The sequence below is a fragment of the Nonomuraea aurantiaca genome (assembly GCF_020215705.1).
GTDB lineage: Bacteria > Actinomycetota > Actinomycetes > Streptosporangiales > Streptosporangiaceae > Nonomuraea > Nonomuraea aurantiaca.
This window is the reverse complement of sequence record NZ_JAIWNB010000004.1, coordinates 1-56271: the sequence shown is the minus strand read 5'-3', so window position 1 is coordinate 56271 and position 56271 is coordinate 1. Positions and strand designations below refer to the sequence as shown.

55 protein-coding genes and 1 pseudogene (1 of these 56 only partly in view) are annotated in these 56271 nt (G+C 70.4%); 34 read left to right on the top strand and 22 right to left on the bottom strand.

Features of this window, described 5'->3' with window-relative positions; genetic code table 11:
- A protein-coding gene (locus tag LDL49_RS12040; RefSeq protein ID WP_225291080.1) for a dihydrolipoamide acetyltransferase family protein crosses the window boundary here: on the top strand, positions 1-804 show its 3' portion. 789 nt of this gene lie to the left of the window's left edge; only the last 804 of its 1593 coding nucleotides appear in the window; its start codon lies beyond the left edge, outside the window; its stop codon occupies positions 802-804.
- Between the two features lie 94 nt (positions 805-898).
- Here the strand turns inward: LDL49_RS12040 and LDL49_RS12035 are convergent, their stop codons facing one another.
- Complete coding sequence (locus tag LDL49_RS12035; RefSeq protein WP_225291079.1) at positions 899-1369, bottom strand: MarR family winged helix-turn-helix transcriptional regulator; 471 nt, start codon at positions 1367-1369, stop codon at positions 899-901.
- Positions 1370-1479: 110 nt separating this feature from the next.
- Here LDL49_RS12035 and LDL49_RS12030 point away from each other — a divergent pair, with 110 nt between their 5' ends.
- Positions 1480-2295, top strand: coding sequence for an SDR family NAD(P)-dependent oxidoreductase (locus LDL49_RS12030; protein ID WP_225291078.1), 816 nt, complete (start codon positions 1480-1482; stop codon positions 2293-2295).
- A 149-nt stretch (positions 2296-2444) separates the two neighbouring features.
- On the opposite strand, the gene LDL49_RS12025 is transcribed toward LDL49_RS12030, so the two are convergent.
- Both LDL49_RS12025 and LDL49_RS12020 read right to left on the bottom strand, forming a co-directional pair.
- Positions 2445-2753, bottom strand: a complete 309-nt coding sequence (locus LDL49_RS12025) for a MiAMP1 family antimicrobial peptide (protein ID WP_225291077.1) — start codon at positions 2751-2753, stop codon at positions 2445-2447.
- Positions 2754-2894: 141 nt separating this feature from the next.
- A complete protein-coding gene (locus LDL49_RS12020) occupies positions 2895-3647 on the bottom strand; it encodes an SDR family NAD(P)-dependent oxidoreductase (protein ID WP_225291076.1) in 753 nt (250 codons plus the stop codon).
- Between the two features lie 295 nt (positions 3648-3942).
- Here LDL49_RS12020 and LDL49_RS12015 point away from each other — a divergent pair, with 295 nt between their 5' ends.
- Entirely contained in the window at positions 3943-4434 is a 492-nt protein-coding gene (locus LDL49_RS12015; RefSeq protein WP_225291075.1) for a DUF2975 domain-containing protein, read from the top strand.
- Complete coding sequence (locus LDL49_RS12010; protein ID WP_225291074.1) at positions 4434-4655, top strand: helix-turn-helix domain-containing protein; 222 nt, start codon at positions 4434-4436, stop codon at positions 4653-4655. The genes LDL49_RS12015 and LDL49_RS12010 overlap by 1 nt, the downstream gene beginning before the upstream one ends.
- Positions 4656-4682: 27 nt before the next feature.
- On the opposite strand, the gene LDL49_RS12005 is transcribed toward LDL49_RS12010, so the two are convergent.
- Together LDL49_RS12005 and LDL49_RS12000 are read right to left on the bottom strand one after the other, a co-directional pair.
- On the bottom strand, positions 4683-5246 hold the full coding sequence (locus tag LDL49_RS12005; protein WP_225291073.1) for a carboxymuconolactone decarboxylase family protein: 564 nt from the start codon (positions 5244-5246) through the stop codon (positions 4683-4685).
- On the bottom strand, positions 5246-5845 hold the full coding sequence (locus LDL49_RS12000; RefSeq protein ID WP_225291072.1) for a TetR/AcrR family transcriptional regulator: 600 nt from the start codon (positions 5843-5845) through the stop codon (positions 5246-5248). Before LDL49_RS12000 ends, LDL49_RS12005 begins: the two co-directional genes overlap by 1 nt.
- Positions 5846-6043: 198 nt before the next feature.
- Between LDL49_RS12000 and LDL49_RS11995 the strand changes: the two genes are divergently transcribed.
- Positions 6044-7561, top strand: coding sequence for an FAD-dependent monooxygenase (locus LDL49_RS11995; protein ID WP_225291071.1), 1518 nt, complete (start codon positions 6044-6046; stop codon positions 7559-7561).
- Complete coding sequence (locus tag LDL49_RS11990; RefSeq protein ID WP_225291070.1) at positions 7549-8130, top strand: TetR/AcrR family transcriptional regulator; 582 nt, start codon at positions 7549-7551, stop codon at positions 8128-8130. Before LDL49_RS11995 ends, LDL49_RS11990 begins: the two co-directional genes overlap by 13 nt.
- Positions 8131-8166: 36 nt before the next feature.
- Here LDL49_RS11990 and LDL49_RS11985 read toward each other — a convergent pair whose 3' ends face one another.
- From LDL49_RS11985 to LDL49_RS11975, 3 genes are read right to left on the bottom strand one after another with little or no spacing between them, the layout of a single operon-like run.
- Positions 8167-8436, bottom strand: a complete 270-nt coding sequence (locus LDL49_RS11985; RefSeq protein ID WP_225291069.1) for a GNAT family N-acetyltransferase — start codon at positions 8434-8436, stop codon at positions 8167-8169.
- 38 nt (positions 8437-8474) lie between these two features.
- Positions 8475-9515 (bottom strand): LacI family DNA-binding transcriptional regulator, encoded by a 1041-nt coding sequence (locus tag LDL49_RS11980; RefSeq protein ID WP_225291068.1) that lies wholly within the window; start codon positions 9513-9515, stop codon positions 8475-8477.
- Entirely contained in the window at positions 9499-11934 is a 2436-nt protein-coding gene (locus LDL49_RS11975) for a glycoside hydrolase family 3 N-terminal domain-containing protein (RefSeq protein ID WP_225291067.1), read from the bottom strand. Before LDL49_RS11975 ends, LDL49_RS11980 begins: the two co-directional genes overlap by 17 nt.
- Positions 11935-12212: 278 nt before the next feature.
- Here LDL49_RS11975 and LDL49_RS11970 point away from each other — a divergent pair, with 278 nt between their 5' ends.
- The 4 genes from LDL49_RS11970 (at position 12213) to LDL49_RS11955 (ending at position 15901) form a co-directional block, all read left to right on the top strand.
- Positions 12213-13550: an extracellular solute-binding protein gene (locus tag LDL49_RS11970; protein ID WP_225291066.1), complete on the top strand. Its 1338-nt coding sequence runs from the start codon at positions 12213-12215 to the stop codon at positions 13548-13550.
- Between the two features lie 2 nt (positions 13551-13552).
- Positions 13553-14473 carry a carbohydrate ABC transporter permease gene (locus LDL49_RS11965; RefSeq protein WP_263654947.1) on the top strand — a complete coding sequence of 307 codons (921 nt, stop codon included), beginning with the start codon at positions 13553-13555 and terminating at the stop codon, positions 14471-14473.
- Position 14474: 1 nt separating this feature from the next.
- Entirely contained in the window at positions 14475-15368 is an 894-nt protein-coding gene (locus LDL49_RS11960) for a carbohydrate ABC transporter permease (RefSeq protein ID WP_225291064.1), read from the top strand.
- 206 nt (positions 15369-15574) lie between these two features.
- Positions 15575-15901: an STAS domain-containing protein gene (locus tag LDL49_RS11955; protein WP_225291063.1), complete on the top strand. Its 327-nt coding sequence runs from the start codon at positions 15575-15577 to the stop codon at positions 15899-15901.
- A 32-nt stretch (positions 15902-15933) separates the two neighbouring features.
- On the opposite strand, the gene LDL49_RS11950 is transcribed toward LDL49_RS11955, so the two are convergent.
- The 3 genes from LDL49_RS11950 to LDL49_RS11940 all read right to left on the bottom strand — a co-directional run bounded on the left by LDL49_RS11950 (position 15934) and on the right by LDL49_RS11940 (position 17598).
- Complete coding sequence (locus tag LDL49_RS11950; RefSeq protein WP_225291062.1) at positions 15934-16584, bottom strand: hypothetical protein; 651 nt, start codon at positions 16582-16584, stop codon at positions 15934-15936.
- 93 nt (positions 16585-16677) lie between these two features.
- Positions 16678-17043 carry a hypothetical protein gene (locus LDL49_RS11945; RefSeq protein WP_225291061.1) on the bottom strand — a complete coding sequence of 122 codons (366 nt, stop codon included), beginning with the start codon at positions 17041-17043 and terminating at the stop codon, positions 16678-16680.
- A gap of 87 nt (positions 17044-17130) precedes the next feature.
- Positions 17131-17598: a hypothetical protein gene (locus LDL49_RS11940; RefSeq protein WP_225291060.1), complete on the bottom strand. Its 468-nt coding sequence runs from the start codon at positions 17596-17598 to the stop codon at positions 17131-17133.
- Between the two features lie 186 nt (positions 17599-17784).
- Here LDL49_RS11940 and LDL49_RS11935 point away from each other — a divergent pair, with 186 nt between their 5' ends.
- Positions 17785-19002: a cytochrome P450 gene (locus LDL49_RS11935; protein WP_225291059.1), complete on the top strand. Its 1218-nt coding sequence runs from the start codon at positions 17785-17787 to the stop codon at positions 19000-19002.
- A gap of 14 nt (positions 19003-19016) precedes the next feature.
- The gene (locus LDL49_RS11930; RefSeq protein WP_225291058.1) at positions 19017-19211 is read left to right on the top strand and encodes a ferredoxin; all 195 of its coding nucleotides are present in this window, start codon (positions 19017-19019) and stop codon (positions 19209-19211) included.
- Between the two features lie 9 nt (positions 19212-19220).
- Here LDL49_RS11930 and LDL49_RS11925 read toward each other — a convergent pair whose 3' ends face one another.
- Positions 19221-19865: a TetR/AcrR family transcriptional regulator gene (locus tag LDL49_RS11925; RefSeq protein WP_225291057.1), complete on the bottom strand. Its 645-nt coding sequence runs from the start codon at positions 19863-19865 to the stop codon at positions 19221-19223.
- Between the two features lie 206 nt (positions 19866-20071).
- Between LDL49_RS11925 and LDL49_RS11920 the strand changes: the two genes are divergently transcribed.
- Both LDL49_RS11920 and LDL49_RS11915 read left to right on the top strand, forming a co-directional pair.
- Entirely contained in the window at positions 20072-21526 is a 1455-nt protein-coding gene (locus LDL49_RS11920) for an MFS transporter (RefSeq protein ID WP_225291056.1), read from the top strand.
- A gap of 42 nt (positions 21527-21568) precedes the next feature.
- Positions 21569-22234, top strand: a complete 666-nt coding sequence (locus LDL49_RS11915) for a TetR/AcrR family transcriptional regulator (RefSeq protein ID WP_225291055.1) — start codon at positions 21569-21571, stop codon at positions 22232-22234.
- Between the two features lie 3 nt (positions 22235-22237).
- Here LDL49_RS11915 and LDL49_RS11910 read toward each other — a convergent pair whose 3' ends face one another.
- On the bottom strand, positions 22238-23422 hold the full coding sequence (locus LDL49_RS11910) for a tetratricopeptide repeat protein (RefSeq protein WP_225291054.1): 1185 nt from the start codon (positions 23420-23422) through the stop codon (positions 22238-22240).
- Positions 23419-24792 carry an ATP-binding protein gene (locus tag LDL49_RS58325; protein WP_225291053.1) on the bottom strand — a complete coding sequence of 458 codons (1374 nt, stop codon included), beginning with the start codon at positions 24790-24792 and terminating at the stop codon, positions 23419-23421. Before LDL49_RS58325 ends, LDL49_RS11910 begins: the two co-directional genes overlap by 4 nt.
- 334 nt (positions 24793-25126) lie before the next feature.
- Between LDL49_RS58325 and LDL49_RS11900 the strand changes: the two genes are divergently transcribed.
- Positions 25127-27055, top strand: a complete 1929-nt coding sequence (locus tag LDL49_RS11900; protein WP_225291052.1) for an ABC transporter ATP-binding protein/permease — start codon at positions 25127-25129, stop codon at positions 27053-27055.
- Positions 27056-27072: 17 nt separating this feature from the next.
- Entirely contained in the window at positions 27073-27315 is a 243-nt protein-coding gene (locus LDL49_RS11895; protein ID WP_225291051.1) for a hypothetical protein, read from the top strand.
- Between the two features lie 93 nt (positions 27316-27408).
- Here LDL49_RS11895 and LDL49_RS11890 read toward each other — a convergent pair whose 3' ends face one another.
- Positions 27409-27771: a hypothetical protein gene (locus tag LDL49_RS11890; RefSeq protein WP_225291050.1), complete on the bottom strand. Its 363-nt coding sequence runs from the start codon at positions 27769-27771 to the stop codon at positions 27409-27411.
- A 669-nt stretch (positions 27772-28440) separates the two neighbouring features.
- Entirely contained in the window at positions 28441-31239 is a 2799-nt protein-coding gene (locus tag LDL49_RS11885) for an AfsR/SARP family transcriptional regulator (RefSeq protein WP_225291049.1), read from the bottom strand.
- Between the two features lie 955 nt (positions 31240-32194).
- Between LDL49_RS11885 and LDL49_RS11880 the strand changes: the two genes are divergently transcribed.
- The gene (locus LDL49_RS11880; RefSeq protein WP_225291048.1) at positions 32195-32536 is read left to right on the top strand and encodes a hypothetical protein; all 342 of its coding nucleotides are present in this window, start codon (positions 32195-32197) and stop codon (positions 32534-32536) included.
- A 367-nt stretch (positions 32537-32903) separates the two neighbouring features.
- Entirely contained in the window at positions 32904-33389 is a 486-nt protein-coding gene (locus LDL49_RS11875; protein ID WP_225291047.1) for a dihydrodipicolinate synthase family protein, read from the top strand.
- Between the two features lie 206 nt (positions 33390-33595).
- Here the strand turns inward: LDL49_RS11875 and LDL49_RS11870 are convergent, their stop codons facing one another.
- A complete protein-coding gene (locus LDL49_RS11870) occupies positions 33596-34345 on the bottom strand; it encodes an SDR family NAD(P)-dependent oxidoreductase (protein WP_225291046.1) in 750 nt (249 codons plus the stop codon).
- A 166-nt stretch (positions 34346-34511) separates the two neighbouring features.
- On the opposite strand from LDL49_RS11870, the gene LDL49_RS11865 reads away from it, so the two are divergent.
- From LDL49_RS11865 to LDL49_RS11835, 7 genes are all read left to right on the top strand, one after another.
- Positions 34512-35066, top strand: coding sequence for a TetR family transcriptional regulator (locus LDL49_RS11865; protein ID WP_225291045.1), 555 nt, complete (start codon positions 34512-34514; stop codon positions 35064-35066).
- A gap of 122 nt (positions 35067-35188) precedes the next feature.
- Entirely contained in the window at positions 35189-35698 is a 510-nt protein-coding gene (locus tag LDL49_RS11860) for a hypothetical protein (RefSeq protein WP_225291044.1), read from the top strand.
- A gap of 379 nt (positions 35699-36077) precedes the next feature.
- Complete coding sequence (locus LDL49_RS59135; protein ID WP_372470355.1) at positions 36078-36470, top strand: hypothetical protein; 393 nt, start codon at positions 36078-36080, stop codon at positions 36468-36470.
- Positions 36471-36497: 27 nt separating this feature from the next.
- Positions 36498-37571: a thiopeptide maturation pyridine synthase gene (locus tag LDL49_RS11850; RefSeq protein ID WP_225291042.1), complete on the top strand. Its 1074-nt coding sequence runs from the start codon at positions 36498-36500 to the stop codon at positions 37569-37571.
- Between the two features lie 103 nt (positions 37572-37674).
- On the top strand, positions 37675-39258 hold the full coding sequence (locus tag LDL49_RS11845; RefSeq protein WP_225291041.1) for an AMP-binding protein: 1584 nt from the start codon (positions 37675-37677) through the stop codon (positions 39256-39258).
- Between the two features lie 190 nt (positions 39259-39448).
- Entirely contained in the window at positions 39449-41827 is a 2379-nt protein-coding gene (locus tag LDL49_RS11840) for a CaiB/BaiF CoA-transferase family protein (protein ID WP_225291040.1), read from the top strand.
- Between the two features lie 70 nt (positions 41828-41897).
- The gene (locus LDL49_RS11835) at positions 41898-42671 is read left to right on the top strand and encodes an enoyl-CoA hydratase/isomerase family protein (protein WP_225291039.1); all 774 of its coding nucleotides are present in this window, start codon (positions 41898-41900) and stop codon (positions 42669-42671) included.
- 44 nt (positions 42672-42715) lie between these two features.
- Here LDL49_RS11835 and LDL49_RS11830 read toward each other — a convergent pair whose 3' ends face one another.
- Together LDL49_RS11830 and LDL49_RS11825 are read right to left on the bottom strand one after the other, a co-directional pair.
- Positions 42716-43057: a ferredoxin family protein gene (locus tag LDL49_RS11830; protein WP_225291038.1), complete on the bottom strand. Its 342-nt coding sequence runs from the start codon at positions 43055-43057 to the stop codon at positions 42716-42718.
- Positions 43058-43090: 33 nt separating this feature from the next.
- A complete protein-coding gene (locus tag LDL49_RS11825) occupies positions 43091-44062 on the bottom strand; it encodes an NAD(P)/FAD-dependent oxidoreductase (protein ID WP_225291037.1) in 972 nt (323 codons plus the stop codon).
- 249 nt (positions 44063-44311) lie between these two features.
- Here LDL49_RS11825 and LDL49_RS11820 point away from each other — a divergent pair, with 249 nt between their 5' ends.
- The 7 genes from LDL49_RS11820 to LDL49_RS11795 are packed head-to-tail and all read left to right on the top strand — an operon-like array spanning position 44312 to position 50662.
- Positions 44312-45556: an aromatic ring-hydroxylating dioxygenase subunit alpha gene (locus tag LDL49_RS11820; RefSeq protein ID WP_225291036.1), complete on the top strand. Its 1245-nt coding sequence runs from the start codon at positions 44312-44314 to the stop codon at positions 45554-45556.
- Complete coding sequence (locus LDL49_RS11815; RefSeq protein ID WP_225291035.1) at positions 45556-46500, top strand: DODA-type extradiol aromatic ring-opening family dioxygenase; 945 nt, start codon at positions 45556-45558, stop codon at positions 46498-46500. Before LDL49_RS11820 ends, LDL49_RS11815 begins: the two co-directional genes overlap by 1 nt.
- On the top strand, positions 46497-47810 hold the full coding sequence (locus LDL49_RS11810) for a M20 family metallopeptidase (RefSeq protein ID WP_225291034.1): 1314 nt from the start codon (positions 46497-46499) through the stop codon (positions 47808-47810). Before LDL49_RS11815 ends, LDL49_RS11810 begins: the two co-directional genes overlap by 4 nt.
- Positions 47811-47824: 14 nt before the next feature.
- Positions 47825-48682 (top strand): alpha/beta fold hydrolase, encoded by an 858-nt coding sequence (locus tag LDL49_RS11805; protein ID WP_225291033.1) that lies wholly within the window; start codon positions 47825-47827, stop codon positions 48680-48682.
- A 2-nt stretch (positions 48683-48684) separates the two neighbouring features.
- Positions 48685-48819 (top strand): hypothetical protein, encoded by a 135-nt coding sequence (locus tag LDL49_RS56855; protein ID WP_263654930.1) that lies wholly within the window; start codon positions 48685-48687, stop codon positions 48817-48819.
- A gap of 8 nt (positions 48820-48827) precedes the next feature.
- Positions 48828-49706, top strand: a complete 879-nt coding sequence (locus LDL49_RS11800) for an alpha/beta fold hydrolase (RefSeq protein ID WP_225291032.1) — start codon at positions 48828-48830, stop codon at positions 49704-49706.
- Positions 49706-50662: a quinone oxidoreductase family protein gene (locus LDL49_RS11795; RefSeq protein WP_225291031.1), complete on the top strand. Its 957-nt coding sequence runs from the start codon at positions 49706-49708 to the stop codon at positions 50660-50662. Before LDL49_RS11800 ends, LDL49_RS11795 begins: the two co-directional genes overlap by 1 nt.
- An 82-nt stretch (positions 50663-50744) precedes the next feature.
- On the opposite strand, the gene LDL49_RS11790 is transcribed toward LDL49_RS11795, so the two are convergent.
- Positions 50745-51200 (bottom strand): DUF305 domain-containing protein, encoded by a 456-nt coding sequence (locus LDL49_RS11790; protein WP_225291030.1) that lies wholly within the window; start codon positions 51198-51200, stop codon positions 50745-50747.
- Positions 51201-51821: 621 nt separating this feature from the next.
- Between LDL49_RS11790 and LDL49_RS11785 the strand changes: the two genes are divergently transcribed.
- Positions 51822-52037, top strand: a complete 216-nt coding sequence (locus tag LDL49_RS11785; protein WP_225291029.1) for a DUF2933 domain-containing protein — start codon at positions 51822-51824, stop codon at positions 52035-52037.
- Complete coding sequence (locus LDL49_RS11780) at positions 52034-54613, top strand: heavy metal translocating P-type ATPase (RefSeq protein WP_225291028.1); 2580 nt, start codon at positions 52034-52036, stop codon at positions 54611-54613. The genes LDL49_RS11785 and LDL49_RS11780 overlap by 4 nt, the downstream gene beginning before the upstream one ends.
- A 39-nt stretch (positions 54614-54652) precedes the next feature.
- Here the strand turns inward: LDL49_RS11780 and LDL49_RS11775 are convergent, their stop codons facing one another.
- Together LDL49_RS11775 and LDL49_RS11770 are read right to left on the bottom strand one after the other, a co-directional pair.
- On the bottom strand, positions 54653-55756 hold the full coding sequence (locus tag LDL49_RS11775) for a universal stress protein (protein ID WP_308016111.1): 1104 nt from the start codon (positions 55754-55756) through the stop codon (positions 54653-54655).
- A 301-nt stretch (positions 55757-56057) separates the two neighbouring features.
- A pseudogene (locus tag LDL49_RS11770) lies at positions 56058-56271 on the bottom strand (alcohol dehydrogenase); the annotation flags it as partial.

The window sequence follows — 56271 nt, the reverse complement described above, 5'->3', positions numbered from 1 at the left end:
ACCGCGCCCGCGTCTCCGCTCTCCGCGACGGGAACGGCGGCCGCTTCTGCGGGCGGCGCGACCGGAGCGGTGCCGCCCGCGTCTCCGCTCGGCTCGGCCGGGACGGCGTTGAGGGCGGAGCGCATCCCCCTGCGCGGGCTGCGGCGGGTGGTGGCCGACAAGCTGGCCCGCAGCCGCAGCGAGATCCCCGACGCCACCACCTGGGTGGACGTCGACGCCACCGGCCTGCTCGCGGTGAAGGACGCGCTGCGCCAGGACCGCCCGGAGCTCGGCATCGGCCTGCTCGCGCTCCTGGCCCGGATCTGCGTGGCCGGCCTGCGGCGCTTCCCCGAGCTGAACGCCTCGGTCGACACCGCCCGCGCCGAGATCGTCCGGCACGGTCACGTCAACCTCGGCTTCGCCGCGCAGACCGATCGCGGCCTCGTCGTGCCGGTGGTCCGGGACGCGCACCTGATGACGACCGCGGAACTCGCCGCGGAGCTGACCCGCCTCACCGGCTTCGCCCGCTCCGGCGGACTGCCTCCCACGGCGCTGACCGGGGGTACGTTCACGCTCAACAACTACGGGGTCTTCGGCGTGGACGGATCCACCCCGATCATCAACCATCCCGAGGCCGCGCTCCTCGGCGTCGGCCGCATCATTGACCGGCCCTGGGTGACCGGCGGCGCGGTCGTCCCCCGCAAGGTCACCCAGCTGTCATTGACCTTCGACCACCGCGTCTGCGACGGCGGCTCCGCCGGCGGCTTCCTGCGCTACGTGGCCGACTGCGTGGAGAACCCCGCGATCCTGCTCGCCCACGTGTAACGACCGGCACAAACTCGCCGACGTTTGGCGACCGGCACAGACTCGCCCGCACGGTCGAGGAGCGCGGGCCAGCGACCATCCGACCGGACTTCGACTAGCCCGTCCGTTCGCTGCCGCCGCGGGCCGGACGGGTGGACGGCCGCGGCCCCGTACGGTCGAGCACCCGCTGGAGGATGGCGGCGAGCCGGCTCAGCTCCTCCGGCTCGCAGCCGGCGAACGGGCTCTGCTCAAGCGTCACACGCATCACGCGCTCGCGTACGCGCCGGCCCTCCTCGGTCAGCACGACCACCCGCGAACGCCGGTCGTTGGCGTCCACGTCACGCGCGACGTACCCGCGCTCGACCAGCTGGTTGACGAGGAAGCTGAGATTGGGCGCGTTGCAGAACAGCCGGTCGGCCAGCACCTTCATCGAGGGCGCGGGCTCGGCGGGGTCGATGGCCCACAAGGCGTGCGCGGTCGCGAGCGTGAGCCTGAGCTCCTCGAGCGCCTCGGTGATGCGATCGCTGGTCAGCAGGGAGATCTCGTGGCTGGCCCGCACCACCAGCTCGAGCGGCTGGTCCGTCATGCCCCGAGGCTACCAGTTTGCTTCGAGACTCGAAGCTGTTACCTTGTCCTTGCTTCGAGTCTCGAAGTAAATCGCGCCGAGCACGAACACACTGAGGAAGCGACGCACTCATGTACAGGTACACAGGCATCACCGCCCTCGTGACCGGCGCCTCGAAGGGTCTCGGCGTGGCGTACGCCCACGAACTCGCCCGGCGAGGGGCCGGCCTCGTGCTCGTGGCCCGCTCCGGCGACGCGCTGCGCCGGGTCGCCGACGAGATCCGGCGGAAGCACGGGGCCGACGTCACGGCCGAGGTGGCCGATCTCGCCGATCCCCACGGGGTGGCGCGCCTGATCGCGGAACTCGACCGGCGGGGCCGGACCGTCGATCTCCTGGTCAACAACGCGGGCGCGGGCGCCATCGGCCCGTTTCTGAGCTCCTCGCTGCGGCGGAACGTCGACTCCGTCGAGCTGAACGCCGTCGCCCTGATGAGCCTGACCCACGTGCTCGGCAGCCGCATGGCGGAGAGGGGGCACGGCGGGATCATCAACGTGGCGTCCACGGCCGCCTTCCAGCCGATGCCGTACCAGGCCAGTTATGCGGCGACGAAGGCGTTCGTGCTGTCGTTCACCGAGGCGCTGGCCGAGGAGCTGCGCGGCACCGGGGTGCGCGTCATGGCGGCCCACCCCGGAGCCACCGCCACGGGGTTCTTCGACGCCACCTCCGCCACCATGAACCCGGCGTTCACCGACGCGCCGGAGGATGTCGCGGTCAAGACCCTCGACGCCTTCGCCAAGGGCGCCGTCAACTCCTATCCCGGGCGGGCGATCAACAGGCCGGCGACATGGCTCTCCCGCGTGTTGCCCCGCACCACAGTCGCGCGGTTGACCGGGCGCTTGAACCGGACGATGGGGTTGCACCGCGCCCAGGACCTCGACGTCTCGTAGGGATCGCGTGCCCTTGTGGGCCGCGGGGTGGCACGGCTTTCGGGAGCTGACGCTCGGCCCCTGGGGCGTGCGGATCCTCGTGGAGCGCTGACGCCACGGGGGGCGCCCACCGAGTGGTGCTCGGCGGACGCCCCCCGTGGTCGCTCGGATCAGCACACGATGAAGATGCTCTGCCAGCCGACCGGTGTCCGCTGCTCCGCGTTCCGGTTGGAGGGCAGCTCGAAATGCATCACGCCCTGCGCGTTGGGCTGGTTGTACATGCGCCCGGACTGGCCGTCGCCATACCACTTGTAGGACCCGTGGAAGGGGATGTTGGACACCCCGCACGCGTCGAGGACGACGGACCTGCCGGTGAAGCCCCGGCCTTCGTAGGCGATGTACTGCGAGGCGTAGGCGGCACTGGCGGTGAGGGCGATGATTCCGGCGGTCAGGGCGGGTACGAGGAGGATTCTCTTCACACTGCTCCTTGATGCAGGTTTCCGCTGGGCGAGCGTGGCTCACCGTAGGACGCCCTCCATCATGTACGGAAAGTAGTCGAGGCGACACTTACTGTGACGACAGGCTGTGCTCGCCCCTGCCACCGGTGCGGGATCCCGGATTCAGCGCAGGTAGGAGGCGCCGTTGAGGTCGAGCACCGTGCCGCTGACGAACTCCGCCTCGGCCGAGGCGAGATAGCGCACCGCCGCCGCGACCTCCTGCGGCTGGGCGATCCGGCCGAACGGGCTCTGTGCCTCGACGCCGGCCCGGTTCTCCTCGGTCAGGATGGAGGCCGCCATGTCGGTCTCGACGAAACCCGGCGCCACCGAGGAGACCGCGATGCGGTGCGGGGCGAGCGCGATGGCCAGCGACTGGCCCATCGCGGTCAGGCCGGCCTTGGCGGCGGCGTATCCCGGCGCCTCCGGCTCGCCCCGGTAGGCACCGCGGGAGGCGACGTTGACGATGCGTCCGCCGCGGCCGCGCTCCACCATGTGCCGGGCCACGCACCAGGAGACGTTCGCGGCGCCGAGCAGGTCCACGTCGACGGTCCGGCGCCAGATTCGTTGCCAGGACGCGTAGTCCACGGTCAGCGGATCGTGGAAGAGGTAGACGGCGGCGTTGTTCACGAGCACGTCGATGCCGTCGAGGGCGTCGATCGCCGCCGAGACGAACGCGGCGACGGCCTCCGGATCCGCTATGTCTCCCTGGACGACGGCGTGGCCGTCGCCGTCGAGCGCCGATCTGACCTCCTCCGCCTCGCGGGGGGAGTCCCGGTGGTGGATCGCGACCCGGTCGCCGTCGGCAGCGAAGATCTTGGCGATCTCCCGGCCGATCCCACGCGACGATCCGGTGACGAGCACGCCTCGGCTGTCCACGACTGACCTCTTTCCGACAGACTTCCGGCGGTACGCCGTCCGCACACGCTAGTGCAGCTTGCCGGACCGCCGGACCGCAGGGCGTTGTGGTGAGCTCCCAGAGCGGCCGCGCGGTTGGGTCGGGACTACGGCGAGGCCCTCGAGCGAGGCCGGCTTCGACAAGATCAAGACGGTTCGCGCGACCGCCATGTCACGGGAGGGGCGGCGGAGTCCCGCCACGGTGCGCAACCCCCGCCCTTGCTTAACCTATCGAAACTCGATAGATTCCCATCGCAACTCGATGGAAGGATGAGTCATGGGAAAGCTGACAGTGCTTGCGCTGCGCGCCGTGCTCGCGGTGGTGCTCACCGGCACCGTGTTCGTACAGGCATTGATGGTGTGGACGTTGGTCAGCGGGAACGACCCGGAGGACGGCTCGCTCCCGCTGACCCCGCTGCGCTTGATCACGATCCTGGGCATGCTGTCGGTCCAGGTCGCCGTGGTCTGCGTATGGCGGCTGGTGACGATGGTGCGACGCGGAACCGTGTTCTCCCACGCCGCCTTCCGGTACGTGGACGTCGTGATCGGCGCGATCGTGGCGGCTGCCCTCGTGTGGTTCGCGGTCACGGCCATCAACGCGCCGGGCCAGCGGGATGACCCGGGCGTCACCGTCATCATGGGCGGGATCGGCGTGGCCATCCTGGGGGTCGCGCTCATCGTGCGCGTGCTGCGGGTGCTGCTCGCCCAGGCCGTCGCCCGCGACGGCGAGGCGGCGCAGATGCAGGCCGAGTTGGACGAGGTGATCTGATGCCGATCGCCGTCGACATCGACGTGATGCTGGCCAAGCGGAAGATGTCCGTGGGCGAGCTCGCGGACCGCGTAGGGATCACGCCCGCCAACCTGGCGGTGCTCAAGAACGGCCGCGCCAAGGCGGTGCGCTTCGCGACGCTCGCCGCCCTCTGCGAGGTGCTCGAGTGTCAGCCGGGCGACTTGCTGCGCTGGGAGGACGAGGCCCCCGCGGGCGGATGACGCTCCGGGGCGGGCATGAAAACCGGGTCAGGCCGTCGCCTGCTCCCGCCTCCACTCCTGATCGGCCCAGGCCGGTTCCAGCGGCGTGTGGGCGATGTGGTTGGTGTAGTTCGACAGTGTCTTCATGCCGACGCCGAGCACGACGTCCAGCACGTGGCGGCGGGTGTGGCCGGCGGCCAGGAACGCCTCGATCTCGGCCTCGGCCACCCAGCCCCGCTGCGCCACCACCGCTCGGGTGAGGCGGCGCACCGCCTCCAGCGCCTCGTCGGCGAGCGGCCGGCCCGCGCGCAGAGCCTCGACCACCTCGGCCGGCACCCGTGCGCGCAGCGCGAGCGTGGAGTGCGCGGCCACGCAGTACTCGCAGCCGTTCTCCACGCTGGCGGTGATCAGCACCACCTGCTTGGCCGCCAAGGGTAGTGACGACTTGCCGAACTGCTCGGCCAGCGCGTTGTAGCCGGCCAGCAGTTCCGGCGACTCGGCCATCACCCCGTTCAGCGTGGTCACGAACCCCATCCGCTTCTTGGCCGCCTCCAGCATCGGCCGGGCGGCCTCGGGGGCGTCGCTTTCGTCGTAGGTGCGGAAACCGCTCATCATCTCTCCTCGGTAGTGGTGAAACCGTCAAGTACGGCGCGCACGCCCGCCAGCAGCACGGCCGCCTCGGCGCCGGCTCGTGAGCGCAGGTTGACCGCGTAGGCCTGCAGGGTCAGCGCTTCGGCGGCCGCCTCCACATCCAGGTCGGCCCGGAGCTGGCCGTCGGCGCGTGCGGTCTCCAGCGCCGTGCGCATCGCCATCCTGAGCGCGTCGTGGTGGCGGTCCAGAATCTCGCGGATCTCCGGCCGGCCACCGCTCGCCGTGGCGTGCGTATTGGTGACCAGGCAGCCCCAGCGGGCATGCTCGCCCGCACACCGCGCCGCCACCAGCCGTTCGAAGAACGCGGCAATGGCCGGCACGCCCCGGATGTCGGCGGCCAGGGCCTCGAACACCGGCCGCGACCGCAGCTCCAGATAGCGGCTCAGTGCGGCGGCCTGCAACTGCGCCTTGCCGCCGAAGGTCGCATACAGGCTGGAGCGGCTGAGCCCCGTCGCCTGGACGACGTCGGCGATGCCGGTGGCATCGGTCCCGCGCTGCCAGAACAGGGTCACGGCCCGGTCCAGAGCCGTGTCGGGATCGAAGTGCTTGATGTCGGGCATCTCGCCACCTCCTATCTTGGAACGGTTATTCCAAGATAGGAGGTGGCGCGTCCCGGCGCAACTCCGTGCAGGGATCTTTCGGTCATCGAGCCGGTAGTGGCGTTCGACCTGTCAACGTCGTCCCGCCTAGATGTGGGTGACCGTTGTCACACGTCACCCCTCTCCCCACTTAGTAATCGGTACCGTACCGTTTACTAAGTGACCGATACCGTACTCATCGTGGGCGCCGGCCCCACCGGGCTGGCCCTGGCCATTCACCTGGCACTGCACGACGTCCCCGTCCGCGTCATCGACGCCGCTCCCGCCCCCGCCACCACCTCCCGGGCCCTCGGCCTGCAACCGCGCGGCGTCGAAGTGCTGGAGCGCATCGGCGCGCTCGGTGACCTGCCGCAGCGCTCCCAGTCGTCCCTCAACATGTCCTACAACGAAGGATCGCGCACCGTGCTGCGCCTCACCGTCGGCCAGGCCGTCGCCGATCAGCCGAAACAGGCGCTGCTGATCTCGCAGGCCGAGGTCGAGGGCGCGCTGCGGCAACGGCTGGCCGAGCTGGGCGGCAGCGTGGAGTGGGGTACCCGGCTGGTGGCCGCGGAGCAGGACACCACCAGCGTCACCGCCATCGTCCAGACAGCCGACCGCACCGAACAGCGCATCAAGCCTCAGTGGTTGGTCGGCTGCGACGGCGCGCACAGCACGGTACGCAAGCTCGCCGGAATCGGCTTCCCCGGCCGCAAACTCCTCGAACGCCTGCTGATGGTCGACGTGCGGGCCCCGTGGCCGTTCGACAAGAACGGCAGCACGACCTGGATGGAAGCCGGTCACATGCTCTCGGTCACCGCGCTGCCCAACGACACCTGGCGGGTATTCACCGAACCACCACCAGACCTGCCCGACCAGCTGTCCGAAAGCGAGATCACCGACCGGGTGCTGGGCGAGTTCTCCGCCCGCAGCGGCGTCGGCCTCGACACGGTCACGGAAATCCGCTGGGCCTCGGAGTTCCGCATCCACCGCCGGCTCGCCGACGCCTACCGCCGCGGCCGGATCCTGCTGGCGGGCGACGCGGCGCACATTCAGAGCCCCACCGGCGGGCAGGGGCAGAACACCGGGCTGGGCGATGCGGAAAACCTGGCCTGGAAGCTGGTCCTGGTCGCCCTCGGCCGCGCCGACCAGCGCCTGCTCGACACCTACGAAGGCGAACGGCGCCCGCTGGCCCGCAACGTCCTGCGCGCCACCAGCGCCGCCGTGGACATCATGCTGCCCCACACGCCGTGGAAGCGCCTGCTCCGCGACAAGCTCGTCCTGCCGGTCGTCCGCCTGCCCGCCGTGCAGCGCCGGCTGTGGCTGGCCGCCTCCCAGCTCGGAATCAGCTACCGGGGCCGGCCGCTGGCCGCCACCTCGCACCGGTGGATGCCCGGCCTGCGTCCCGGCGACCGGATGCCCGACCTCGCCTGCCGCCGTCTCAACGGCGACCGGACCACGCTCCACGCCGCGATCCGCGGACGCTGGGTGGTCCTCGCCGACAAGCCGGATATCGCCGCCCGTCACGCTCAGGCCGCCGCCGCACAGCTGGGCGCCGAACTGGTCGTGGCGCTCACACCGGCGAAGCCGTACACGCACGATGTGGTGCTGATCCGCCCTGACGGGCACATCGGTTGGCGTGGCCGTCCGGCACCCGACAAACTGACCGCATGGCTGAACCAGGTGCTGTGGAACGCGTAGAACGCCACGGCCGCCCACGCGACCCGGAAAACGACGCCGCCATTCTGGAGGCGGCGCTGGACTTGCTGATCGAGCGCGGCGCGGCGGGCACCAGCATCGAAGCGGTCGCCCAACGCGCCGGCGTGGCGAAACTGACCGTCTACCGGCGCTGGCGCGCCAAAGAGGACCTCCTGATGGCCGCGCTGGAGCATGCCCGCAACCCCGACATGGACGCGGTTCCGGCCGGGCAGTCGATCGACCAGATAGTCACTTCCATCGCTGGGCTCCTCAGCAGCCCCCGCTTCCGCGCGCTGATGGCCCGGGTCATCGGTGCCTCGGTGGACTACCCGCAGTTGGTGACCGCCTATACCGAGCGCTACCTGCGGCCACGGCTGGACGCCCTGATGGAGACCGCGCGGCAGGCCATCGACGCCGGCGACTTCCCGCCTCACACCGAGCCCCGTGTCATTCAGGACATCCTGGCCGGCTCCATCGGATTCGTCCTTCTCCAGCCTGAGCAGGATGTGACCGCGGCGCAGGTCGAGCGTCGGCTGCAGGTCCTCCTGCGCCACATCGGATACCGGCCTTGACACTCATGGTCAGCGATGAACCGCTGGACCGCATGATCAGGCGGAAGCGGTGAGGTCCTGTACGTACCAGTCGAATCGGTCGTCCTTGCCCTGGGTCCGCTTGAAACCTGCCCTGCCGGCCACCGCCGCCGAGGCGACGTTCTCCGGATCCACCCTGATGACCGCTTGGGCCGCCCCGGCGGCCGCGGCGTGCAGGCAGGCCAGCCGCACCGCACGGGTGGCGATGCCACGGCCGCGCCAGGCCGGGTAGAGCCCGTAGGCGAGATTGACCTGCCCAGGGGCCAGATACGGCTGGTCGAACTGCACATCGATGAGGCTCGGACGGGCGGTGGCGGGACCCTGCCTCAGGGAGCCAAGGCGCTGGAGGCGGGTGATGCCGGAGCGGTCGAGCCCCGGACGATCAGTTCGGTGGCGAGTTCCACGTGGTGGGAGTCGATCTTCTCGCCGGCCGCCAGGCGCAGCGCCGTGCGCAGGGCGACGCCGCCCATCTCGCGCAGCGGCTGGCGGACGGTGGTCAGCGGCGGTGAGGCCATCGGGGCGAGCTGGGTGTCGTCGAAGCCCACGATGCTGAGGTCCTCGGGGATGCGCAGGCCGCGCGCCCGGGCGGCCTCCATGACGCCCAGGGCCATCTCGTCGTTGCCCGCGAAGATCGCCGTCGGCGCCCGCGCCAGGTCGAGCACCGCCGCGCCGGTGACCACGCCGTCGTGGTAGTGGAAGTGCCCGGTCTGTACGTAGGCGGGCGAAACGGGCACTCCCTCGGCCTCCATGGCGGCCCGGTAGCCGTGCAGGCGGGCCTGGTTGCAGGCCGCGGTCGCCGGGCCGCCGAGGTAGGCGATGCGCCGGTGACCGAGGGAGAGCAGGTGCTGGGTCGCGGCGAAGCCGCCCGCGAAGTTGGTCGACCCGATGCTGGTCACACGGACGCGTGGCAGGTTCAGCGGGTCGATCACGACCAGCGGCAGGTGGGCCCGGGACAGGGCGGTCAGTTGCGACGAGGTCAGTTCGCTGGTCACGGCGATCAGTGCCCGTCGCCCGGCCGAGATCAGGTCACGGACCCACCCGGAGGTCCGCTCCCTGTCTCGGCGGATGCTGATGACGACCCCGATGCCCACTTCGGCCCCGGCCTCGACCGCGCCCTGGATGATCTCGGCGGAGTACGCGGTCAGATCCGTGTCGAACTGCACCTCGATCGTGGCGACCCCCGTCGCCTCGGTCCGTCGCGGTGACGGCGCGACGTAGTCGTGCTGCTGCAGCAGGGACTGCACCAGGGAGCGGGTCGCCGGCGCGACGTCGCTGCGGCCGTTGAGCACCTTGGAGACGGTCGCGACGGACACGCCGGCCGAGGCCGCCACGGTGGCCAGCGTGGCCCGCCTAGGACTGACCGGCATCTATGCCCTCCTGTTTCCCTGCCAGTGCCACGGGGTCCACGTCCACCGGTGTGACGAGCCGCCGGCCGTGCCCGACGACCCGCAGCGGACCGGTCAGCCGGACGACGCCGCGGCACGGCAGGTCGGCCGCGGAGGTGCCGACGAGCACCTCGACGTCCCCGGGCTCGACGATCCGCCGCAGGTCACGGCCGGTGAAGGCGGTCCGGTCAGCGTGTACGTGAAAGCGCACGCACGTACTCGTACCCGGCTCCAACCGGACCCGCGCGAACCCGGCCAGCTGCCGCACCGGCCGGGTGACCTGGGCGACAACGTCGTGCAGATACAGCTGGACGACCTCCTCACCCGCCCGGCCGCCGGTGTTGCGGACGCGGACCGACACCGTGAACTCCCCGTCCGTCGGCACCTCGGGATCGCTGATGAGCAGGTCGCCGACCTCGAAGGAGGTGTAAGAGGTGCCGTAGCCGAAGGGGAACAGGGGAGTGGGATCGAGGTTGCTGATGCCGTGGCTGTTGACGCCCAGCGGCGGCTGCAGGTAGGTGCCCGGCTGTCCGCCCGGCCGGCGGGGGATCTGGACGGGCAGCCGGCCGCCGGGCTGGACCCGGCCGGACAGTACGCCGGCGATCGCCGCCGCGCCCTCCTCGCCGGGCATGAACGCCTGCACGAGCGCGGCGGCCCCGGCGTGCACCTCGCCCAGCGCGTACGGCCGGCCCGAGACGACGACCACCACGACCGGCGTCCCCGTCGCGGCGAGCTCGGCCAGCAGGTCCTCCTGCACCCCGGGCAGCCGGAGGTCCTCGGCGTCGCAGCCCTCGCCCGAGGTCCCCTGCCCGAACAGGCCCGCGAGGTCGCCCACGACGGCGACGCACAGGTCCGCCTCGCGGGCCGCGCCCGTCGCGGCGGCGAAGCCGGAGCGGTCCTCGCCCCGCACGTCGCAGCCGCGTTCGTGGACGATCTCGGTGTCCGGCAGCTCGGTCCGCAGGGCGTCGAGGACGCTGGGCGCCTCCAGGCCGAGCCCGAGGCCGGGGTGGCGGGGCAGGACGTGGTTGGGGAAGGCGTAGCAGCCCATGAAGGCGCGCGGCTCGGCCGTGGCGGGTCCGACGACCGCGACGCGGCGCAGTTCCGCCGGGCGCAGGGGCAGGGCGGTGCCGCCGTCGAGCAGGACGATGGACCGCTCGGCCATCTCGCGGGCCAGCGCCCGGTTGGCGGGCGAGTCCAGATCGACGTCGGCCGCCGCGGACACCGAGCCCTCGGGCGTCCATTCGGGATCGAGCAGCCCCAGCTGGACCTTCTGGGTGAGCAGGCGGCGCGCTGCCCGCTCCACCAGGGATTCGGGGAGCTCTCCCCGGCGCACCCGCTCCACCAGGTGCGGGCCGAAACCGAGGGTGTCGGGCAGCTCGACGTCGACGCCCGCGGTGAGCGCCAGGACGCCGGCCTCGTCGGTGTCGGCGGCGACCTCGTGCATGGTGGCGAGGAACGGCACGGCCCAGTAGTCCGAGACGACGGTCCCGGTGAATCCCCACTCCTCGCGCAGCAGGTCGGTCAGCAGCCAGGAGTCGGCCGCGGCCGGGACGCCGTCGAGGTCGGAGTAGGAGTTCATCACCGAGCGCGCGCCGCCCTCGACGATGGCCGTCTCGAAGGGCGGCAGGATCATGTCCATCAGTTCGCGGCGGCCCATCGGGACGGGACCGTGGTTGCGGGCCGCCCGTGAGGCGGAGTAGGCGGCGAAGTGCTTGAGCGTGGCGATGATCCCGGCGCTCTCCAGGCCGCGGACGTAGGCGGCGCCGAGCATCGAGACGAGGTAGGGATCCTCGCCCATCGTCTCCTCGACCCGGCCCCAGCGGTAGTCGCGCACGACGTCCAGCACGGGGGACAGGCCCTGGTGCGCGCCCACGGCCCGCAGGTCCCGCCCGATGGCGGCGGCCATCCGCTCCACGAGGCCCGGGTCGAACGTCGCGCCCCACGCGATGGCCGCGGGGTAGACGGTCGCGCCGTACGTCGTGAACCCGGTGAGGCACTCCTCGTGGACGAGCGCCGGAATGCCCAGCCGGGACCGTTCGACGACCAAGCTCTGCAGGCGGACCACCTCCGCCGCGCCCTCGGCCGCGGTGACCGGTCCGCTGCCGAAGACGCGGGTCAGGTGACCGAGCCCGTGGCGGCTCGCCTCCTCCAACGGGATGGTCCCGGACGCGGCGAACACGTCCTGCATCGGCGCCACATTGAGGCTCACGTCCGGGTCCGGATCGGGCTGGTCGGTGGGCTGCGTGTCGTTGCCCACCCACCGGCTGCCGAGCTGGCCGACCTTCTCCTCCAGGGTCATCTCGGCAAGAAGGGCGTCGACCCGTTCGGCCACGGGGAGCGTCTGGTCCTGCCACGGGCGGAGAACGCGCTCCGCGGCGAGGGGCCGATCTACAGCCGTCATCTGCTGCTCTCCTTAGTGCCGCAATGTTTCGCAATGTTTCGGCGCCGGCAAGTGATCTTTACGGGCGGCGATCGCCGGGGGTTCCTGGGTCTTGACACGTCAACAGCCGAAATCTAGATTGACGGCCGCGCGGTCATTTCGCAAATGTTTCGTGAACCTACTTAAAAGGCGGATTGGGGAGAGAGGCATCGGGGGGTGCTGCTCCACGGCCGCCGGCCACCGCATCCGATGATCAACGAGCCGCGGCCCGCCCCCGGCATTCGAGTACGGAGATCAGCGTGGAGTCCAGGACAACCTCTCGCCGCACCTTCCTCAGCCTCTCGATGGGCCTGCCCCTGGGCGCCGCGCTCGCCGCCTGCGGCAGCTCCGGCCCCACCAAACCCGGTGGTGGCGGTGGTGGTGGCGGCGCCAAGGCCACCTACTGGTACCTGTCCACACAGCCGCAGGAAGGCATCCGCACCGCCGCCATGGAGCGGTTCAACAAGGCCAACCCCAACGGCCAGATCGCCGGGACGACCTTCCAGAACGACGCCTTCAAGACGAAGATCAAGACGGCGATCGGGGCCGGCCAGGCGCCCACCATCATCTGGGGCTGGGGCGGCGGCGGCCTGCGCAGCTACGTACAGGCCGGCCAGGTCGAGGACCTCACCTCGTGGTTCGGGCAGAACGCCGCGGTCAAGGACCGGCTGTTCCCGTCCTCGTTCGGGGCCGCGACGGTGGACGGCAAGATCTACGCGATGCCGTGCGAGACCGTGCAGCCGATCGTCCTGTACTACAACAAGAAGCTCTTCGAGCAGATCGGCGCCCAGCCGCCCCAGTCCTGGGGCGACATCATGGACCTGGTGCCCAAGTTCAACGCCAAGGGCATCGCGCCGTTCTCCCTCGGCGGGCAGTCCCGCTGGACGAACATGATGTGGCTGGAGTTCCTCTTCGACCGCATCGGCGGCTCCGAGGTGTTCCAGGCGGTGTTCGACGGTCAGAAGGACGCCTGGTCCCACCCGGCCGCCATCGACGCCCTGACCAAGATGCAGGCCCTGATCAAGGCCAACGGGTTCATCAAGGGCTTCTCCTCGATCACTGCGGACTCCAACGCCGACCAGGCGCTGCTGTACACCGGCAAGGCCGCGATGATGCTCCACGGCGGCTGGACGTACGGGAGCATGTCCAAGGACGGCGGCGACTTCGTCTCCGGTGGCAGCCTCGGCTACATGAACTTCCCGCCGGTCGACGGCGGTAAGGGCGACCCCAGCGACACGGTCGGCAACCCCGGCCAGTACATGTCGATCTCCGCCAAGGCGACCCCGGAGCAGAAGGAGATCGCCAAGAAGTTCTTCGCCTCGTTGCTCTCGGACGAGGAGATCAAGGCGTGGGTCGGGGCCGGCTCGGTGCCGATCGTCAAGGGCGCCGACAGCGCGTTCACCTCCTCCAAGGACGCGGAGTGGCTGAAGTTCGTCTACGGCATCGCCAGCAACGCCAAGACGTTCGCCCAGTCCTGGGACCAGGCGCTCAGCCCCACGGCGGCTGAGGTGCTGCTCGACAACATCGCCAAGCTGTTCCAGCTGTCGATCTCACCGCAGCAGTTCACCACCAACATGAACGCGGTCATCGGCAAGTGACCATGATTCCGACCTCCGCCGGACCAGGTCAGCCATCGGCCCGGGCGCGAGGGGGACGCAACCTCTCCCTCGCGTGGCTGACCGTTCCGGCGCTGGTGTTCTTCGTGGGCTTCGGGGTGATCCCGCTGGTCGGGGTCCTCGCGCTCAGCTTCACCACCTGGGACGGGATCGGCGACATCCACTTCTCGGGCTTCACCAGCTGGCACGCCGTCCTCACCGACCCCGGCCTGCCGCACGCGCTGTGGGTGACGTTCCTGATCATGGCGCTGTCCTGGCTGGTGCAGACGCCGGCGAGCATCCTGCTCGGGGTGTTCCTGGCCGGGGCCCAGCGTTACCGCGCGGTGCTGTCGGTGCTGTACTTCATCCCGCTCCTGCTCAGCTCGGCGGCCATCGCCATCACCTACAAGGCGCTGCTCGACCCGAACTTCGGCCTCGGCGCCGGACTGAAGATCGCGCTGCTCAGCCAGGACTGGCTCGGCCGGCCCGGCCTCGCCCTCGGCGTGGTGGTCTTCGTGGTGTCCTGGCAGTTCATCCCGTTCCACTCGCTGATCTACCAGGGCGGCGTACGGCAGATCCCGAAGTCGATGTACGAGGCCGCGGAGCTGGACGGCGCCGGGCGGGTCCGCAAGTTCTTCAGCATCACCCTGCCGCAGCTGAAGTACACGATGATCACCTCCACGACCCTCGTGCTCGTCGGCTCGCTGACCTTCTTCGATCTGATCTTCGTGCTGACCGCCGGGGGTCCGGGCGACGCCACCCGGGTGCTCGCCCTGGACATGTACAAGCGGGGCTTCCAGGCCAACCTCATGGGCCCGGCCAGCGCGATCGCCCTCATCCTCGTCTTCGTGGGCCTCGCCCTGTCGCTGTTGCTGCGCCGGCTCGGCGGCGGCAAGGCCGACCACAGCCAGATGGAAGGGGCCTGACATGGGGACGACCCTGACAACTCGCCCTGAGCGGACAAGCACCCACCGGCCCCGGCACGAACGCGACGCGCCCGCCCGGCACTGGAACTGGCTGGCCGGCGCGACCGGGTGGCTCTGGCTGGTCGTCGTGGTGGTGCCGATCTACTGGATCGTCATCACCAGCTTCAAGACGCAGAGCAACTACTATGCGATGAACCCGCTGGCGCCGCCGACCGAGCCGACCCTGGCCAACTACCGCATGGTCATCGAGTCCGACTTCGTGCTGTATTTCGTCAACAGCCTCATCGTCACCGTCGGCGCGGTGATCCCCGCGGTCGGCGTCTCCTTCATGGCGGCCTACGCGATCGTGCGGGGCTCCTCCTCCGGCCGGTTCATCCGGTCGGTCAACTCCCTGTTCCTCATGGGCCTGGCCATCCCGCTGCAGGCGACGGTCATCCCGATCTATCTGATCATCATCCGGCTGCACCTCTATGACACCCTGCTGGCGATGATCCTGCCGTCGATCGCCTTCGCGATCCCACTGTCGGTGCTGGTCCTGTCCAACTTCATCCGCGATGTCCCGAGGGAGTTGTTCGAGTCGATGCGGATGGACGGCGCCACCGAGTGGGGGACGCTCTGGCGTCTGGCCTTCCCCCTGTCCCGGCCGGCCGTGGTGACGGTGACGATCTACAACGCGCTGACGATCTGGAACAACTTCCTGCTGCCGCTGATCCTCACGCAGAGCCCGGACAAGCGGACCCTGCCGCTGGCTCTGTGGAGCTTCCAGGGCCAGTACAGCATCAACGTGCCGGCGGTGCTCGCCTCGGTCGTCCTGACCACGCTGCCGATCCTGACCCTGTACGTGGTGGGCCGGCGTCAGCTCCTCAGCGGCTTGATGGCAGGCTTCAGCAAATAATCGCGGGAAATATCCGTTTTGGTTAATGAATCGCCCAATACACCATTCCGAATGACGACCCGGGAAATGCGATAAACTCATCCCACCGAGGACATTTCGTGCGTTGGCACTCAGGTCAGCGTCGCCCACGGCGATCGACCGCTCACGGGTGCCTCCAGAGGCCCTGGACGGAGCACGCTGAGCTCGGACCTCGATGGGGGATCATCATGACCATCACGCACGCCATACCGCTTCCCAGAGCCGGCGGAACATCCGCCCCGACCACGATCCAGCTGAGCGGTGAGATCGACATCTTCACCAGCAAGGCGCTCCGCCAGAGCCTGGTGACGGCCCTGACGACGAGCACCGGCACGCTCATCATCGACCTGTCGGGGGTGTCGTTCTGTGACGCCACCGGCCTGGGCATCCTGGTCGGCATCCAGCACCGCGCCCGGGCTCAGGGCATCATGCTCGCTCTGGCCGGGCCCCGCCCGTTCATGATCAATCTCCTGCACATGTCCGGGCTGGACCGCAGCCTGCCGATCGTGATGTGACCGTCCTCGCGTCCTGAGGCCATCGCCGTTCTTCAGTCGGCGATGTAGCCGATCGACTGGACGTCGTACCCGCGGGTGACCGAGCCCTTGAGGTGCATCAGCAGGGCGCCGCCGTCGTAGGAGTAGGCGCAGCTGTAGCCCTTCGGCTCCTTGGTGCAGCCCTGGAAGTAGTAGGTGACGCCCTTGGGGTCGTACTTGACGCGGAAGAGTCTGGCGACCGCCGGCCGGGTGGCCACCTCGAGGCCGAGGTTGCGATCGCCCCGGTGCCACGCCGTGAGCAGCTGCTCGGCGGCCACCGCCGGCCTGGTCACGTGGCGCGACTGGTAGACCCGGGTCACCTTCGAGCCGGAGACGATCATGAGCAGGCCGTTGAGGCCGCCCGGCACCCGCACGCTGGTGTGGACGAACCGGCACGCGTTGCCGGCGCAGCCCGCGAACTCGTCGGGCGCGCGATAGGCGTAGGAGAAGATCGAGTTCACCGCCGCGGGGGTGGCCACCTTCGCGGCCGCCGCGCGGTCGCGCCGCAGCCAAGCGTGGAACAGCTTGCCAGACACCTTCGCCGGAGTGGCCGCCGGTGCCGCCGCGTTGGGGGTGGCGGTGCCGGCCGCCGCCGGAGAGGATGTGAGCAGCAGCGCGGCGACCGCGGTCGCCGCGCCCGCACCGAATAACCATCGTCGTGACATACCGGCGACGCTAACGACACCCACTTGCACGCAGATTGACGCCGGCTTGGCAGCGGAGCCAGACGGTAGGCCGCCGGTCGGCCAGGACTCTGGCTAGAGGGTGGAAGACTCCTCCGTCACCAGGGCCCCGCTGGAGGTGTCGACCCGCATGCGCACCGCGCCGCTGATGAGCGAAGGGTCCGCGTGCAGCGTCCGCAGCGCGGCGTGGTCCAGCCCGCGATCCCTGGCCAGCGTGAGCGCCCGCTCGGCGACCACGCTCTCCGGTGTCTCCTCGACGCCCTCCATGTCCACGACGTGATGGACATGCTGGATCACGCCGTCGGCGTCATACAGGACGCCGCTCGCGCCGTACGGCGAGACCGACGTGCCGACCAGCGCCGGGGGAAGGTTGACATCGACCGTGTGGTAACCGTTTCCCCCGGCGGAGAACCAATGCCAGTCGATTCGCGTGACAGCCATCGCGTCCCCTCTCTTTCTTGTGCCTTTCAGCCAAGAGTGAGGTGGAATGGGCGGCGGCACATGAGTAGTCCCCTACCCATGCGGGCCTCAGGAGTGGACGGCGCGGATCTCCGTGACGATGAACTCGTCGACGATGTGCTGGTTCTGCAGCAGGAACCCGACCATGCCCGCCACCGCCTCCGTGCCCAGCTCGGCGCGTATCTGCCCGCTCAGGAGGTAGACCAGCGGGGTCGACGGCTGGTCCAGCGCGAAGCGGCGGCCGTGGCGGTGCACGTCGTGCAGGGTCCTGATCGGGATCGGCCGCGCCGAGGTGAACCAGACCGCGACCTCCCACAACGGCAACGCCGGATCGGCGTCGGCCGAGACCTCGTAGCAGGTGACGCAGCCGTGCCCGGCGTGCTGCCCGTGCGGGCAGGTCCACTGGGCGATGTCGGCCCGGCTCTGGTCGTGGCTGCTCAGGATCGCCGCCTCAGTGACGCGCCGGCGCGCCTGCCGCGGGCCCTCGGACGAGGGAAAGTAGTCGTTGACGATGATCGGGTCCCTTCTCTCCCACATTTCCGATCTATTGAGCCTAGCTCCCACACGACGCTCCGCGACGGCCCCGCGCCCGACGGTCGCCCGTCGCCCGTTATGCACCGAAGGCGGCCCGGAAGGACATCCGAGGGCCATTTCAAGGAGGTTGCCTTAATAAAGCAGCCGACTTAAGGTGAGTTCGATCAGCTTCCCGATCTGGAGGGCACGATGACTGCTGAGGCTATCCCCGATTATCCCTTCACCCGGGCCACGGCTCTGGAGCCCCCTGCGGAGCTGGCGGAGCTGCGCGAGCAGTGCCCTGTCGCGCACGTCAGGCTGCCCAGCGGCGACGTGGCCGGGCTGGTGACCCGCTACGAAGACGCCCGGGCGGTGATCTCGGACCCGCGGTTCAGCCGCAACCTCGCCCGGGAGGGCGCCGCGCGGATGTCCACCACGAAGGACGGCGGCCTGTTCAGCCGGCGCAGGATGGGCAGCGAGAACATCAGCGAGGGGGAGGGGCACCTGCGGTGGCGGCGGCTGCTCAGCCGCTGGTTCACGGTCCGGCGGATGGAGGTGTGGCGCCCCAGGATCCAGGCGATGGCCGACGATCTGGTGGACGGCCTCGTGGCCAAGGGCTCCCCGGCGAACCTGTCGGCCGGTCTCGGACTGCCGCTTCCGGTGCGCGTCATCTGCGCGCTGGTCGGCGCGCCCAGCGAGGACCAGGACAAGTTCGCCCACTGGTCGAGCACCATGCTGACCCTCACGCGTAACACCCAGGAGGAGGTCGACCAGGCGTACGAGGACTTCAACGCCTACGTCTCCGACCTGATCGACCGCAACCGGGCGAACCCGGGCGACGACCTGCTCAGCGAGCTGACGCAGATCACCGACAGCGAGGACGGCCGCCTCAGCCACGCCGAGCTGATCGCCACCGTGCGCGGGCTGCTGCTGGCCGGGCACGAGACCACGTCGAACATGATCGCCATCATGATGGCGATGGTGCTCGCCGAGCGGGAGCGCTTCGAGGCGGTGATCGACGACCCCGAGCTGATCCAGGGCACGGTCGAGGAGGTCCTCCGCATGGACAGCACGCTCTCGGCGATCGGCGTGCCCAGGTTCATCACCGAGGACGTCGAGCTGAGCGGCGTGACCGTGCCGGCGGGGACGACGCTGATCCCCAGCGCGCCCTCGGCCAACCGGGACCCGCGCAAGTTCCCCGAGCCCGAGCGGTTCGACCCGCGCCGGCAGGCCAACCAGCACCTCACCTTCGGCGCCGGACCGCACTTCTGCATCGGCCAGCCTCTGGCCAGGATGGAGCTGCAGGTCGTGCTGGGCACGCTGGCCCAGCGGCTGCCGAGCCTGCGACTGCGGGACACGCCCGACGACCTCAAGCTCCGTACCGGAGGGATCTCCGGCGGGCTGCAGGACGTCTGGGTCACGTGGTGACTGGAGGGCCCGTCATGAAGGTGATCGCCGACCAGGACCTGTGTTGCGCCAGCGGGATGTGCGTGATGACCGCCGACCAGGTCTTCGACCAGCGCGAGGAGGACGGCGTCGTCGTCGTGCTGGACGAGGCTCCCCCGCCCGCCCAGCACGAGGCGGTGCGCGCCGCGGCCGCGGGGTGCCCCGCCTCGGCCATCCGGGTCGTGGAGTGACAGCGGCTGTCAGGGAACGCCGCTGACCGGGGCCAGCCACAGGCCGGTGATCGCGTCGATCATCCCCGTCGCGGCGGCGTCCCAGGTCGCGTGCGGGGTGGCCGTGCCCTCGTGCAGCGCGCGTTCCCGCTCGGCGCACATGTGCACCAGCAGATGCCGGACCATGTCTTTGCGCTCCTCCCGTACCTGTTCGGGCAGGTCGGGGAGGAGCCGGGCGACCCCGTCGAGGGTCTGCCGCAGCGACGAGGACGTGATCGTGTCGTCGGTGACGAGCTTGCGGAAGGCGGGGTCGGTGGTGACCTGGGCGGCGAACCGGGCGTACCAGGTCGGGGTGCCCAGGTCGGCGAGGTGTTCGGTGACGGGGCGTACGAGGCAGGCGATCCACTCGTGCAGCCCGGCCGAATCCGTGACCGTCGTGAGCATCTCGGCGCGTCGCCGCTCCATCGGCGCGGCGTGCCGCCGGACGATCGCGAGCACGAGATCGGCCTTCGTGCCGATGTGGTAGCCGACCGCGGAGTTGTTGGCCTGCCCGGCCGCCTCGCTGACCTGGCGGTTGGACACCGCCGCGACCCCGTGCTCGGCGAACAGCCGCTCGGCCGTCGTCACGAGCAGCTCACGGGTCTCGCCGCCACGCTCGGGCTTGGTCGTGGTCACCCTTACCTCCGCACGGTCGTGGGAGCACCGTAGAGGGATCGCCTTGATTAAGTCAACTGCTTGACTCTATTGAGGCGAGCGCCTTACGGTGAGGAGGGCCGCCGCGCGATCTTCGCGTACCCGCAGACAGGACGCGGGCGTGAGCGCGGCGTACAAGGGGGACTGGTCACAGAGCCCCATATCGCAACGATCGAGACAGGACGTCGATGACGACGCTGGTCCCTGGGACCGAGGTGCGGGCGCCACGCGGCGGCCTGACGGTGGCGGTGCTGGCGTTCGCCGGCATCGTGGTCGCGCTCATGCAGACCTTGGTCATTCCGCTGGTCCCGCAGCTGCCGGCCCTGCTGCACGCCACTCCGTCCAACACCTCCTGGGCCATCACCGCGACCCTGCTGGCCGGCGCGGTGGCCACCCCGGTGTTCGGGGGTCTGGGGGACATGTACGGCAAGCGGCTGATCCTCGTGCTCTGCCTCGGGCTGCTGGTGGCCGGGTCGGTCATCTGCGCGCTCAGCGACTCGCTGCCCCCGATGATCGTGGGCCGGGCCCTTCAGGGCGCGGCCGCCGGCGTCATCCCGCTGGGCATCAGCATCATGCGTGACGAACTGCCTCGCGAGAAGCTCGGCGCGGCGATCGGCCTGATGAGCTCCTCGCTGGGCGTGGGCGGCGCGCTGGGTCTGCCGAGCGCCGCCCTGCTCGCCGAGCACATCGGCTGGCACGTGCTGTTCTGGGTCTCGGCGGCGCTCGGCGCCGTGGTGGCCGGGCTGGTCCTGGCCGTCGTGCCGGAGTCGCCGCTGCGCACCGGCGGCCGCTTCGACGTGCTGGGCGCGGTCGGGCTGACGGCCGGACTGGTGTGCCTGCTGCTGGGGATCTCCAAGGGCGGCGACTGGGGCTGGACGAGCGGCACCGTCCTGGGGCTGTTCGCCGCCGCCGTGGTCATCCTGCTGCTGTGGGGTGTGTGGGAGCTGCGCGCGCGGCGGCCGCTGGTGGACCTGCGGATCACCGCCCGCCGCCGGGTGCTGGTGACGAATCTGGCCTCCATCATGGTCGGCTTCTCGATGTTCGCGATGTCGCTGGTGCTGCCGCAGGTGCTGGGGATGCCGGAGGCCACGGGATACGGCCTCGGCCAGTCGTTGCTGGTGATCGGCCTGTGCATGGCGCCGGGCGGCCTGGTGATGATGGCCACCTCGCCGCTCGCTGCCCGGCTGTCGGCCGCGCGGGGCCCGAAGGTGTCGCTGATGACGGGCTCGCTCGTGATCGCCATCGGCTACTTCCTGGGCATCGTGCTCATGGGCGGGGTCTGGCAGATCGTCGTGTTCACCTGCGTCATCAGCGCCGGGGTCGGCATCGCGTACGCCGCGATGCCCGCGCTGATCATGTCGGCCGTCCCGGCGTCGGAGACCGGCGCGGCCAACGGGCTGAACGCCCTCATGCGCTCGATCGGCACCTCCACCTCCAGCGCGGTGATCTCGGTCGTGCTGGCCAACCTGGTCATCCGCTTCGGCCCCGCCGAACTGCCGTCCCCCACCGGTTTCCGGGTCGCCATCCTCATCGGCGGTGGCGCGGCGCTGGCCGCGTTCCTGATCGCCGCGTTCATCCCTGGCGGCCGCGATACGGGTAACCTGGCCCCGGTGGAGGCAGGGACCGCGACCAGAGCGCGGTGAACCAGAGCGAGGTCGGGCAACGGTCATGAAGGTCAGTGCGAGATGACGCTCTCCGAGACGGCCGCCACGATCTCGCCCCGCTCCGCGGTCGCCAGGGACAAACTGATGCACACCGCGGAGCGGCTCTACGCGGAGCACGGGTTCGCGAACGTGTCGATCAGGAAGATCGGCGAGGCGGCGGGCCAGCGTAACAAGTCGGTGGTGCAATATCACTTCAGCACCCGTGACGAGCTCATCCACGCGATCCTGGCCCGGCACATGGCCGCCATCGAGAAGCACCGCGTCGCGATGGTGGCCGCGCTGAGCGAGTCAGGCGAGATGTCCCTGCGGGACTGGGCCACCTGCCTCGTCCTGCCGAGCATCGAGCATCACATCGACGTGGGCACGCCGTCCTGGTACGCCCGGTTCCTGGCGCAGGCCGTCGTGGAGCCCAGCCTGCGCGAGTACACGATCCAGGCACACCTGAACATGCCGTCGTTCCGCCGCCTGGAAGAGCTCGGCCAGCCGCACGGGCGGACCGCCGATCCCGAGCTCTCCGCGCAGCGTGGCGCGATGATCCGGCAGCTCATCGTCCACATGAGCGCCGAGCTGGAAGCCGACCTGGCCGACCGCCGGGCCGACCCCGGCACCGCCGAGCGGTCCTGGCGGCGGCTGGGGGACAACCTGATCACGGCCATCACCGGGCTCAGCTCCGCCCTGCGGGAGTAGGCGCTAGCTGTGGTGGCCGACTGCGCGCCGTACGCCTGCCGCCACCCAGATCGTGGCCAGCCCCGCGTACACGCTCAGCAGCACCGCGCCCGTCGCGGCCAGGATCGTCGCCGTGACGATGGCCAGGACGAGCAGGACCGTCCAGCCGTACAGGATCGCCCGCCCGCGCGCCGAGCCGGTGTGCACGGCTTCCTGGACCGCGGTGACCAGGGCCATGACGGCCACGCCCGCGGTGCCGACCGTCTCCTGGCCGAGCGCCGCGCCCAGCACGAGCACCGCCGCGCCCACGGCAACCAGGCCGCAGCACAGCACGGCCACGCGGGCCTCGGCGCCCTCGAAGAGCAGCCGGGTGGCCTTGGCACGGGCCAGCCGCAGCGTGGTCCACGCCTCGGCGACCCAGGCGGCCCAGTGCAGGACCGCGATGAGGATGAAGACCACGACGAGCGGCGGGACCACGGGCAGCAGGAACACCAGGCGGCCGCCGCGGAGCCCGCCCCGCAGCCGCGCGAGCCGCCGGTAGAGCGGATTGCGCTGCTTCAGCGCCGTCACGAGGAGATCCCTGGCCTGGTCGAAGCCGGGGGAGAGGCGGAGCACCTCGCGGAAGGCGTCCGCCGCCCGCCGGGGATCGCCGAAGGCCAGTGCCGCCCGGCCGTACGCCAGGTGCGCGGTGGCGCTCTCCGGGTCCAGTCCCACGGCGTGCGCGGCGGCGGCCGTGGCCTGCTCCGCCTCCCCGAGCTCGGTGAGAGCCACCGCCAGCAGGCTCACCAGGTCGGACTCCTGCGGATCGACGGCCAGCCCGCGCCGCGCCGCCTCGGCCGCCTGGGTCCACTGACCCTTGAACACGTGGACGCGGGCCAGCAGCTCCCAGATCGGGGCGTACTCGGGCTCGAGCTCGAGGGCCACGTGGAGGGCGGCCAGCGCGTCGTCGGGCCGGCCGGCCAGATGATGTACCTGTCCGGCCACGTAGTGCGTGAGCCACTGGTCGGGCGCCAGCCGGATCGCCTCATGCGCCTCCGCGACCGCCTCGGTCACGACGCCCTGCTGGGCGAGGGCGAGCGCCAGGAAGGCGTGGGCGGTGATGTGCTGCGGTTCCCGCGCGAGCGCGCCGCGCAGTTCCCGCTCGGCCTCGGCCGGACGGCGCATCCCCAGCAGGGTTCGCGCCCGCTGTACCGGATCGGCGGTGGTCACCACTTGGCTTTGACCCAGGGCAGCAGCTCGTCCCAGGCGCCGGAGTCGTTGGAGTGCATCACATAGTTGCGCGCGGTGGCCATCCATTCGCGGACCGCGGTCGGCCGTACGCTCTGAGCCGCGGCCAGCAGGTCGGGCGTCGACAGCGGGATGGGACGGCCCGCGCTGATCGACTGCTGGAGCTTGACCTCCACCGCCCGGTCCACCACGCCCTTCAGATCGGCGCCGACGAAATGGTCGGTGACCCGCGCGACCGCGTCGAAGTCCATCTCGGCCAGGGGCTTGTCGCGGCACAGCAGGCGCAGGATGGCCGCGCGGGCCGCCGGGTCGGGCGGCGGGACGAACACCGGCTGGTCCAACCGGCCGGGACGGCGGAAGGCCACGTCCACGTACCAGGGGGCGTTCGTGGCCGCCAGCACCAGGACCCCCTCGTTGGCGTTCTGGTCCACGCCGTCGAGCTCGGCCAGGAACTGGTTGACCAGCTGCCGCGTGTGCGCCTGGCGCATGTCCGAGCGGCGGGCGGCCAGCGCGTCGACCTCGTCGAAGAACAGCACGCACGGCCGGTTGCGCCGGGCCAGCTCGAACGTGGCCCGCAGGTTGCGCTCGCTGGAGCCGATGTACATGTCCAGGATGTCGGCCAGGCCCACGTTGACGAACGACGCGCCGAGCTCTCCGGCGGCTGCCCTGGCCAGGTGCGTCTTGCCCGCACCCGGCGGGCCGTACAGCAGCACCCCGCCACCGGCGCGCTTGCCGTACGCGGCGAACAGGTCCGGCTGCTGGATCGGCAGCAGGAGCTTGACCCGCAGCGACTCCTTGACCGCCTCCATGCCGGCCACGTCGGCGAAGTTGAGCCGGGAGCGCTCGACCTCGGCAGTGGCCCCATCCACCGGCGTAGGCGCCGACGCGGACGCCGGTGCGGCGTAGGCGTGCCCGGCGGGAGGTGCCGGTGCACCGTATGGTGGGGCGGGCGGGGCCGACAGCCGGGCGGCCAGGTCGGCGTCTGCCACGGACGGGTCGCGGGAGACCGCCTCGTGGTAGCGGTAGCCCGCCCGTGCCGTGTCCCCCTCGCCGAGCAGCGCCCGAGCCGCCAGCACACCCACCTTGGGCGGGTAGCCGGGCGAGGCCAGCAACGGCTCGAGCGCGGCCAGCGCGGCCCCATAGGCGCTCTGCCGGACGAAGGCCTCCGCCAGCCCGGCCATGATGCCCGCGTCCTTGGGCGCGAGCACGAGCGCGGCGCGGTATTCGGCCTCGGCCTCGCCGAGATACCCCATGGCCAGGAGCTGCCCGGCCAGGTGCTGCCGCAGGGGGAGGTTGCCCGGGGATAGGCGGGCCGCCTCGCGGAGCGCCTGGAGACCGGCATCGTCGAGCACGTGCCGTCCCTTCTGTAGCGGGTGGTTCGGTCGGTCCTGAACTACGCAAGATACCGAAACCAGCCCACACCGGGGCGCATAGGGCGTATCCCTCAGGCCAGGGGGGAGTGCCGTGCGTGTGGAAGGACTCGATGGTCTTCAGCCCCCATGCCTGTCCCTTCGCGCGCTCCGCCTCCGTCCAGGTGATCAGCGGCCAGTCTGGGGACGTGATTCGCGGGCTGGACCGGCGCCCGCCGGGGGTCGCCGTCGAAGCATGGCGACCCGACTGACTCCCTCCCGCGAGTTGAGTTCTCCCAAAGGCACTCGTCACACTCTGTGCCTATACGTTGCCGGAATGGAGTTGTTCACCCCGTCGCTCGACTGGGGCTCTGAGGTCTGGACATCACTTATGTGGATCGCCAGAGCCTGGGCGATCGCTGTGGTCTGCACATTGGCGGTCCTCGTGCTGATCGGCCTCTTCACGACGTGGGGCAGGCAGTTCTGGCGCATCACCGGCGCGTACTTCACCAGTCCAGGGAGCGTCAAGGTCTGGCTCCGGCTCGGCGCCATTTTGCTGTCGGTGGTGACCGGTGTCCGGTTGAACGTGCTGTTGAGCTATCAAGGCAACGACATGCTGTCCAGCCTCCAAGTCGCGGTTCAGGGCATCGCCGTCAACAACACTCCGGTGAAAGACTCCGGCGAGCACGGCTTCTGGATGTCCCTGTGGGTCTTCTGCGTCCTGGCGGCGATACACATCGCCCGGCTGCTGCTGGATCTGTTCCTGCTCCAGCGGTTCGTGTTGGCCTGGCGCGTCTGGCTCACTGACAGACTGACCGGAGACTGGCTCGACGGTAGGGCCTACTACCGGTTGCGATTCATCGACAACACCATCGACAACCCGGACCAGCGTATTCAGTCCGACATCGACCTGGTCACCGCCGGATACGGACCTCTGCCCAACCTTCCGAGCAACGGGGGGACGCCGAACACGCTGTTGTTCGGCGCGATCTCCGCGGTCACCTCGATCGTGTCGTTCACGGCGATCCTGTGGAGTCTCTCGGGTACGCTTTCCGTCTTCGGGCAAGAGATCCCCAGGGCGATGTTCTGGATCGGGCTGGTCTACGTCCTCATCGCCTCCGTAATCGCCTTCTGGATCGGCAAGCCGATCATCTGGCTGGCTTTCCGAAATGAGAAGTTCAACGCGGCGTTCCGTTACGCCCTGGTGCGCCTGCGCGATGCGGCGGAGGCGGTCGCGTTCTACCGCGGCGAGCGCGCGGAGCGCTCAGGGCTGCGGCGCCTGTTCATCCCCGTTGTCGCCAACTACAAGCGGTATCTGAACAGGACCATCGGCTTCAACGCCTGGAACTACTCGATCAGCCAGAGCATCGTGCCCCTCCCGTATCTGCTGCAGGCGCCGCGCCTGTTCGCCGCCGAGATCCGCCTCGGCGATCTCACCCAGTCGGCGGCGGCGTTCAACGAGATCCAGAACGGCCTCTCGTTCTTCCGGAACGCCTACGACACCTTCGCCGGGTACCGGGCGGCGATCATCCGACTTCACGGTCTGGTCGTCGCCAACGAAGAGGCCAGGGCACTGCCGGAGGTGACGACGCTGCCCTGCGTCGACGGGACGGTTCAGCTCGATGCCGTCGAGGTCCGCACCCCCGATGGACGGCAGTTGATCAATCCGCTCGACATGCGGCTCGAAGTGGGTGACAGCTTGGTCGTCACCGGGCCATCCGGCAGCGGCAAGACCACGCTGTTGCGCAGCCTCGCCGAGTTGTGGCCGTTCACCACCGGCACACTGACCCGACCGTGCGGACCCAACGAGACGATGTTCCTGTCACAGCTGCCCTACGTACCGCTGGGCGACCTACGTGCAGTCGTCACATATCCCGGCGATGAAGGCACCGTCGATGACGAGATCCTGCGCAGCACGCTGCAGAAGGTCGCGCTGCCGCACCTCGGGGACCGGTTCGACGAGGTTCACGACTGGGCCAAGGTGCTTTCCCCAGGAGAACAGCAGCGGATCGCGTTCGCCCGACTCCTGTTGACGAAGCCGAAGGTGGTGTTCCTCGACGAGTCGACCTCGGCGTTGGACGAGGGCCTGGAGTTCATTCTCTATCAACTGGTGCGGTCAGAGCTGCCCGACACCATCGTCGTCAGCGTCAGCCACCGCACGACGGTCGAGCAGCACCACACCCACAAACTCGAGCTGCTCGGCGAAGGCGAATGGCGCTTCGGTCCTCTGGGAAACGGCGATCAGGAACCCGCTCCGGCGTCATGAGGATGGAGCCGAGCCATGTGACCATCTCCAACGCCGACCGGCTCGTGCACCTGGCCGGCCACCTGGACGACGGCACGCGGCTCGACTACGCGTGGGCCCTCGGCGTCCGCGAGCACGCAGGCCGGCGGATCTCCCGGCACGGCGGCAGATGGGCCGGGCTGAGCGCGCAACTCGTCCGCCTCGCCGATCAGCGCTCCAGTTTCGTCATCATCGCCCTGGACGACGACGAGGACCGCACGGCCACTTTGGCCACGCCATGATCGAGGAACTCACAACCTATCCCTGGGCGCGAGGACCTTCGGGGGTGGTGACGAGCCCACGTCCGAAGGTCCTCACTCCCATTCAGGATGCTTTTAGCAGAGCGTCACGCGCCCGGACTCCACCGTGCCGCCCCGGCTGCGGGTTTGGGTGTAGTAGCTACCGTGGCCCCAGTTGCAACTGCCGTAGACCCTGATCGGGTTTGACCCCGAGCCGGTCGCCACCAGAGCGTCGAGCCCGACCTTGTCCTGGTAGAGGCGTGCCTCGATACTGGACTCCCCGCAGCCCGTCGAACCGCCGATTCCACGGATCTCGCCGACGCCATAGGCGAAGGGGGGATCCGCGTAGACCGAGCAGGGGAGGGCGGAGGCGGTCGCCGATGCCGCCGGCACCCCGCTCGCAGTTCCTGCCGCGACGATCAGGGCTCCGACGAGTATCCTCGACAGTTTGGTCCGCATGGTTCTCCTATCGGGAACAGAAAGGCGTGAGGACATGGCATATTGGTGCGCCTGTATCCCCACGGGGGAAGGACGCTGATGTGCGGGCAAGATTTGCCGCTTGTCATCGGAAGTGCCGTCTCCGGCGCCAGGCAGATGACCTACTGCCACCTTCCGGCGATTTCCGGCCGTCCGTGAAGTGGCGCAGAAATTCTTGCGAGTGGGTAGACCTGCTGCGCTCTTGTATCTTCGCTGCTTCTCTGTTCGCGGCCACGGAAATCCCGGGAAACAGCCTCCGCTGAACGCCATTTCTGCGGTTGCCGTTTCAAGGCTCGCTCTTCATCACCTCGACCTTCTTTCGGTTGCCGGTGACGCGCGTCTGTGTCGTCGCCCCGGTGTCGCCTTGATGTCTTCCTGGCGCGTCAATGAGGTCTCCGTGACCGGGCATCGGAGGAAGTTCTGCGTCGGTATCGGCGAGCACCTGGAGATGCTCGGCGCTCACGCCGTGGAGCCGCGCCGAATCATCCTGGATACACAAAGCACCGAGTTCTCCATTCAGCGGTATGCGAGGTACTCAGCTCCGTATGGGCGCCCGGCCTTGCGCTCGCACCGGCTCAGCATGTCTGACCGGCGTTGTGAAAGCGTTGTGGGTTCGTTGCGGGTGCTGGACTCGCCGCTGCGCCGTCGGCGCTACCGATCCAGTTGATCGTGGATCTTGGCGCGGATCCGGTCGGCGTCGGCGTGGCCGAGCTGCTCGAAGATCTCCAGTGCGTGCCGCCAGGCATGGCCGGTCGGCCGGTCGTGGCCGGCGGCGTGGTGGGCGTCGCCGAGGCGGACGAGGGTGGCGGCCTCGTTGTAGCGGTCGGCGACCTCACGGAACAGTTTCAGGGCCTGCTCGTAGCAGGCGGCGGCTTGGGCGTGATGGCCGAGATGCAGGTGCGCGTGTCCGAGACTGTCCCAGGTGGTGGCCTGCCCGTGCTGATGGCCGAGCTCGAGGTGCAGGTCCAGGGCTTGCTCGCAGTGGATCAGGGCCTGGTCGTGGTGGCCCAACAGGGTGTGGTACCAGCCGATCGCGTTGAGCGCGTGCGCGAGTCCGGCCCGATGGCCGGCCTGCTGATAGAGATCGCGGGCCTGTTCTGCATGGTCGAGCGCCTCTCGATACCCGCTGTGGGTCTCCAGGAGCGAGGCGACGCCGCGGTGGGCGTTGGCCAGGCCGACCCGGTCACCGAGCACGGTGAAGAGGGTGAGCGTCTGCTCGACGTGGGCGCGGACGTCGTCATGGCGGCCCAGCCGGGTGTAGGCCCGGACGAGTCCGCTGTGGGCGTGGGCCTGGCCGAGTCGATCGCCGAGCCGCTGCGTGGCGTTCAGCGCGGTCTGCTGGGTGGCGAGAAGGTCCTGCCAATGTCCCTGGTGGTCGAAATAGGTGACCAAGGCCCAGGCCAGCTGCCAGGTGAGGGTGCCGAATCCCAGGTCGGCGGCCTGGCGCACGGCCGCGATCAGCACCGCGTGCTCGGCGGTGAACCAGGCCATCGCCTGCCGCGGGTCGGTCAGGACCGTCGGGCGCACTCCGTCCTGCGGCGCGGACAGGGTGATCGGATGGCGGTGCGGATAGAGCAGCAGCATGGCCGTGTGAGCGGTGTGCACATAGTGGTCCAGTACGCGGTGCGACGCGGCGCGCCGGGCGGCCTGCGCATCGCGCGTGCGAGCCTGCTCCGCGGCGTAGGCGCGCAGCAGATCATGGAAGGTGTAGCGTCCCGGCCGGTGCTCGATGAGCAGGTGCGCCCGCGTCAGCTCCGTCAACAGCCGTCGCGCCTGAGCATGCTCCAGCCCGGCCAGGCTGGCCGCCGCCTCCTCGTCGGCGTCCGGACCAGGGTGAATGCCCAATAACCGAAACAGTCTGGCCGCCGGTGCCGACAAGGTGCGATAAGACCAGGAGAACACCGCCTTGAGGTCCGCGGCCGGCTCTCCCCCGTCCAGGGCGTCCAACCGTGCCGAGTCCCTGCCCAGATTCTCGGCCAGGGCCCACAGCGGGAAGTCCGGGCGGACCTTCGCCCGGGCCGCGATGATGCTCAGCGCGAGCGGCAGCCCCGCGCACAGCTCCAGCAGGCCGGCCACTGCCGCAGGCTCTGCCTCGGCCCGCCGGCTGCCCACATGACGGGTGAAGAGCCGGCGCGCCTCGGCCTGACCGAGAGGGGGCAACGTGATCGGACGGGCACCGTAACCGGCCATCAGGCCGGCCAGCTCCTGGCGGCTGGTCACCAGCACGAAACAGGACGAACTCCCCGGCAGCAGAGGCGCCACCTGCGCGGTGTCGCGGGCATTGTCCAGAACGATCAGCATCCGCTTGCCGGACACCAGACTGCGATACAGCGCGACCTGCGCGTCCAGCATCGGCGGAATGGCCGCCGGATCGCAGCCAAGGGCGCCCAGCAAGGTTCGCACCGCCACCGCCGCCGACATCGTCGCGTCGCAGGGGTCGAAGCCACGCAGGTTCACGTACAACTGCCCGTCGGCGAACGCGTCCGTGTTCCGGTGCGCCCAGTGCAGAGCGAGCCAGGTCTTGCCGATGCCACCGCAGCCGCCGATCGTGACGATCCGCACCGTGTCCGTCGTCAGCTGAACGGCCAGCGCCTCATCGAGCCCCGCCAGTTCGCGGTCCCGGCCGACGAACAACGGCGGCGCCGCCGGCAGGGTCTGCGGCACCAGTACGACGCCGCGCGCTGCCACAGCGACGTCCACCGCCGCCGGGGCGAGCACGGGGTCGGCGGCCAGGATCTGCTGCTGGAGCCCCTGGAGAGCAGGGCCGGGATCGGTCCCCAACGCCTCGGCCAACTCGCGCCGGATCTGCGCATAGCATGCCAAGGCGTCGGCCTGGCGGCCACTGCGGTACAGCGCGATCATGAGCTGACCGGCCAGCCGCTCATCCAGCGGATGCGCGGCCGCCAGCGTCGCGAGGTCGACGAGCAACGTGGCGTCTTCACCGCGCCGGAGCCGGAGGTCGTGATAGTCCAACTGCGCGGCGAACCGCTCGGCCTGCAGCGTGTGCCTCAGCGCCATCAACCAGGGTGTGTCCAGGTCGGCGAACACCTCGCCACGCCACAACGCCAGCGCCCGCTCATACAGCGCCACCGGCTCCACGCCGTCCCGGCTGCCCCGCGCCTGCGCCAGCAGCCGGCGGAACAGATGCAGATCCACGGCCGCCTCGTCGACCTCAAGCAGATAGCCGCCGGAACGACGCCGGATGCCCCACTCCTCGACCACCGGCACAGCGGCCCGTAACCGCGACAGATAACTCCGCAACGTACCCGCGGCCTGCGGCGGCCGGTCCTCACCCCAGACCCGCTCGGCGAGCTGATCCATGGACATCGGGTGATTGGCCTCCGCCAGCAGCACCGCCAGCACATAGCGCTGCCGCGCCGGGCCGATATCGACCGATCTGCCGTCCACACGGGCGCACACCTCGCCCAACAGCCGGAACTCGACCCGCATCGCTCTCCCTCGGCCGGGTCGTACGATGACGGGCGCTGACTCTACAGAAGACGGTCCAGGCCGCCCCAGACTTCAACAAAGCTCGAATCGATCGCAGGCATCGGGACGAGCCGATTTCCTCCTTGATGTGCTTGCCGAGGACGGGACACCGCTGGCTGCCGCTACCGGCGAGCTGATGACGATTTGCTGCCTGCCTTCGGCGCCGTGGGGTCTCGTCAGTTCGCCCCCGATGGAACTCTTCGACTCGGCGCCTGGGGCCCGGAGGAGGGGTACGCCAGGGCCTGGGCTGAGCAGCCAAGAATTCCCTTCAGGCACTGGTGACGGATATGACTCCGACAGCACGCCGTACCCCGGCAGCAGCGCGGCGGTGAGACTGCCTTACCCTGCGGACCTGAGGCCCGGAACCCACGCTCTTGGCGTCTTCGCTCGCCCAGGGGCCTGCGGCCAGTCGCACAGGGCTGCACCCCGTCGGCGGGGACCCGGGTGCTTAGCGGCGCTACCCGGGTTGCCGATTCGGGTCGCATTGGTGAGCAGATGATCGAGGAGGCGCTCGGGGTCGGCAAGAGTGCTGGCCGGTGCTTTGGCGACCGCGGCGCGGATCCTCGGGCAGCCGGAAGGCCAGGAAACCGACGCATTGGACCGCCTGGTTGGGCGGTTGCTTGTGGCGCGGCTTCAGCAGGGGCACGAACTAGCGGCGCGCACGTCGGTAGTAGGCGCCGGCTCACACGCGCATCATGTCGTCCTGCTCGCAGGTCACTTCCACGACGCCCCCGGTCTTCTGCCGCAGCGAGTCGTTTTCACTTTCGTGAAACTTTCAGCCCACCGGACGCCGCATCGTGGGCCAATGCGGCGGCGGCCAACGGAATCTGGCGTGGCTGCGATTACGGATCTACGTTGACGTCGCGGCGCGCCAAGCGCCGCGATCCCCATACGTCCGACGAAATGGAGAGGCCAGATGGAATCTCGCACGGGCCGCCGCAGGAGAGGGCTCCTTTGGCGCGCATCGGCCGCGTCCCTTGTCACGGTGACGGCGCTCGGTCTCGGCGCCGTGGCGGCCGACGCCGCCACCGATCAGTCCGCCATGTCCTACACGATTCCGCGTTCGGCGAGCGCGGTGGGCCAGGGCCGGACCTCGGACGTGGCCAAGCACAACGGCGCGCAGGAGGCCAGGGCGGCGGTGCTGGCGGCGGGTGGTGACTGCACGAACTGGTCACAGAGCGATCGCACTCTCTTCATTGCGCCGGATAGCTCCTGGTATGTCTACGAAGTGACCGTCTCGGCCCTCTGCGTGCACTGACCCGTCGGACGGCCGAGAGCGGTTTTGGCGGCCACACCGCCGCCCACGTCGACTTCGAGCCGAACGCGCGCCGGGTTGCCGGCGGCCTGCCTGGCTGAGGACCCCGGCGCCCGGCCCGGCCTGCAGCAGGTGCCGGCCCACGTCACGGCGCTCGCCGGCCCGGCCAGGGGCGGTGGCGGGCGTCCGCCACCACACGGAGCTCAAGCACCCCCCGCGATGCTGGGTACAGAAGCTTCTCTTGCGACTGCCGGCGGGAGGCGGCGCCTAGCCAGGAGACCAGCGTCGCCGCGTGCTTGATTGTGGTCTGCGGATCGAGTCGTCCCGGCGGCGTGGATGGCGAGGAGAGCGGTGCCCAGGGCGGCCGCCTGTGTTCAGTGAGCGCTCCGGCGTGGTCGTCGAGCCCGCCGAGTTCGCCGGCATCGCCGCCGAGGCCGGGCCGGCCGGGGTCAAGCTGAGCGGCCTGGCGGCCGAACGGTTCGAGGAGTACCACGCGGCGCTCCCGCCGGAGCCGCGGTTGTGGTCGGGCGCGGGCACCAGGCTCGCCGAGGTCGTCCGCCACGGCGGCGCCGGAGTCGTCTCCGGGCTGTCGGCGGCGTTCCCCGAGCCGTTCGCGATGCCGGCCGACGCCGTGGCGAGCGGGGACCCCCTCGCGGAACGCACCGCCCAAGCCCGGGCCGACGAGGTGCTGGCCGCGCTGGGCGGCACCGTGGAGGGCATCAAGCCGGCCCTGAGCCACGTCGGTCGCGGCACTGGCGGCGCCCTGCGCATGCCCGCCTCCGAGATCGGCCCCGACGAGCGCCGGCACATCGCGCGGCTGGCCGAGACGGCGCAGGCGTCCCACATTCCCCGATAGACCGCATGGCCCGCGACCTAGTGCTCCACTGTCCCCGATGAACCGCGATGAGGTGAGCAGGGCCGGTGCCCGAGGGGGTCCGGCGGGAGTTCGTGACCGTCGATGACGCCCCGCTTGCCGGTCGAGCAGCACCTTGAGTACGGTCCGCAGCCCGATACAGCCGTGGCTCACATCATCGTCTTGTGGATCACGAGGAGGTGGTTCGCTCAGGCGGCCGACCAGCCACCGTCCACCGGGACGATCGCGCCGTTGATGAACGAGGCGGCGTCGGAGGCGAGGAAGAGGGCGGCGTCGGCCATCTGCTCCGGCTTGGCCATGCTCTCACCGAGGGCGAGCACGGGGCCGAGGCGTGCGGCGCCGGTCGGGTCGAAGGTGGTGTTCGTGGCGATGCCGGTCATCGTGGGGCCGGGCAGGATGGCGTTGCAGCGGATGCCGTCCTTGGCGTACGCCCAGGCCACGCTCTTGGTCAGGCCGACCACGCCATGCTTGGAGGCGGTGTAGGCGGCCCCGGCCGTGCCGCCGCGGATGCCGGCCTCGGAAGCGGTGTTGACGATCGCGCCGCCGTTCTGGCTCAGCATGTACGGCAGCACCGCGTGCGTGACCAGGAACGTACCGGTCAGGTTGACGCTCAGCACCCGCTCCCACAGAGAGGGCGGGATGTCGGCGGGCAACGCCATGGTGTCCATGATTCCGGCGTTGTTGCACAGCACGTCGATGCGCCCGTACGCGCTGATCGCGGTCTCGACCAGCGTGGCCACCGAGGCCTCGTCGGAGATGTCGGCCGCCACGCCGATCGCCGCGTCACCGAGGTCGGAGGCGGTCCGCTCGGCGCTGCCGGAGTCGATGTCGCAGGCCACGACGCGGGCGCCGGCCTTGGCGAAGGCGACCGCCATGGCCTGGCCGATCCCGGAACCCGCTCCGGTCACCAGGGCGACCTTGTTGTCAAAGGTGCTCAAAGAGATGGTCCTTTCGATCGGACGACCGGCACAGATCGGCGGCAGGCCATAACCGGACAATATTGTCCGGTGACAACGTAGCCGTTAGACCTCGTACATGTCGAGAGAGCCGATCGGTCGAAGTTGAGCAGGCGGACTCTGATGTCCGGTTGCTATCGTTGCCGCTATGCCTGACGTACGCCGGATGAACAGAGGACCCGGCGCCGCGGCCGGGAACCGCGCGGCGTTGATCGCGGCGGCCCGCGACGTGTTCGCCACCGCGGGCTACGACGCGCCGCTCAGCATGGTCGCCCGGGCGGCCGGCGTCGGCCAGGGCAGCCTGTACCGGCACTTCCCCGACCGCGTCAGCCTCGCGCTCGCCGTGTTCGAGGATGGAGTGACCGCGTTGGAGGCGCTGGCCGCCGAACCGGGTGCCACTCTCGACGACGTACTGGCACTGATCACCGAGCAGGCCATCGCCTCGACCGCGTTCATCGACATGGTGAGCGTGCCCCCTGCGGACCCACGCGTCATCGCGGTGCGCGACCGCGTGGCGGACCTGCTGACGGGCAAGCTCGCCGAGGCCCAGCACGCCGGGCGGATCCGGCCGGACCTCACCCCCGAGGACCTGGTCATGGCCGTCGGCATGCTCGCGGCGGCCCTCGTCCAGCGGCCGGCGCCGGCCCGGCGAGTCGCCGCCGCACGCGCGTGGGCGCTGTTGCGGAAGGGGATGGACACCTGATCGCCTGACCTTGGCTGAAAGGCGCGCACGCGCACGAGCTGCTCAAGAAGCTCGCCCCCTACCTGACCGGCGAGCACAGCCTGGCCGAGCTGACCGCCACGCTTCCCGGCGACCGCCGCCTGATGGTTGTACGGCTGGTCGAGACGCTGGCCGGTCAGGGATTCGTCGTCGATGCCGCGGACGAGGAGCCGCACGGCCTGAGCGAGTGCGAACGGCGGATCTACGCCGCCGAGATCGCCTTCATCCGCTACCGTCTGGGCTCGGCCGAGCGACGGTTCGAGCGGCTGCGGCAGGCGCGTGTCACCCTGGCCGGGCACGGCCCGGTGCTGCTCGCCCTGCTGGAAGCGGGCCTGATCTCCCGCTGGCGGCAGGTCCGCGTGACGGCCCCCACCGAGGAGGTCGCGAAGCTGGAGCAGGCCGCGGCACGGGCTCGGCGGGACGAGGCGCAGCAACCGGCCTACGCCGATCCGGCGCCGTCGTGGTGGGCGGGCGAGGAGCCGCCGGAGTGGAAGCTCCTGGCGGAGGCGCTGCAGGCGGCCGGGCACGTGCCGGTGGTGGTGCCCATGCACCACGACGCGGCCGCGGTCGAACTGCTGCCGTACGTGGTGCGAGTGGTGCTGTGCGATGACTGACGCTCTGGCTGATCCGGTGCCGACCGGTGAGCCACATCCGGTACTGGCCGGTCCGGTGCCGACCAGTGGGCCACACTGCGTTCTTGCCGATTCGGTGCCGACCGGTGAGCCGCGGCTCGATCTGGCTGGACCGGTGCCGAAAGGTGAACACCGGGCCGGACGTCTCACTGCGGGACGCTCCGCTGCCGGACGCTCCATTGGCAGAGGCCACCTACGACATCGGCGCGCCGGACGTGCTCGTGACGGCCCACGATGCCGACGACACGCGTCACTACCAGCGCGTCTACCGGCAGGCGGTCGCCGCGCGCATTCCCTGGCTGCCCGTACGGACAGACACCGGCTGGGTGGGCAGGAGAGCGGTGCGTGGCGGTGGCCCCGGTTGGAGGTCGGGCGGGTCACGCTGGCCCGCGCCCGCTGGGGGCTGCCCGCCGGGGAACTGCCTACCCCCCGCAAGGGGGAGGGCGAGGTGGCCTACCTGGTGCGGTTCGCGCGTTGGCTGGCTGAGCACGGCATCCCGCGCCGGTTCTTCGCCCGGGTCATCCCGGCGGACAGGGCGAAGGGCTTTTTCACCAAGGCACGCAAGCCGCTGTACGTGGACGCGGCCAACTGCTTCCTGCTGTTCGACCTGGCCCGCGCCGCCGGTGAGCCCGGCGATCTGGTGGTGCTGGAGGAGGTGCTGCCCGACCTGGCGGACAACCCCCGCTACGGCGACGACGGCAAGCGCGTGACCGAGTACATGTTCCAGCTCACCGCCACAGTAGAGCGTCCATGACGACTCCCGTGGAGCCAGGGGTGGTGCGTGCCCGGCCAGGACGATCTGCTGCTGGACGCCGTCGGCCCGCTGCTGCGTCACCTGAGGGGCACCGTCGAAGCCGCCCACGTGCTACGGCACTGGCGCCGGGGTCCCCATCTGCGGCTCAACGTCAAGACCGACCCCGCCACCTGGGCGGAGGCCGTACGGCAGGCCATCGACGAAATCATCGGCTCCTACCTGCGCGCCCACCCCTCCACCGCCGTACTCGACCAGCGGGCGCTGCTGGCCCAGCACCGCGTGCTCGCCGAGCAGGAGAAGGACCCCGGCCCGCTCACCCCCTGGTATCCCGACAGCTCCCTCCACGACGCCCCCTACGACTCCCGTCACCAGGCCCTGGACGAGGACGCCGCCAGCCTGCTGGCCGGCTTCTACACCGACAGCACCCCGCTGCTGCTCGATATGTTGCGACATGTTCGCTCGGGCCACGACACCAAGGACGGCCTGGCCATGACGCTGATGCTGGCCACCTCCCACACCGCTATGAGCCCGATCACCCGCAGCTTCGTCTCCTACCGCTCCCACGCCGAAGGCTTCCTGGCCCGCTGCGCCGATTCCGACGCCGTGCGGGCCGGCTTCGAACGGGACTACCAAGCCCGGCGAGACGAGCTGACGGGCAGGGTGCGCGCGGTCATCGCGACCCTCGACAGCGCCGATGACACAGATTGCGCCATCGGCATCGACAGCATCACCGGAAATGTGCCCTTCGTCCGTGAATGGGCCGCTCTGATCGCCGAGTACGGCCGCCGCGCCGAACCGCTGATCGCCCGCGGCCGCCTGATCCGCCCCGGCTCCCACCAGGAGGCGCTCGCCATCCCGAGGCTCAGTGACTTCCACCGGCTGATGTTCTCCAGCCGGACCTACCATGACCGCGTCTTCGCCGATCCGGGCTTCCTGCGCTACCGCGTCCTGATCAACTACACCTACCTGCAGAACACCCGGCTCGGCATCACGCCGCCGGCCCGCTTCCGCATCTGCCACCTGGCGGCCAACGCGGTGGAGGAGGTCTACGACCTGTCGGCGCTCGGCTTGATCCGCGCGTTCGTCGAGGCTCACCGGTGAGATTCCGCACGTTCGTCGAGGCCCACCCTGAAACCTCGACCCGCTGTCGTCCCCGGGATGAGGCATGGGACATCCTCACATAGTGCCGAGTGTGAGGGAGACCATGGAAAACGCGGACGATGTCACGGCCTCGCCCGAGACGATGCTCGACCTGCTGGAGCGTCGCGCGGCTGTCGTGCCGGACGCGGAGCTCGTGCGGTTCGAGGATGGCACGTCGCTGGGCGTCGAGGAGTGCCGGGCGCGTGCCACCGTCGTCGCGCGCGGGCTCGCGGGTCTGGTCTCCCCTGGCGATCGGGTCGTCACGTGCCTGCGTCCTGGTGCGCGGTTGGTCGAGGTGATGTTCGCTCTGGCCAGGCTTGGTGCCGTTGAGGTGCCGCTGGCCCTGGACGCCCGGCTTCCCGCGGCTCGGCACCTCGCCGGGGCCACGGGGGCGCGCGTGCTCATCGCCGGGACGGACGCCGTACGTGACAATCCCGACCTCGTCGCGCTGGCCGAGCAGATGGAGCGCGTGGTGCTCGTGACCGAGCGGGCGCAGGCCGAGCTGGCGGGGTCGGTGGACATGGACGACCTGCTCGCCGCGCCGCGCCGCCTGCCGGAGTGGCGTCCGGGACCGGCGGATCCGGCCGTCGTCATGGCGACCTCGGGCACCACCGGCCGGGCCAAGGGCGCGCTGCTGCCGCACTTCGCCGGCGTCCGGCAGGCCCGGCGGGTGGCCCGGAACATGGGGTACGAGGCGGGGGACGTGCTGTTCAACATGTTCCCCTGGAACCACATCAACGTCAGGCACGCGGGGTTGCTGCCCGCCCTGATCTCCGGCGCCACGCTGGTGGCCCACTCGCGCTTCTCCGCCTCCCGGTTCTGGGAGATCTGCCGGCGGGAGGGGGTCACCGCGTTCAACTTCATGGGCGCCGTGGCGGCCATCCTCGAACGGGCTCCGGCCACCGAGTCCGACCGTCTCCACCAGGTGCGCCGCGCCTACGGGGGACCGGCGCCGGAAGCCCTGACGAGGCGTTTCCAGGACCGGTTCGGCGTGCTGCTGCTGGAGGCGTACGCGTGCACCGAGCTGGCCGACGTGGCGGTGAGCACGGCCGGCGTCCGGCGGCCGGGCTCGGCCGGCCGGCCGGTCCCGGAGTACGAGGTGGTGATCAGGGACGAGGACGGCCGACCGGTTCCGGCGGGACAGGTCGGGCAGATCACCGCGAGGCCCAGAGCAGGGTCGATCATCTTCAGCGGGTACGCCGGCGACGCCGCCGCCACCGGGAAGGTCCTGCGCGACGGCTGGTTCACCACGGGGGACCGCGGCCGGCTCGATGACGACGGCTTCCTCCATTTCGCCGGCCGCCGCGCCGACGTCATCAGGCGGCGCGGCGAGAACATCGCGACCTGGGACGTGGAGCAGGTGGTGGCCGCGATGCCCGGCGTCCTCGACGTGGCCGCGGTGGGCGTGCCCTCCGAGCTGACCGAGGAGGAGGTGCTGGTGGCGGTGAGCGTCGTGCCCGGAGCCGCCGTACGCGCGCCGGAGGTGCACGCCTGGTGCCTCGACCGGCTCCCGCGCCACGCCGTCCCGCGTTACGTGCGCGTACTCGACGACCTGCCGCGCAACGCCGCCACGAAGGTGGTCAAGGGTGAGCTGCGCGGTGACGGAGTGCCGCCGGACGCGTGGGACGCCGGCGCGGCGATCGCCTGACCCCACGGACCACCGGACAAGCGATCGCCTGACCCCACCGGCCACCGGACAGGCGTCGCCTGACCCCACGAATCACCGGGTAGGCGATCGCCTGACCGCGCGGACCGCTGGACAGACCGGGATGGTCGCGCCCTGGCGATCCCGCCCCCTACGTTCGAGCCGTCAATACCTGCCACTGGGAGGAGCCGGCATGCCGGACAGGTTGCGGATTCTGGACCTCACCGACGAGCTGGCCTTTCACGGCGCGAGGCTGCTGGTGGGGCTCGGGGCCGACGTCGTACGCGTCGAACGCCCGGCCGCGCCGGTGCTGTCGCGCGCGGAGACCCTGCACTGGCACGCGGGCAAGCGGGTCGTGGGCGTGCCCGAGAGCGCCGAGGAGCTCGACCGGCTCGTGGAGCAGGCGGACGTGGTGATCGAGAGCGGGCCGCTCGAAGAGCTCGCGGGCGTGCGTACGGACTCCGGCGCGGTGTCGTCGCGCTGGCCGCAGGCCGTCCACGTCGTGGTCACGCCGTTCGGCACGAGCGGCCCCCGGAGCGCCTGGCGAGCCGACGACCTCGTGGCCGCGGCCGCCGGCGGCATGGCCTGGCTGGGCGGGCAGCCCGGCGGGCAGCCCAAGCCGCCGCCCCGCGAGCAGGCCACCCAGCTCGCGGGGGCGCACGCGGCCATCGCGGCGCTGCTCGGCGTCATCGCCCGCGACCGTAGCGGGCGGGGGCAGCTCATCGACGTCTCCGTGCAGGAGGCGGTGGCCGCCACACTGGAGACGGCCGCCATCTCGTGGATCCACGCCGGCCGGTACCCCTCCCGCAACGGTGGGGTGTACGAGCACGTGGCGCACCGCGTCTTCCGCGCCGCGGACGGTCATGTCGCGGGCGGATACTCCGGCAGTGACCGCATGTGGACGGATCTGCTCGCCTGGATGGCGGAGTCGGGCGAGGCGGCGGACTTGACGGAGGAGAAGTGGTCCGATCCCGCCTTCCGCTGGCGGGGCCGGGAGCACGTGGACGAGATCGTGGCCAGGTTCGTGGCGAAGCGCTCCGCCACGTCGATGGCCGAGGAAGGACGCGGGCGGGCACTGCCATGGGCGGAGGTCGCCACGGCCGAGCGCCTGACCGCCAACCCCCAGCTCGCCGCGCGCGGCTTCTTCACCCGTGTCCTGGGCGAGGGCCTGCCGCCGGACGGTGTCACGGACGTGGGCTTCCCCTTCCCCGCCCCGGAGCCTCCGCGCCCGGTACGCCTCACCGAACCGCTTTCCGCCACCATCGAGGCCCCCTGGCGGACCGCGCAGCCCCGAGGCCGCCGCGCGGCGACGGGCACCGGACGTCCGCTGGCGGGGGTCCGTGTCCTGGACCTGACCTGGGTGCTCGCCGGGCCGTACGCGACCAAGACCCTGGCGGAGCACGGCGCGGACATCATCAAGATCGAATCGCGGCACCGGCAGGATCCCACGCGCTTCGCGCCGTCGATGAGGCTGCGCCCCGGCGCGGGCTTCGACGACAGCGGCTACTTCATCAACTTCAACCGGGGCAAGCGCGGCGTCGCGCTCAACCTGCGTACCGAGCCGGGCCGCGAGGTGCTGCGGCGGCTCGTCGCCGAGTGCGACGTGGTCATCGAGAACTTCAGCCCCGGCGTGCTCGCCAAGTGGGGGCTGTCGTACGACCGGATGGCGGAGCTGAATCCCGGTGTCATCCTGGTGTCGATGGCCGGGGTCGGGCAGAGCGGGCCGTGGCGGGACGCCGTGACCTTCGCCGACACGCTCGCCGCGATGTCCGGGCTCACCAGCGAGACCGCCGATCCCGGGGAAGCCCCGCAAGGGCTGACCTTCGGGCTGGGCGACATGGTGGCCGCCAACTCGGCCGTTCTGGCCGTGCTCGACATGATCGCGGCTGGTCGCGCGGGCCATGTGGATCTCTCCCAGCTGGAGGCGATGGCCGCGTCGATGGGACCGGCCGTACTCGAAGCCGAGCTCGGCGGCTCCCGTACCGAAGCCGAATCCGACGATTCGGGTGCCGAAGGGGAGCTGAAAGGCCCGCGTGCCGTGGTGCGGCCCAACCGGCATCCGCGGATGGTGCCGCACGGTGTCTACCCGACCAGCGGCGACGATCGCTGGATCGCGCTGGCCGTACGCGGGGACGAGGAATGGCGGCGCCTCGCTGAGCACGCCGGCGTGCCGGAGCTGGCCGCGCTGGCGCCTGCCGGGCTGGCGGAGCGGCGCGGGCGCGAGGACGAGATCGACGACGCCCTGGCGGCCTGGTGCTCGCGACACGACGGCCGGTCACTGGCGGCCGAGCTGCAAGGGCTGGGCATAGCCGCCGCCGTCGTCGCCACCGGGCGGGACCTGGTGGAGGCCGACGAGCACCTGGCCGCGCGCGGCTTCTACCCGGTGCTGGAGCACCCGATCGCGGGTCCGGTCCGGCACGAGGGCATCGTGGTCCGCATGTCCGACACCCCCGGAGCGCTCACGGCGCCGGCGCCCCTGCTGGGCGAGCACACCGACGTGGTGCTGAAGGAGCTGCTCGGCATGGACGAGGAAGAGCTCGCCCGGCTACGCGACGCAGGCGTCCTGGAATGACACCCGCCCCCCTTGACCATGACCTCCTCCCCGCGGCTGAAGCCCGGGGTCTCGACACTCGGGAGTCTCGATGAACCAGCCGGTCCTGGACGTACGGCGCGACGGAGGGACGGCCACGATCGTCATCGACCGGCCGCCCGCCAACGCCGTCGATCCCGCGATGATCGAGGAGTTCCTGGAGATCATCCCCGGACTGGCCAAGGACGTCGCGGTCCGCTGCATCGTCATCCGTGGCACCGGCCGCTTCTTCGTGGCGGGGGCGGACATCGCCGTGATGCGGGACCTCTCGACGGCCAACCACGTGAAGATGCGCCGCTGGATCGAGGTGCAGCGCCTGCTCGAACTGGCGCCCAAGCCGGTGATCGCGGCGATGAACGGTCACGCCCTGGGCGGCGGCGCCGAGCTCTCCCTCGGCTGTGACCTGCGCATCCTGGCGGCCTCGGCGACGTTCGGCTTCCCCGAGATGAACCTGGGCCTGTTCCCGGGGGCGGGCGGCAGCCAGCGACTGCCGCGCCTGCTCGGCCCGCATCGGGCCAAGCGGCTGATGATCGACGGCACCCGCCTGTCGGCCGGCGAGGCGCTCGACCTGGGGCTGGTCGACGTGGTGGCCGACGACGAGGACTTCGACCGGGTGGTGGCCGAGCACGCCGAGAGCCTGGCGGCCAAGCCGACCGGGACGATCGGCCTGCTCAAGCACGTCGTGGACGCCGGGTACGGCCTGCCGATCGAAGAGGCGCTCGAGGTGGAGCGCGAGGCGGTCATGAACCTGATCCACACCGACGATGCCGCCGAAGGACTCCAGGCGTTCCTGGACAAGCGCCCGCCCCGGTTCACCGGGCGCTGATGAGTGAGGATGTCCGAAGCGCTCACCCCGGACATCCGCGGTTATCAGCCGTCGTAGCCGGTCACCAGCGCGGTGTCGGCGTTGAGGTCGCCGACCTTGCGGGCGCCTCCCGGGTTGCCGAGCGGCTCGTCGCGGCCGGCCAGCACCTCGGTGAAGAAGTCCTTGGCGTCCTGGAGGAAGAGCGTCCGCGTCTCGTCGCCGCGCGCCGTACGATCGACGAAGATCGCCTCAACCGGGCACTCCGGCTCGCAGGCCCCGCAGTCGATGCACTCGGCGGCGTTGATGTAGCTCTTGCGGCCGCCGACGTAGATGCAGTCGACGGGGCATACGTCCACGCACGCGCGATCGTTGACGTCGATGCAGGCCGGGCCGATGACATAGCTCATGGATCTCTCCTGTCTTCTGGATGGGGTACGGGGTCAGGCGGCGTCCGTGGAGTGGCCGGGGAAGAGGGCCAGTTCGGGGTCGAGTTCGACGGCGGCGTTGTTCACCGCGGTGGCCACCTCGCCGAAGCCCACCGACATCAGGCGGACCTTGCCCGCGTGCTCGGTGAGGTCGCCGGCCGCGTACACGCGGGGCAGGTTCGTCCGCATGCGCTGGTCCACCAGGACGGACCTGCCGCGCAGCTCCAGGTTCCAGTCCGCGAGCGGGCCGAGGTCGCTGATGAAGCCGAGGGCCGCGATGACGGAGTCCGCGGGCAGGGCCCGGTCCGCCTCGCCCCGCGTACGCAGGTGCGCCTTCTCGACCTGCTCGCCGCCCGACAGGGAGACCACCTGGCTGTCGACCACGATGCGTACCCCCGCGCCCCGGGCGGCCTCGACGCCCGCGGCGTGCGCGCGGAACGCGGCCCGGCGATGCACCAGGGTGACCGACCTGGCCAGGGGCGCGAGGGCGAGCGACCAGTCGACCGCGCTGTCCCCGCCGCCCACGATCACGACATCGTGGCCGGCGTGTTCCGAAGGGTCCGGCACGAAGTACGTCAGCCCCCGGCCCAGCCATTCCTCGCCGGCCGGCAGCGGACGCGGGGTGAACGTCCCGATGCCCGAGGTGAGGATGACGGCCTGCGCGTGGACGGCCGTGCCGTCGGACAGCACCACCACGGGCCGCTCGCTCTCGTCGCGGCGCAGCTCGACCGCCTGCCTGCCCAGCAGGTAGACCGGGTCGTAGGCCGCCGCCTGGGCCGTCAGCGCGTCCACCAGCGAGCGCCCGAGTATGCCGGGGATGCCGGCCACGTCCCGTACTTCCTTCTCCGGGTACAGCGCCGAAATCTGCCCGCCGACCTGAGGCAGCGCGTCCACGACCACGGACCGCAAGCCGCGGAAGCCCGCGCAGTAGGCGCCGTAGAGCCCGGTCGGTCCCGCTCCGATGATCACGATGTCGGTCTGGATCATGCTGATTCCACCTGGGTCCTCCCGGTAGTCGCCTGTCAAGCCACGGAAGCTACACACCCCGGCGACGGGAACCCGCAGGTCGCGGACCGCTGACCGGAACGCGGCTCGCTCAGCGGGACACGGTCCGCTGGGCGGGATGATCCGCTGGGCCGCCCGGCCGCGCCGGTGGTGAACTGCGTGTCGTGGTCGAGCGGCGCATCAAGGCGCCCCTCGCGGCCACCCGACAAGCCATGGGAAGCGGAGGCGAGAATGAGTGCAGAGGCGGGTGCGCCGGCTGCGAGCGGGGGCGTCGCCAGACGCCGGCCGTCACGACGGGGCAAGCTGCCCGGCCGCCAGGACTGGTCGAGCTGGCCCCACTACCAGGGTGCGGACAGCGGGTTTCGCGGCTACTGGTATCCGGTGGCGTTCTCCTCGCACATCACGGGAAAGCCCAAGGCGATCACCCTGCTCGGCGAGCGCATCGTCGTCATCCGCGACGGCGGCAAGGCGTACGCGCTCAAGGACCGCTGCCCGCACCGGGGCGTGCCGCTGAGCTACGGCAACCAGCAATTCCCCGGCACGATCTCGTGCGCGTACCACGGCTGGACCTTCGACCTGGAGACCGGCGATCTGAAGGCGGCGATCACCGACGGGCCGCGGTCGCCGATCTGCGGGAAGGTGACCCAGCCCACCTACGAGGTCGAGGAGCGCCTCGGCATGGTGTGGATCTTCGTGGGCGACGGCGAGGACGCGCCGCCCATCGACGACCAGCTCCCCGAGGAGCTGCGCGACAACCCCGCCGTGATCGGCGCGCGTATCCAGGCGCGGGAGGGGAACTGGCGCTTCGCCTGCGAGAACGGCTATGACGAGGGGCACGCGAAGTACCTGCACCGCACCGCGCTGTGGCGGCTGTTCAAGGCCATGCCGGTGTGGAACGAGACGCGGATCGAACGCCGCGGCCGCTGGATCTACCGGGTGCAGGAGGCCCAGCACTGGGACGCCGACTTCCCGGGCCTCGGCCGGTGGAACAACCAGGCGTGGTTCAAGCTGAAGCCGCCGAAGCAGGTCGCCAACATCGGCAACACGGGCAGCCACCGCAAGGTGAACCCGGCCATCGCCGCCGAGGACTTCCCCGGGTTCGCCTCGGTGAGCATGCCGGGCGTGCTGCGCATCGTCTACCCGACCTTCATCCACTACGAGTTCTACGTGCCCGTCGACGCCGACAACCATCTCTACGTCGGCGCGATGGCCAACTTCGAGAAGGGCGTCAAGACGCTGCCCTTCTACGCCAAGTATCTCGGCGCCGTCCGCTGGCTCTTCCACGGCCAGTTCTCCGGCCAGGACAAGTGGATGGTCGAGGTGACCGACGCGCCGCCGGAGCGGCTCTACCGTCCCGACGACTCGCTCCTGCAGTGGCGCAAGCTCGCCGAGGACGTCACGGAGGAGCGCATCGAGCGGCTGCGCGCGTCCGGGCTCACCGTCGAGGAGCCCCGCTCTCCGAAGCAGGCCGGCTGATGGCCGAGATCGTCCTGGGCGTGGGCGCGTCCCACTCGACGCTCATGAACACGCACTGGGAGCAGGTCGAGCACAAAGCCGACGCCGAACGCTTCCGCGACGCGCTCGGCACGGCCCGCGACGCCCTCGCCGCGGCCCGTCCCGACGTGGCGATCATCATCGGCTCCAACCACTTCCGGGGCTTCTGGCTGGACCTGATCCCCGCCTTCACCCTCGGGGTGGACCAGGTCGTCTCCTCCGGAGAGTCGGGAACGCCATCCGGACCCCAGCGCACCAACCCCGCCGTCGCCCAGGCCGTCGCCGAATCCCTGGTGGCGGCGGGCACCGAGGTGGCGATCTCGGCGAAGCTGCAGATCGACCACGGCCAGAGCCACGCGATCCAGTACCTCCTGCGCGACCTCGACGTGCCGGTGATCCCGCTGGTGGTGAACGTGTTCGCCACGCCGCTGCCGCTCATGCGGCGCTGCGTCGAGCTCGGGCGCAACATCGCCGCCGCGGCGGCGGCGCTGCCGGACGAGCTGCGGGTCGCCGTCATCGCCTCGGGCGGCCTGTCGCACCGGCTGCCGTGGCCGAGCCGCTGGCAGGACCCCGAAGGAGCGGACGAGAAGTTCCTGGTGGAGGCCTGGCGTGAGGGCCGGGGCGACTGGCAGCGGTACGACGCGCGCAGGCGGCAGATCATCACCGCCGCCCGGCCCACCATCTTCCCCGAGTTCGATGAGGAGTTCCTCGCCGCGCTGGAGAAGGGCGAGCTGGCGCGCTACGCCGACCTGTCCACCGCGGAGATCGAGGCGGTGGCCGGCAACGGCGGCCAGGAGCTGCGTACCTGGCTGACCATGGCGGCGGCGCTGGGCTTCGCACCCGGCCGGACCCTGGCCTACGCGCCGATGCCGGAGTGGCTGACCGGCATGGGGGTGGCCATCATCGAGCCCGCCCGATCGATATGAACGAGGACGAGCGCGAGCGGATGGTGGCCCAGGCCCTCGCCACGATCACCGAGGCCAGGCTGCGCAAGGCCGCGGTGGAGGTCACCTCCATCCCCAGCCCCACCGGCGGGGAGGCGCCGCTGGCCGGCCGGCTGGCCGAACGGCTCGCCGCCGCCGGCGTGGAGTCGCACCTGCAGCGCATCGACGACGGCCAGGCCAACGCGGTCGGCCGGCTGAGGGGCGACGGCACGGGCGCCGACCTCATGCTGTACGCCCCGATCGACACCCTGACCACCGGCGACCCGGACCAGGACGTGCCGTGGATCGGCCCCGGGCTACGCCCCGACATGCGGGCCGAGGCACAGTGCGACGGCCCCTACGTCAGCGGCCTCGGCGCGAGCAACCCCAAGGGCCACGCGGCCTGCGTCCTCGTCGTGGGCGAGGCCCTGGCCTCGGTGGGCGCGCGGCTCGCCGGAGACCTGCTGGTCGCCTTCGGGGCGGGCGGCATGCCGACCAACGCCATCGACGGCACCGGCCGCCTGAACACCGGGCAGGGCGCCGGCTGCTCCTTCCTGCTCGAACGCGGCTGGCACCCTGACTACGCCGTCATCGCCAAGCCGGGGGACTTCGTCGCGCACGAAGAGGTCGGTCTGTGCTGGTTCGAGATCGTCGTACCGGGGATCCACACCTACGCCGGCAGCCGGCACCGCCTGCCGTACCAGAACCCGATCGTGACCGCCGCCAAGGTGGTGACGCGCCTGGAAGGGTGGCTGGCGGCCTATCCCGAGCGGCACCGCACCGCGACGGCCGCGCCTCAGGGGATCATCGGCTCGATCGCCGGCGGCTGGGAGCGCATGCCGGCCGTCACGCCCGCGGCCTGCCGCATCCGCCTCGACCTGCGGATCGCGCCCGGCACCACCCCGCTGGCGGCCAAGCGGGAGCTGGCGGAGTACGTCCGCGGGCTGTCGGCCGAGCTGGGCGTGGAGCTGACGGTCGAGATGGTGCTGGCCATCCCCGGCACGCGCACGCCGCCGGAGGACTGGGTCGTCCGCAGTGCCGTCCGCGCCTGGGAGAGCGTGGCCGTGCGCCCGCACGAGCCCATCGACGGCAACAGCGGCGCGACCGACGCCAACATCCTGCGGGCGCGGGGGATCCCGACCGCCCGGGTGGGCATGCCGAAGGTCGTCTCCACCGAGTTCGACGTCGACTTCGCCCGCGGGATGAACACCGTCGACGTCAGAGCGATGCGCCGCCTCTGCGAGCTGCTCGTACGGGTGGCCGTCGACACCACCACGCGGACCCGCGCCGAGATCGCCGAGATCGGCGACTGACCAAAGGAGGCGATATGGAACCCCCCACCGGTTCGTACGCCGACGCCGACGGCGTCAAATACCACTACCTCGACCTGGGCTCGGGGGCGGACACGATCTTCCTGCACGGTGGCGGCCCCGGCTGCACCGGGTGGAGCGACTTCGGCCCGGTGGCGCCGCTGTTCGCCGCCGACCGCCGCTGCCTGATCGTCGACATCCTGCAGTACGGCAAGTCGGAGAAGTGCCTCATCACCGGCCCGATGTGGGACTTCCACGCGGCCAAGACCGTCGCGCTCATGGACTCGCTGGGTGTGGAGCAGGCCGACTTCGTCTGCAACTCCTGGGGCGGCACCATCGCGCTGTGCCTGGCCGCCCGCTACCCCGAAAGGGTGCGTTCCCTGGTCATCACCGGCAGCATGCCGGTGTTCTACGGCCCGCTCGCGCCCCTGCCCGAGAACGGCCGCCGCGGCCGCGCCGCCCGGGACGCCTACTACGGCGGCGAGGGGCCCACGCGGCAGAAGATGCGCGACCTCATCACCCGGCTGGAGTGGTACGACGGCGACCGGCTGCCCGAGACCACCCTGGACCTGCGCTACGAGCAGAGCCTGGACCCAGGGGAGCGGGAGCTGGCCGCCATGTCGGACTCGCCCCGCGGCGAATGGCAGGACCTCACCGCCGAACTGGGCCAGATCCAGGCGCCCGCGCTGTTCGTCTGGGGCATGCAGGACGCCTTCCTCACGCCCGACTATCCGCTCATGCTCGCCCGCATGGTGCCGCGCGGGAACCTGCACGTCATGGACCACGCCTCGCACCACCTGCAGGAGGAACGACCGGGCGCCTACCACGCGGTGGTCACCGGGTTCCTGGACTCCCTCAAGGACCCATGGAGATGAGCATGTCCACATCGAAGAAACTGCTGGTCGCCGTGCCGGTCGTCGCGCTGGCCGCGATCCTGGGCCGCCTGCTCGCGGCCCGCAGCAACACCCAGGTGCACCGCATCAACCAAGACAAGCCCGCTCTCGACCGCTGAAGGTGACGATGAGTATCTGGACCGAACTGAGCCCCCTGAGCCTGAGCGTCTCGTACGTGGACGCCGGAGGAGTGCGCACCCGCAGCCTCCGGGCCGGGTCGGGCGAGCCCGTGGTGTTCCTGCACGGGACCAGCGGCCACCTCGAGGCGTTCACTCGCAACCTGCCCGCGCACGCGGCGGACTACGAGTGCCACGCCATCGACATGCTGGGCCACGGCTACACCGGCAAGCCCGACTACGCCTACGAGATCCCGCGCTATGTCGACCACCTGCTGGCCTATTTCGACGCGGTGGGCATCGAGCGCGCCCACATCGTGGGGGAGTCGCTGGGCGGCTGGGTCGGCGGGCGTACCGCGATCGACCACCCCGACCGCGTGGCCAGCCTGCAGCTGCTCTGCGCGGGCGGGACCGTGGCCAACCCCGAGGTCATGAAGTGGATCCGGACGAGCACCCGCGAGGCCGTGGTCAGCGATGACGTGGAGCTGACCCGCAAGCGGCTGCGGCTGCTGATGGCCGATCCGGCCGACGCCACCGAAGAGCTGGTGGAGGTGCGCCACGCCATCTACCACGAGCCCGAGTTCGTGGCCAACCTCGACAATCTGCTATGCCTGCAGGACATGGACACCCGCCTGCGCAACATCCTTCGCCGTGACGACCTGGCCAAGATCACCCAGCCCACGCTGATCGTCTGGGGCCGCAAGAACCCGTTCGGCGACGTACCGGAGGCCACCGCCATGCACGAGGCCATCGCGGGCTCGGAGCTGGAGCTGTTCGAGGAGTGCGGCCACTGGCCCCAGCACGAGCAGGCCGCCCGCTACAACCCGCTCAGCCTGGCCTTCCTGGCCAAGAGCTCGGCGGCGGGCTTCTCCGGCAAGGGACGCGGCTGATGCGCGCGGCCCGCTTCCACGAGTGGGGCGCCCCGCCGGTCGTGGAGGAGCTGCCCGAGCCCGTACGCAAGCCCGGAGAGGTGCTGGTCGAGGTACGGGCGGCGGCGCTGGGGCATCTGGACCTGACCGTCGCCGGCGGGTCCTTCGGCATGAAGCCCCCGCTTCCGTACGTGGGCGGTGTCGAGGCCGCCGGCGTGGTCCTGGACGCCGACACGCTGGCTCCGGGCACGCAGGTGCTCCTTCGCGGTGGCGCGCTCGGCCTGCTGCGCGACGGCTGCTGGCGCGAACGCCTCAGCGTCTCGCCCAAGGCCGTCACCCCGCTGGCGTCGCCGCTGCCCCCGGAGGTCGCGGCGTCGTTCTTCGTGCCGACCACAACGGCGTACGTCGCCCTGAACGACGTCGCCCGCCTGGAACCGGGCGAGGAGGTCATCGTGACCGGCGCGGCCGGCGCGGTGGGTGCCATGGTGGCCCAGCAGGCCCGGCTGGCCGGAGCCTCGGTGACCGGGGTGGTCGGCCGGGCCGACCAGCTCGCTCAGGTGCCCGAGGGGATCCGCGGCGTGGTCACCGACGACGCCGAGGCGGTCGCGGAGCTGGCGGCGGCACGCTCGGCGTCCCTGCTGGTCGACACGCTCGGCGGGAGCGGACTGGTCGAGCGCTCGCGGTGGGTCCGTCCCGGCGGCCGGGCCGTCGTGATCGGCTACGTGCTGGGGGCGTCCGTCACGGTCGATCTGCCGTCCTGGCTGCTCGACGACGTGGCGCTGCTTCCGGTGAACATGGTCCGGCACGAGCGGCGCGCTCGCGAGGTGGCTCCGGCGCTGATCGAGCGCCTGGCCGCGGGGGAGCTCAGTGTGGAGGTCGAACGGTTCGACCTGTCCGAGATCGCGAAGGCCCTGGAACTGCTGCGCGACGGCAGGTTGCGCGGCCGTGCCGTGGTCGAGTTCGGCGTGGAAGCCTGACCCGCGGCGGGCTGTCGCCGGTCTGGACGATCCGCGGGTTCGGCTGGAGCGCCCGCGCGATGGTGGAGCCACGTAGCCGTCCTCACGGTCCGTAGGGCATCCGCCAGCGCCCGTCGAACCAGTCGGTCAGATGCTGCTGCATCTGGAAGATCTCGGCGTGCTGGGTGTCGCGTACGGTGCGGGCGAAGCCGGTGATCTCCTGGTGCCGGCTGCGGCCGTGCATGAGTAGTTGCTGCGTCATCATCACCGCTGCCATGTGGTGGCCGATCATGTCCTCGAGAAACGTTCGATCCAGTGCGTCGCCCGACAGCTTGGACAGATCGCCCATCATCGGCCGGTAACTCGCGGCCGCGCGGCCCGGGTACCACGTGGCCAGCCATGCCTTCATGGTGGCGATCTCGGCAGCCTGCGTCTTGACGATGGAAGCGCCCAGAGCGCGCATCTCGGCCCGGCCCGAACGCTGCAACTGGCCGGCCGCCTCGACCGCCTCCTGGTGATGGGGCACCATCTGGGTCAGGTAGTCGGCCTCGTTGTTCAACGTAACTCGGTGCATCCCACCCATCGGCCCGCCGGTCTGCGGCCATCCCGCCGCGGCTGCGGTGGGCTGGTGGTGGGCGGTGGCGAGGGCGGCCCCGCCGACGGCGGCGGCGGCGATTGCCGCCGTTATCGAAGATCTCATCTCGCTCGTTCACTCCTGCAGCTGTCCTGCTTCCAACGTGGCGCTCGGTCCGTGGTCAGGACCAGGGCCGTTGGGCCCCCACCCCCCAGGACCAACGCCATCCTGCGCTCTGCTGCGGAGCTTGCACGGTGCCGCAGTCTGGGCGGGCCGAGGACGCCGGGAACGCGGTGCAGGCACTCATCGAGGTCCGGCGTGTGGCTCCGAAATGAAGTGCTTCGTCCACATCTACTACGACCAGTAGTACAGGGTGGGTGGGACTTTCGACCCCCATCATCAGGACGTTCTGCTATAGCCGCAGGGGAAGTCTCCGTCACATGCTAGCGAGAGCGTAGTAGAGAAGGACGGAGGGAAACCGACGTGCTTGGTATTTCGTTGATCCCCCGCACTCGTCGTTCTCAGGATCCTCGTGCTCATCGTGTTCGTGACGACGGTCATGGGGTCGATCCGCCAACGGCATGTATGCCACAACCCACGGAGGTCATGATGAAGCAGCACCTGATCATGGCGGCTGTCGCCGCCGTGGCCGCGATCGCGGCCGTCTGGGCCGGCGCCCCGCCGAGTACGGTCCTGCTCGTGGTCATCCTGCTGGGCTGCCCGCTCATGATGCTGATGATGATGCGATCCATGAGCGGCCACGACGGCGACACGCAGCATGACCGTCAGGGCGAGGATCACAAGGGGGCAGGGCAGCCGTGACCTCCACCGACTGGGTCGTGATCGGTATCTCCCTGGCCTTGCTGGGTTTCCTCGGCTGGTACTTCTTCGGGCCGCGCAAGAGCAGCCTGGCCGAGCTGCGTGACGGAGTACAGGAGATCGAGATCGTCGTACGGGGCGGCTTCTCGCCGGACATCATCCGGGTACGGCAGGGCACCCCCGTGCGGCTCACCTTCAACCGGAGAGAGAGCGGGGATTGCACCTCCCGGGTGGTGTTCGCCGACTTCGGTGTCAGCCGGGCGCTGCCTGCCTTTGCCAAGACCACCGTGGAGTTGCCGCCGGGTAGTGCGGGGGAGTACGGCTTCGCCTGCGGGATGAACATGGTGCACGGCCGCCTGATCGTCGAACCGGGTTCCGGCGGCGGTCACGATGTCGCCGCGGGTACCGCACCTTCGTTGGCCGAACAGCCTTCGCAGGATGTCGAGGCGACGGAGCGGCGTGCCGAGATCGCCGACCTGTCGCGTCGGATCCTGGTCGGGGCTGTGCTGACCCTGCCCGTGGCGTTCGTCGTCATGGCGCATGAGCTCTTCGGGGCGGGATGGATCCCGGAGTTCCTGCTCAACCGCTGGGTGCAGCTCGCGCTGATCGCGCCGGTGATGTTCTATACAGGCTGGCCGATCCACCGCGTGGGCTGGCTCGCTCTGCGGCACCGCTCGGCGGACATGAACAGCCTGATCACGCTGGGTACGAGTGCCGCCTTCTGCTACAGCCTGTTGGCCACGGTCGCGCCCGGCTTGCTGCCGGAGGGGGTCCGTGACGTCTATTACGAGGCCGTCGGGGTGATCCTGACGCTGATCCTGCTCGGCCGTTTGCTGGAGGTACGGGCCAAGGCGGGCACCGGCGAGGCGATCCGTAAGCTGATCGGTCTGCAGGCCAGGACTGCCCGGATCCAGCGCGACGGTGCGGAGATCGAGATTCCGATCGCGGACGTCGTGCCGGGCGATGTGGTGGTCGTACGGCCGGGCGAGAAGGTTCCGGTCGACGGGGTCGTCGTCAAGGGGCGCTCGACGCTGGATGAGTCGATGGTGACCGGCGAGTCGATCCCGGTGGACAAGGGTCCGGGCGATGAGGTGGTGGGCTCGACGGTCAACCAGACGGGATCGTTCACGTTCAGGGCCGAGAAAGTGGGCGCGGAAACGGCGCTGGCTCAGATCATCCGTCTCGTCCAGGCCGCCCAAGCCTCCCGTGCGCCGATCCAGCGGCTGGCCGACCTGGTGTCCGGCTATTTCGTCCCGGTGGTCATCGCCATCGCGATCGTGACGTTCGCTGTGTGGTTCGTCGCCGGACCGGCGCCGGCGTTGACGCTGGCATTGGTGGCGGCGGTAGCCGTACTGATCATCGCCTGTCCGTGCGCGCTCGGGCTGGCCACCCCGCTTTCGATCATGGTGGGCACCGGGAAGGGGGCTCAGTCCGGCATCCTGATCCGCGACGCCGAAGCCCTGGAAACCGCGTGCAGGCTCGACACGATCGTCCTGGACAAGACCGGCACCATCACTCGTGGCAAGCCGGCGCTCACGGACGTCGTTCCGTACGGTGACTGGGCGGCCGATGAGGTGCTGCGCCTGGCCGCCTGTGCCGAACGTTCCTCCGAGCACCCCCTGGGCCAGGCCGTGGTCGAGGGCGCGACCGGGCGCGGCCTGATCCTCACCGAGCCGTCGGAGTTCGAATCGGTCACTGGGCAGGGCATCGCGGCGACCGTTGAGGGGCGTCGTGTGCTGGTCGGCGGGAAGCGTCTGCTCGGCGACACCTCGGCGCTTGAGGAAGAGGCCGATCGCCTCGCCCGGGCGGGCCGTACCCCGATCATGGTCGCTGTAGACGGCGAGCCCGCTGGGGTGATCGCGGTGGCCGACACCGTCAAGGACGACTCCCGCCAGGCCGTCGCGACTCTGCAACGGCTGGGACTTCAGGTGGTGATGATCACTGGGGACAACCGGCGGACGGCCGAGGCCATCGCCCGCCAGGTCGGCATCACCCGGGTGCTGGCCGAGGTGCTGCCCGCGCACAAGTCTGCCGAGATCGCCCGCCTGCAGGGAGAAGGGGCGCGGGTCGGCATGGTCGGCGACGGCATCAACGACGCGCCCGCGCTGGCCCAGGCCGATGTCGGCTTCGCCATCGGCACCGGCACCGACGTGGCGATCGAGGCCTCCGACATCACGTTGATCTCCGGCGCGCTCGGTGGGGTGGTCACCGCGGTACGGCTGTCGCGGACCACGATGCGCAACATCCGGCAGAACCTGTTCCTGGCATTTGTCTACAACGTGGTCGGCATCCCGGTCGCGGCGGGGGTGCTCTACCCCTTCCTCGGCATCCGGCTCAGCCCGGTCTTCGCCGCCGCCGCGATGGCACTGTCGTCGCTGTCGGTGGTGGGCAATGCCAACCGGCTGCGCCGCTTGACCCCGCCGGCGCTGCCCCCGGCGCCGCCACTCCCGCCCGATCAGCACGTCACCGTTGAAACGGGAGCCGAGTCCACCGCTGTCACCGACCCGGTTTTGCGGGATGGTGGTGATTCCGAGTCCAACCGAGATACCGGCAAGACCGGGCATGAGTCGATGACCTGAACGCGCGGCTGGAAGTCATGGAGATGGAACTCGCAGAGGCTACCGGCGCGCCGGAGCAGGTACGTCCTTGGCGCGCACCACCGTCACCGTGCAGTGTGCGTGGTGCAAGACGCCTCGGCTGACCGAGCCAAGGACGATCGACCCGATCGCGCTCCTGCCATGCGAGCCGACGACCAGCAGGTCGGCTCGGTCACCGGCGGCGGCGAGCGCATCGACGGGGTGGGCACACCGCACGTCCGCGATCACCTTGACCTGTGGGTATCTCTCCCGCCACGACGCGAGTTGTTCCTCGGCGACGCGCTGTTGGGCCTCACGCAACGCTTCGAAGTCGCAGGAGAAGCCGGCGGCCAGCGCGAACGGCAGGGCCCAGGCGTATACCGCCCGCAATGTGCTTCCGCGCAGTTCGGCTTGCCGGAAGGCATAGGCCAGGGCGGGCTCGCACGTGGGGGAGCCATCGAGACCGACGACGATCTCACCGTGGGCCACAGCGGCCCTTGGCCGGACGACGACCACCGGAACCGGCACCTGGCCCGCGACGTTCATGCTGACCGAGCCGAGTACGGCCCCGGCGAAGCCACCCAGCCCTCTACTACCGACCACCAGCTCGATCGCGTCGCCGGCCTGCTCGCGAAGGACGGCCGCCGGTGTTCCGGTCATCAGCTCGGTGCTCACCTCGACAGTAGGCTGACGTTCGCGCGCGATCTCCTCGGCTTGTGCCAGGACCTTCTGCGCGTTCTCGATCAGCGCCTCGTCCCACTCAGGTGCGGGAATCTGCGGCACCTGGTACGGCCAGGTTTCCACCACACAGACGTTACGCAGCGGCACATGCATCCGAAAGGCGTCGTCGGCCGCCCATGCCACGGCGTCGAATCCGGGCACCGAACCATCGACACCCACCACGATCAGATCAGGCATCGTACATTCCCCCTTTTCCATTTCAGCCCGTCGGTGGCCAACCGGGCAGGGCCAGAAGCCCCAAAACTTGGAGATGATGGACCAACGGCATCCGGTGTCAGCCTGGATGAGGCTGTACTGCGCCGAAGCGCTCCAGGCCGCCAATCGGGCGCGCGAGCCGGCGCCGGGTGCGGAGGTGACCACGGACCTGCGCAAGGGCAACGTCATCGAGCTGTCGAGGCCCTCCACGGGCAGATCGTGGTGGGCTACGACGGCTCGAAGGGCGCGCGCTCACCGATGAGCAGCTATGCGAACAGCCGCCGTGTGCTGCACCACGTCACCTGCCCGGCCGCGGTGGTCCGGCCCCGGAGTGAGCGGGCGTCATGAGTCGTCGGGCTCCGGGCCAGGACAACGGGGCCCGGACGGGCCGCGGCGGGGAGCCGGCCAGGACCACGCAGATCGGAGCGGATCAACCTTTCAGGTGCTGACCACGGCGTGGGCGCGGAATTGGGCGTGCACGCGGTTCCTTCGTAGTGCGGCCGGACCGGCGTCAACCTCGGGACAGGACCACCTTGAGAGCTCCGGTCGCCGCCGGGTCGGCGAACGTCTCGTAGGCGGCGGCCATGTCCTGCAGGGCGAAGCGGTGGGTGATGAATGTGCTGGGGTCCAGCCGTCCGGCGGCGATCATGTCCAGGAGGGTCGGCGTGGAGTAGGTGTCGACCAGGCCGGTGGTGATGGTGAGGTTGCGGATCCACAGGTCTTCG

Coding starts and splice junctions, on each gene's coding strand:
- LDL49_RS11890 (WP_225291050.1), bottom strand. CDS start 27,771: ATGCGGACCAAACTGTCGAGGATACTCGTCGGAGCCCTGATCGTCGCG.
- LDL49_RS11885 (WP_225291049.1), bottom strand. CDS start 31,239: ATGCGGGTCGAGTTCCGGCTGTTGGGCGAGGTGTGCGCCCGTGTGGAC.
- LDL49_RS11845 (WP_225291041.1), top strand. CDS start 37,675: ATGGAAAACGCGGACGATGTCACGGCCTCGCCCGAGACGATGCTCGAC.
- LDL49_RS11950 (WP_225291062.1), bottom strand. CDS start 16,584: ATGTCACGACGATGGTTATTCGGTGCGGGCGCGGCGACCGCGGTCGCC.
- LDL49_RS11860 (WP_225291044.1), top strand. CDS start 35,189: ATGGTTGTACGGCTGGTCGAGACGCTGGCCGGTCAGGGATTCGTCGTC.
- LDL49_RS11795 (WP_225291031.1), top strand. CDS start 49,706: ATGCGCGCGGCCCGCTTCCACGAGTGGGGCGCCCCGCCGGTCGTGGAG.
- LDL49_RS11965 (WP_263654947.1), top strand. CDS start 13,553: ATGATTCCGACCTCCGCCGGACCAGGTCAGCCATCGGCCCGGGCGCGA.
- LDL49_RS11815 (WP_225291035.1), top strand. CDS start 45,556: ATGGCCGAGATCGTCCTGGGCGTGGGCGCGTCCCACTCGACGCTCATG.
- LDL49_RS12005 (WP_225291073.1), bottom strand. CDS start 5,246: ATGAGCGGTTTCCGCACCTACGACGAAAGCGACGCCCCCGAGGCCGCC.
- LDL49_RS11915 (WP_225291055.1), top strand. CDS start 21,569: ATGACGCTCTCCGAGACGGCCGCCACGATCTCGCCCCGCTCCGCGGTC.
- LDL49_RS11835 (WP_225291039.1), top strand. CDS start 41,898: ATGAACCAGCCGGTCCTGGACGTACGGCGCGACGGAGGGACGGCCACG.
- LDL49_RS11830 (WP_225291038.1), bottom strand. CDS start 43,057: ATGAGCTATGTCATCGGCCCGGCCTGCATCGACGTCAACGATCGCGCG.
- LDL49_RS11930 (WP_225291058.1), top strand. CDS start 19,017: ATGAAGGTGATCGCCGACCAGGACCTGTGTTGCGCCAGCGGGATGTGC.
- LDL49_RS12000 (WP_225291072.1), bottom strand. CDS start 5,845: ATGCCCGACATCAAGCACTTCGATCCCGACACGGCTCTGGACCGGGCC.
- LDL49_RS11810 (WP_225291034.1), top strand. CDS start 46,497: ATGAACGAGGACGAGCGCGAGCGGATGGTGGCCCAGGCCCTCGCCACG.
- LDL49_RS11785 (WP_225291029.1), top strand. CDS start 51,822: ATGATGAAGCAGCACCTGATCATGGCGGCTGTCGCCGCCGTGGCCGCG.
- LDL49_RS11840 (WP_225291040.1), top strand. CDS start 39,449: ATGCCGGACAGGTTGCGGATTCTGGACCTCACCGACGAGCTGGCCTTT.
- LDL49_RS11955 (WP_225291063.1), top strand. CDS start 15,575: ATGACCATCACGCACGCCATACCGCTTCCCAGAGCCGGCGGAACATCC.
- LDL49_RS11960 (WP_225291064.1), top strand. CDS start 14,475: ATGGGGACGACCCTGACAACTCGCCCTGAGCGGACAAGCACCCACCGG.
- LDL49_RS12010 (WP_225291074.1), top strand. CDS start 4,434: ATGCCGATCGCCGTCGACATCGACGTGATGCTGGCCAAGCGGAAGATG.
- LDL49_RS11935 (WP_225291059.1), top strand. CDS start 17,785: ATGACTGCTGAGGCTATCCCCGATTATCCCTTCACCCGGGCCACGGCT.
- LDL49_RS11975 (WP_225291067.1), bottom strand. CDS start 11,934: ATGACGGCTGTAGATCGGCCCCTCGCCGCGGAGCGCGTTCTCCGCCCG.
- LDL49_RS11800 (WP_225291032.1), top strand. CDS start 48,828: ATGAGTATCTGGACCGAACTGAGCCCCCTGAGCCTGAGCGTCTCGTAC.
- LDL49_RS11980 (WP_225291068.1), bottom strand. CDS start 9,515: ATGCCGGTCAGTCCTAGGCGGGCCACGCTGGCCACCGTGGCGGCCTCG.
- LDL49_RS11805 (WP_225291033.1), top strand. CDS start 47,825: ATGGAACCCCCCACCGGTTCGTACGCCGACGCCGACGGCGTCAAATAC.
- LDL49_RS11865 (WP_225291045.1), top strand. CDS start 34,512: ATGCCTGACGTACGCCGGATGAACAGAGGACCCGGCGCCGCGGCCGGG.
- LDL49_RS12015 (WP_225291075.1), top strand. CDS start 3,943: ATGGGAAAGCTGACAGTGCTTGCGCTGCGCGCCGTGCTCGCGGTGGTG.
- LDL49_RS11900 (WP_225291052.1), top strand. CDS start 25,127: ATGGAGTTGTTCACCCCGTCGCTCGACTGGGGCTCTGAGGTCTGGACA.
- LDL49_RS56855 (WP_263654930.1), top strand. CDS start 48,685: ATGTCCACATCGAAGAAACTGCTGGTCGCCGTGCCGGTCGTCGCGCTG.
- LDL49_RS12030 (WP_225291078.1), top strand. CDS start 1,480: ATGTACAGGTACACAGGCATCACCGCCCTCGTGACCGGCGCCTCGAAG.
- LDL49_RS12035 (WP_225291079.1), bottom strand. CDS start 1,369: ATGACGGACCAGCCGCTCGAGCTGGTGGTGCGGGCCAGCCACGAGATC.
- LDL49_RS11825 (WP_225291037.1), bottom strand. CDS start 44,062: ATGATCCAGACCGACATCGTGATCATCGGAGCGGGACCGACCGGGCTC.
- LDL49_RS11880 (WP_225291048.1), top strand. CDS start 32,195: ATGGAATCTCGCACGGGCCGCCGCAGGAGAGGGCTCCTTTGGCGCGCA.
- LDL49_RS11940 (WP_225291060.1), bottom strand. CDS start 17,598: ATGTGGGAGAGAAGGGACCCGATCATCGTCAACGACTACTTTCCCTCG.
- LDL49_RS11920 (WP_225291056.1), top strand. CDS start 20,072: ATGACGACGCTGGTCCCTGGGACCGAGGTGCGGGCGCCACGCGGCGGC.
- LDL49_RS11945 (WP_225291061.1), bottom strand. CDS start 17,043: ATGGCTGTCACGCGAATCGACTGGCATTGGTTCTCCGCCGGGGGAAAC.
- LDL49_RS11820 (WP_225291036.1), top strand. CDS start 44,312: ATGAGTGCAGAGGCGGGTGCGCCGGCTGCGAGCGGGGGCGTCGCCAGA.